The sequence below is a fragment of the Limnohabitans sp. genome (genome assembly GCF_046052765.1).
Taxonomy (GTDB): Bacteria; Pseudomonadota; Gammaproteobacteria; order Burkholderiales; family Burkholderiaceae_C; genus Limnohabitans.
The window spans coordinates 1-45,494 of the sequence record NZ_JAVLFQ010000024.1; the positions used below are offsets into that span (position 1 = coordinate 1).

Annotated in this window: 45 protein-coding genes and 1 pseudogene; 16 read left to right on the top strand and 30 right to left on the bottom strand. The window is 54.6% G+C overall.

All coding sequences use genetic code 11. From position 1 onward, the window contains the following. Complete coding sequence (gene leuD / locus AC9UG7_RS02485) at positions 1–660, top strand: 3-isopropylmalate dehydratase small subunit (protein WP_509583746.1); 660 nt, start codon at positions 1–3, stop codon at positions 658–660. Next, positions 657–1,727 (top strand): 3-isopropylmalate dehydrogenase, encoded by a 1,071-nt coding sequence (gene leuB, locus AC9UG7_RS02490; protein WP_509583748.1) that lies wholly within the window; start codon positions 657–659, stop codon positions 1,725–1,727. The genes leuD and leuB overlap by 4 nt, the downstream gene beginning before the upstream one ends. 80 nt (positions 1,728–1,807) lie before the next feature. Here the strand turns inward: leuB and ggt are convergent, their stop codons facing one another. The 3 genes from ggt to AC9UG7_RS02505 form a co-directional block, all read right to left on the bottom strand. Further along, complete coding sequence (gene ggt, locus AC9UG7_RS02495) at positions 1,808–3,430, bottom strand: gamma-glutamyltransferase (protein WP_509583750.1); 1,623 nt, start codon at positions 3,428–3,430, stop codon at positions 1,808–1,810. An 8-nt stretch (positions 3,431–3,438) separates the two neighbouring features. Further along, positions 3,439–3,741, bottom strand: a complete 303-nt coding sequence (locus AC9UG7_RS02500) for a DUF1330 domain-containing protein (RefSeq protein ID WP_509583752.1) — start codon at positions 3,739–3,741, stop codon at positions 3,439–3,441. 104 nt (positions 3,742–3,845) lie between these two features. Beyond that, positions 3,846–4,433 carry a class I SAM-dependent methyltransferase gene (locus tag AC9UG7_RS02505; RefSeq protein WP_509583754.1) on the bottom strand — a complete coding sequence of 196 codons (588 nt, stop codon included), beginning with the start codon at positions 4,431–4,433 and terminating at the stop codon, positions 3,846–3,848. 277 nt (positions 4,434–4,710) lie between these two features. Between AC9UG7_RS02505 and asd the strand changes: the two genes are divergently transcribed. The 7 genes from asd to accD all read left to right on the top strand — a co-directional run bounded on the left by asd (position 4,711) and on the right by accD (position 12,146). Continuing rightward, complete coding sequence (gene asd / locus AC9UG7_RS02510; RefSeq protein WP_509583756.1) at positions 4,711–5,877, top strand: aspartate-semialdehyde dehydrogenase; 1,167 nt, start codon at positions 4,711–4,713, stop codon at positions 5,875–5,877. A 70-nt stretch (positions 5,878–5,947) separates the two neighbouring features. Then, complete coding sequence (locus AC9UG7_RS02515; RefSeq protein WP_509583757.1) at positions 5,948–7,534, top strand: type IV pilus assembly protein FimV; 1,587 nt, start codon at positions 5,948–5,950, stop codon at positions 7,532–7,534. Between the two features lie 5 nt (positions 7,535–7,539). Then, on the top strand, positions 7,540–8,349 hold the full coding sequence (gene truA / locus AC9UG7_RS02520) for a tRNA pseudouridine(38-40) synthase TruA (RefSeq protein WP_509583826.1): 810 nt from the start codon (positions 7,540–7,542) through the stop codon (positions 8,347–8,349). Next, complete coding sequence (locus AC9UG7_RS02525) at positions 8,346–9,020, top strand: phosphoribosylanthranilate isomerase (protein WP_509583759.1); 675 nt, start codon at positions 8,346–8,348, stop codon at positions 9,018–9,020. The genes truA and AC9UG7_RS02525 overlap by 4 nt, the downstream gene beginning before the upstream one ends. Positions 9,021–9,063: 43 nt before the next feature. Beyond that, positions 9,064–10,347: a tryptophan synthase subunit beta gene (gene trpB / locus AC9UG7_RS02530; protein ID WP_509583761.1), complete on the top strand. Its 1,284-nt coding sequence runs from the start codon at positions 9,064–9,066 to the stop codon at positions 10,345–10,347. Beyond that, the gene (gene trpA / locus AC9UG7_RS02535) at positions 10,344–11,153 is read left to right on the top strand and encodes a tryptophan synthase subunit alpha (protein WP_509583763.1); all 810 of its coding nucleotides are present in this window, start codon (positions 10,344–10,346) and stop codon (positions 11,151–11,153) included. Before trpB ends, trpA begins: the two co-directional genes overlap by 4 nt. A 120-nt stretch (positions 11,154–11,273) precedes the next feature. Beyond that, a complete protein-coding gene (accD, locus tag AC9UG7_RS02540) occupies positions 11,274–12,146 on the top strand; it encodes an acetyl-CoA carboxylase, carboxyltransferase subunit beta (RefSeq protein ID WP_509583765.1) in 873 nt (290 codons plus the stop codon). Positions 12,147–12,225: 79 nt separating this feature from the next. Here the strand turns inward: accD and AC9UG7_RS02545 are convergent, their stop codons facing one another. After that, positions 12,226–12,474, bottom strand: coding sequence for a DUF3297 family protein (locus AC9UG7_RS02545; RefSeq protein WP_509583767.1), 249 nt, complete (start codon positions 12,472–12,474; stop codon positions 12,226–12,228). A gap of 137 nt (positions 12,475–12,611) precedes the next feature. On the opposite strand from AC9UG7_RS02545, the gene lysS reads away from it, so the two are divergent. Continuing rightward, a complete protein-coding gene (gene lysS / locus AC9UG7_RS02550; RefSeq protein ID WP_509583769.1) occupies positions 12,612–14,150 on the top strand; it encodes a lysine--tRNA ligase in 1,539 nt (512 codons plus the stop codon). 197 nt (positions 14,151–14,347) lie between these two features. On the opposite strand, the gene AC9UG7_RS02555 is transcribed toward lysS, so the two are convergent. The 18 genes from AC9UG7_RS02555 to AC9UG7_RS02640 form a co-directional block, all read right to left on the bottom strand. Beyond that, the gene (locus AC9UG7_RS02555; protein ID WP_509583771.1) at positions 14,348–14,602 is read right to left on the bottom strand and encodes a hypothetical protein; all 255 of its coding nucleotides are present in this window, start codon (positions 14,600–14,602) and stop codon (positions 14,348–14,350) included. A gap of 94 nt (positions 14,603–14,696) precedes the next feature. After that, complete coding sequence (gene nagZ, locus AC9UG7_RS02560) at positions 14,697–15,800, bottom strand: beta-N-acetylhexosaminidase (protein WP_509583773.1); 1,104 nt, start codon at positions 15,798–15,800, stop codon at positions 14,697–14,699. Then, a complete protein-coding gene (gene acpS, locus AC9UG7_RS02565; protein WP_509583774.1) occupies positions 15,797–16,201 on the bottom strand; it encodes a holo-ACP synthase in 405 nt (134 codons plus the stop codon). The genes nagZ and acpS overlap by 4 nt, the downstream gene beginning before the upstream one ends. After that, positions 16,198–16,932 carry a pyridoxine 5'-phosphate synthase gene (locus AC9UG7_RS02570; protein ID WP_509583776.1) on the bottom strand — a complete coding sequence of 245 codons (735 nt, stop codon included), beginning with the start codon at positions 16,930–16,932 and terminating at the stop codon, positions 16,198–16,200. Before AC9UG7_RS02570 ends, acpS begins: the two co-directional genes overlap by 4 nt. Beyond that, positions 16,929–17,699, bottom strand: a complete 771-nt coding sequence (gene recO / locus AC9UG7_RS02575; protein ID WP_509583778.1) for a DNA repair protein RecO — start codon at positions 17,697–17,699, stop codon at positions 16,929–16,931. The genes AC9UG7_RS02570 and recO overlap by 4 nt, the downstream gene beginning before the upstream one ends. Beyond that, positions 17,686–18,609: a GTPase Era gene (era, locus tag AC9UG7_RS02580; RefSeq protein WP_509583779.1), complete on the bottom strand. Its 924-nt coding sequence runs from the start codon at positions 18,607–18,609 to the stop codon at positions 17,686–17,688. Before era ends, recO begins: the two co-directional genes overlap by 14 nt. Further along, positions 18,606–19,304, bottom strand: coding sequence for a ribonuclease III (gene rnc / locus AC9UG7_RS02585; protein WP_509583781.1), 699 nt, complete (start codon positions 19,302–19,304; stop codon positions 18,606–18,608). The genes era and rnc overlap by 4 nt, the downstream gene beginning before the upstream one ends. 2 nt (positions 19,305–19,306) lie before the next feature. Continuing rightward, on the bottom strand, positions 19,307–20,308 hold the full coding sequence (gene lepB, locus AC9UG7_RS02590) for a signal peptidase I (RefSeq protein ID WP_509583783.1): 1,002 nt from the start codon (positions 20,306–20,308) through the stop codon (positions 19,307–19,309). Next, positions 20,308–22,119, bottom strand: coding sequence for a translation elongation factor 4 (lepA, locus tag AC9UG7_RS02595; protein ID WP_509583785.1), 1,812 nt, complete (start codon positions 22,117–22,119; stop codon positions 20,308–20,310). Before lepA ends, lepB begins: the two co-directional genes overlap by 1 nt. A 468-nt stretch (positions 22,120–22,587) precedes the next feature. Next, a complete protein-coding gene (locus AC9UG7_RS02600; protein ID WP_509583787.1) occupies positions 22,588–24,075 on the bottom strand; it encodes a DegQ family serine endoprotease in 1,488 nt (495 codons plus the stop codon). Between the two features lie 103 nt (positions 24,076–24,178). Then, positions 24,179–25,423, bottom strand: coding sequence for a beta-ketoacyl-ACP synthase II (gene fabF, locus AC9UG7_RS02605; protein ID WP_509583789.1), 1,245 nt, complete (start codon positions 25,421–25,423; stop codon positions 24,179–24,181). Positions 25,424–25,438: 15 nt separating this feature from the next. Next, positions 25,439–25,678, bottom strand: a complete 240-nt coding sequence (acpP, locus tag AC9UG7_RS02610; RefSeq protein ID WP_509583791.1) for an acyl carrier protein — start codon at positions 25,676–25,678, stop codon at positions 25,439–25,441. 84 nt (positions 25,679–25,762) lie between these two features. Then, positions 25,763–26,512: a 3-oxoacyl-ACP reductase FabG gene (gene fabG / locus AC9UG7_RS02615; protein WP_509583793.1), complete on the bottom strand. Its 750-nt coding sequence runs from the start codon at positions 26,510–26,512 to the stop codon at positions 25,763–25,765. Further along, positions 26,509–27,468: an ACP S-malonyltransferase gene (gene fabD / locus AC9UG7_RS02620; protein ID WP_509583794.1), complete on the bottom strand. Its 960-nt coding sequence runs from the start codon at positions 27,466–27,468 to the stop codon at positions 26,509–26,511. The genes fabG and fabD overlap by 4 nt, the downstream gene beginning before the upstream one ends. A gap of 5 nt (positions 27,469–27,473) precedes the next feature. Continuing rightward, a complete protein-coding gene (locus tag AC9UG7_RS02625; protein ID WP_509583796.1) occupies positions 27,474–28,475 on the bottom strand; it encodes a beta-ketoacyl-ACP synthase III in 1,002 nt (333 codons plus the stop codon). Then, positions 28,472–29,515, bottom strand: a complete 1,044-nt coding sequence (plsX, locus tag AC9UG7_RS02630; RefSeq protein WP_509583798.1) for a phosphate acyltransferase PlsX — start codon at positions 29,513–29,515, stop codon at positions 28,472–28,474. The genes AC9UG7_RS02625 and plsX overlap by 4 nt, the downstream gene beginning before the upstream one ends. A 95-nt stretch (positions 29,516–29,610) precedes the next feature. Beyond that, positions 29,611–29,793 (bottom strand): 50S ribosomal protein L32, encoded by a 183-nt coding sequence (rpmF, locus tag AC9UG7_RS02635; protein ID WP_509583800.1) that lies wholly within the window; start codon positions 29,791–29,793, stop codon positions 29,611–29,613. Positions 29,794–29,890: 97 nt separating this feature from the next. Then, positions 29,891–30,418, bottom strand: a complete 528-nt coding sequence (locus AC9UG7_RS02640; RefSeq protein WP_509583802.1) for a YceD family protein — start codon at positions 30,416–30,418, stop codon at positions 29,891–29,893. Between the two features lie 27 nt (positions 30,419–30,445). Between AC9UG7_RS02640 and AC9UG7_RS02645 the strand changes: the two genes are divergently transcribed. Together AC9UG7_RS02645 and AC9UG7_RS02650 are read left to right on the top strand one after the other, a co-directional pair. After that, positions 30,446–31,045 carry a Maf family nucleotide pyrophosphatase gene (locus AC9UG7_RS02645; protein WP_509583804.1) on the top strand — a complete coding sequence of 200 codons (600 nt, stop codon included), beginning with the start codon at positions 30,446–30,448 and terminating at the stop codon, positions 31,043–31,045. A 7-nt stretch (positions 31,046–31,052) separates the two neighbouring features. Continuing rightward, on the top strand, positions 31,053–31,826 hold the full coding sequence (locus AC9UG7_RS02650) for an SAM-dependent methyltransferase (RefSeq protein ID WP_509583806.1): 774 nt from the start codon (positions 31,053–31,055) through the stop codon (positions 31,824–31,826). Between the two features lie 39 nt (positions 31,827–31,865). Here the strand turns inward: AC9UG7_RS02650 and AC9UG7_RS02655 are convergent, their stop codons facing one another. From AC9UG7_RS02655 to AC9UG7_RS02670, 4 genes are read right to left on the bottom strand one after another with little or no spacing between them, the layout of a single operon-like run. After that, positions 31,866–32,894: a S49 family peptidase gene (locus AC9UG7_RS02655; protein WP_509583807.1), complete on the bottom strand. Its 1,029-nt coding sequence runs from the start codon at positions 32,892–32,894 to the stop codon at positions 31,866–31,868. Between the two features lie 2 nt (positions 32,895–32,896). Then, complete coding sequence (locus tag AC9UG7_RS02660) at positions 32,897–33,265, bottom strand: Rieske (2Fe-2S) protein (protein ID WP_509583809.1); 369 nt, start codon at positions 33,263–33,265, stop codon at positions 32,897–32,899. Further along, entirely contained in the window at positions 33,258–33,929 is a 672-nt protein-coding gene (locus tag AC9UG7_RS02665; protein WP_509583811.1) for an HAD family hydrolase, read from the bottom strand. The genes AC9UG7_RS02660 and AC9UG7_RS02665 overlap by 8 nt, the downstream gene beginning before the upstream one ends. Continuing rightward, positions 33,898–34,896 (bottom strand): RluA family pseudouridine synthase, encoded by a 999-nt coding sequence (locus AC9UG7_RS02670; RefSeq protein WP_509583812.1) that lies wholly within the window; start codon positions 34,894–34,896, stop codon positions 33,898–33,900. Before AC9UG7_RS02670 ends, AC9UG7_RS02665 begins: the two co-directional genes overlap by 32 nt. A 220-nt stretch (positions 34,897–35,116) precedes the next feature. Between AC9UG7_RS02670 and AC9UG7_RS02675 the strand changes: the two genes are divergently transcribed. Both AC9UG7_RS02675 and AC9UG7_RS02680 read left to right on the top strand, forming a co-directional pair. After that, entirely contained in the window at positions 35,117–35,293 is a 177-nt protein-coding gene (locus tag AC9UG7_RS02675; RefSeq protein WP_509583814.1) for a hypothetical protein, read from the top strand. Positions 35,294–35,410: 117 nt separating this feature from the next. Then, positions 35,411–38,143: an Rne/Rng family ribonuclease gene (locus AC9UG7_RS02680; RefSeq protein ID WP_509583815.1), complete on the top strand. Its 2,733-nt coding sequence runs from the start codon at positions 35,411–35,413 to the stop codon at positions 38,141–38,143. A 98-nt stretch (positions 38,144–38,241) separates the two neighbouring features. On the opposite strand, the gene AC9UG7_RS02685 is transcribed toward AC9UG7_RS02680, so the two are convergent. The 4 genes from AC9UG7_RS02685 to hemC are packed head-to-tail and all read right to left on the bottom strand — an operon-like array spanning position 38,242 to position 42,294. Then, positions 38,242–39,528, bottom strand: a complete 1,287-nt coding sequence (locus AC9UG7_RS02685; RefSeq protein ID WP_509583817.1) for a heme biosynthesis HemY N-terminal domain-containing protein — start codon at positions 39,526–39,528, stop codon at positions 38,242–38,244. Between the two features lies 1 nt (position 39,529). Then, on the bottom strand, positions 39,530–40,594 hold the full coding sequence (locus AC9UG7_RS02690; RefSeq protein ID WP_509583819.1) for a uroporphyrinogen-III C-methyltransferase: 1,065 nt from the start codon (positions 40,592–40,594) through the stop codon (positions 39,530–39,532). Then, the gene (locus tag AC9UG7_RS02695; RefSeq protein WP_509583821.1) at positions 40,591–41,382 is read right to left on the bottom strand and encodes a uroporphyrinogen-III synthase; all 792 of its coding nucleotides are present in this window, start codon (positions 41,380–41,382) and stop codon (positions 40,591–40,593) included. The genes AC9UG7_RS02690 and AC9UG7_RS02695 overlap by 4 nt, the downstream gene beginning before the upstream one ends. Then, positions 41,383–42,294 carry a hydroxymethylbilane synthase gene (gene hemC / locus AC9UG7_RS02700; protein WP_509583822.1) on the bottom strand — a complete coding sequence of 304 codons (912 nt, stop codon included), beginning with the start codon at positions 42,292–42,294 and terminating at the stop codon, positions 41,383–41,385. It abuts the gene before it with no gap. 91 nt (positions 42,295–42,385) lie between these two features. Here hemC and ppc point away from each other — a divergent pair, with 91 nt between their 5' ends. After that, positions 42,386–45,205: a phosphoenolpyruvate carboxylase gene (gene ppc / locus AC9UG7_RS02705; protein ID WP_509583824.1), complete on the top strand. Its 2,820-nt coding sequence runs from the start codon at positions 42,386–42,388 to the stop codon at positions 45,203–45,205. Positions 45,206–45,270: 65 nt separating this feature from the next. Continuing rightward, positions 45,271–45,494 (top strand): annotated as a pseudogene (locus AC9UG7_RS02710) (argininosuccinate lyase); the annotation flags it as partial.

Genomic DNA, 45,494 nt, shown 5'->3' on the forward strand with positions numbered 1-45,494 from the left:
ATGCAAAAATTCACACTACACCAAGGCTTGGTCGCTCCCATGGACCGCGAGAACGTCGACACCGACGCCATCATCCCCAAGCAGTTCTTGAAGTCGATCAAAAAAACCGGCTTCGGCCCCAACCTGTTTGACGAGTGGCGTTACTTGGACAAGGGCGAGCCTGGGCAGGACCCGTCTAGCCGCCAACCCAACCCTGACTTTGTGCTCAACCTTCCTCGCTACAAGGGCGCATCAATTCTGCTGGCTCGCAAAAATTTCGGCTGCGGCTCTTCGCGTGAACACGCGCCTTGGGCTCTGGACCAGTTCGGCTTTCGCGCCATCATCGCGCCCAGCTTTGCAGATATATTTTTCAACAACTGTTTCAAAAATGGTTTGTTACCTATCGTCTTGCCCGAAACAACGGTCGCCAAACTGTTCAATGACTGTCTCGCGTTTCCCGGTTATCAACTCAGCGTGGACTTAGAGCGCCAAGTCGTCATTCAAGCCCAGGGTGAAGAATTTTCTTTTGAGGTGCAAGCGTTCCGAAAGTATTGTTTGATCCATGGATTGGACGACATCGGTCTGACCTTGAAGCACGCGGACAAAATCCGCGCCTTCGAGGCCGCCCGTTTAACCGCCAAGCCTTGGCTGGCACACACATTGACAGAAAGCAAGGCATGAAAATCGCAGTTCTTCCGGGCGACGGCATAGGCACAGAGATCGTTGCAGAGGCCGTCAAGGTGTTGCAATCATTGGATCTGCAGTTTGAAATGGAAACAGCGTTGGTTGGCGGTGCGGCCTACGATGCGCACGGTCACCCCTTGCCCGAATCAACGCTCAAACTGGCGATGCAATCAGATGCCGTGTTGTTCGGTGCCGTCGGCGATTGGAAGTACGACACACTGGATCGACCGTTGCGACCCGAGCAAGCCATTTTGGGTTTGCGCAAAAACATGGGGTTGTTTGCCAACTTCCGTCCCGCCATTTGCTACAAAGAACTGGTGAACGCGTCCAGCCTCAAGCCCGAATTGATCGCAGGCTTGGACATTCTCATCATCCGCGAATTGACGGGCGATATTTATTTCGGCCAACCGCGCGGCAGACGCGTGTCACCCGACGGCGCTTTTGCGGGTGCTGAGGAAGCGTTTGACACCATGCGCTACACGCGCCCCGAGGTCGAGCGCATTGCGCGTGTGGCGTTTGAAGCCGCACGCAAGCGCAGCAAGCGAGTGACCAGCGTGGACAAAGCCAATGTATTGGAGACATTTCAATTCTGGAAGGACATCGTCACCGAGGTGCACAAGGACTACCCCGACATCGCACTCGACCACATGTACGTGGACAACGCCGCCATGCAGCTGGTGAAGGAGCCCAAGCGCTTTGATGTGGTGGTCACGGGCAACATGTTCGGTGACATCCTGAGCGACGAGGCCTCCATGCTGACCGGCTCCATAGGTATGTTGCCATCCGCCTCATTGAACGCCAGCCGCCAGGGCCTGTACGAGCCCAGCCACGGCAGCGCGCCCGACATCGCGGGCAAGGGCGTGGCCAACCCCCTGGCCACCATCCTCAGCGCCGCCATGATGCTGCGCTTTTCCTTGGACCAGGAAGAAGCAGCAGTACGCATTGAGGGTGCAGTGAAAAGGGTACTGGCGCAGGGCCTTCGCACTGGCGACATCTACAGCGAGGGCACCACCCGCGTGGGCACGCGCGAGATGGGCGACGCGGTGGTGAGGGCCCTCCTCTAATCCCAATCAAATCACTGAGCAGTGCGGTGCGCTGGGTGCCCGCACTTGCACCCCCGTCAGTCTGAGTCTGTGGGGGCTACTCAGTGACCGCAGGCGAGACCGTCGCTGCGCGGGTCTGCGCCACCGGTAAGCAATCCTGTCAAAGGGTCGATGGTGATGCCATGGGCGTGGCCTGCCAATTCATTCCATGGGCCCCAACGGTTCAACACATGGCCTTTTTTAGTCAGCATATCCAAGGTGTGCTCTCCCAGGCGGCTTTCCACATGCAAGGTGTCTCGGTCTTCACCCAGGGCAAATCGACCTGACAACCAACGCGGGGCTTGCACCGCTTGTTGTATGTCCAAGCCATGATCCACCATGGCGCTGTAGGTTTGAAACTGGATTTGCGGTTGACCGTCTGCCCCCATGCAACCCATCACGCTCCAAAGCTTGTTATTCCTGAAGCCCATAGACGCTATCAAGGTATGCATAGGTATCTTGCCAGGCGCAAGCGCATTCGGGTGCGTGGGGTCCAATGAAAAATATGCGCTCCGGTTTTGCAGCAATACACCGGTGTTCACATCCAACATCCCCGAGCCAAAAGCACCGTACAAACTGTGGATCAAAGAAACCGCCTGTCCCTGCGCATCGACGACGGCAATATACACAGTGTCTCCGGTCAAACTGCCGTAAGAGGGAACTTTGTCCCAGTCCAGCGTATGCATAGGATCGATCAAATGACGCCGCTTATTTAAATAGGCGTCACTCAACAGCCTATCCATAGGTACTGCCGCAAAGGCCGGGTCGCCCAGCCAACGATCGCGGTCGTGGTAACTGATCTGCTTGGCCTGTACCATCAAATGAACGCGTTGCGGATCGTGTATGTCCATGGTGTGAAATGCAAACGGCTCGACCAATTTGAGCATTTGCAACACCGTAAAGCCTTGGGTAGGTGCCGGTGTCTCAAACAAGGTCATACCGCGGTAGACACCTGACAAAGGCTCACCCCAAGTTGCTTGTTGCGCGGCCAAATCAGCCTGGGTGAAAACGCCTCCATGGTGTTTGGCGAACGCTGCCAATGCATGGCCAACCTCACCACCATAAAAAGCCTGGGCACCTCCTTCTGCAACCGCTTGCAGGGTTCGAGCCAGCGCTGGATTGGATAACGTACTACCCGCCAAAGGCAACCGCGCTTGCGGCATGAAAATGGAACGCCAACCCTCTAGCGATTGCAAATCAGTTTGTACAAATTTGAGCCACCCGGCCAGCCTGTCGCTGACTGGAAAACCTTCCTTGGCAAATCCAATGGCGGCCTGTAAACAGCGCTGCACCGGTAACAAACCATAAGCATCGTGCGCAGCAAACCAACTTGAGACTGCACCCGGCGTGGTCAGCGTGGCAGGCAAAATGCCGCGAAACGGTACTTCGCGCATTCCTCGGGATGAAAAATAACCGATGTCGGCATGGGCCGACGCACGACCCCCACCATTCAAATACCGCACTTTGCCCGTGGAGGGATCATGTATCAACCAAAACGCATCGCCACCCATACCTGTCATATGCGGGTAAATGACAGCCAGTACAGCAGCCGTGGCAATCGCTGCATCCACGGCAGAACCGCCGTCGCGTAACACCTGGGCACCCGCTTCAGATGCCAAATGGTGCGGCGATGTGACCATGCCGCGCGAAGATTGCACCGCACGGCGTTCTTCAAATTGAATCATGGATACTTTCAGGGTTGTGGGCCGTCATAGCCCTCGATGATGATCAAATCATTCGTGGAGACTGCCTTGCGCAATTCGATGGCAGCCTGGTATTCGGGCGAATGCCAGCAATCCAAGGCGGCCTGGTAAGACGGAAACTCAAGCACCACATTGCGCGAGCGACTTTCACCCTCGGGATTTTCAAAAGGGCCGCCACGTACCAAAAAACGGGCACCGTAAGTCTGGAAAGGCGCAGCATTGGCGGCTACATACAACTTGTATTGCTCAGGGTCAGATACTTCCAACCTGCCTATCCAATAACCCTTGGCCATGATCTGCTCCCCATTAACGATCAAACCATTCTAGACAGGCCAAAGGTTTCAGGTCGAAACCTTATTCGTGGCTGGCACTCACGGTGCATGCGTGAATGTATGCATCACAACTTATGGGCAATGGCTTGGACCACACAACCTTTGCCAGTGTGATAGGTGCCCTCCAGCACCTCACGCTCTGATTCTTGTAAATGGACAAACGTCATGTTGGGTAATTCCGCGCGCACACTGAGAGCCGTTTGCATCACATCCGCTGAATTTCCGCCGCCGGTTCCTCGCCCGATTTGAGCTGGGGTATAGGCTTCAAGCAGGTAAATGCCACCTGTTTTGAGGGCATGGGGCAAAGCATGGTGTATCTTTTGTCGCAGCAAAGACGGTAGTGGGCAAAAAATGGAAACAATACCGTCCCATTGGTTTTCTCCCAAAGAGAAGTCAGACAAATCCGCATGTATCCATTCAACACTGACGGAACGCTCCTTAGCCAGTAGTCGACCCTTGTCCAAGCCTACAAGAGAGGAATCAACCGCTGTGACTTCATAGCCCAGAGAGGCCAGAAATACAGCGTTTCGCCCTTCACCTTCTGCCAAGCTCAGAACTTTACCCTTGGGTAACAGTGCCACATGCTGAGTCAAAAAAGTATTTGGTTCTTTACCGTACACAAATTCTTTGGCCGCGTACCGTTCATCCCACATGATGTCACCTCGTTTGAGCTAGTCAGAGGATGACGATAAGCATCCAAGCAGAGATAGCGGTTGAGTCAGTCTAGCATCAGGGAACAGCCGCTAGAATGCGCTCCTATGATTAATTTCGACTATTTCGCCATGAAAACAGCCACGGTATCACCTACCTTTTGGCTGATGCGTGGCATCACGATTAAAACAAAGACCACCAGCTGAAAAGCTCAGGTTCGTCACGCCTTTCCCGGCCAGACGAGCCGGGGGTCAACAATCTGACTGAAAGGGCAACATCATGAAAAAAATAGGAAACCGTGTCGGCCTGGTGGGCTGGCGAGGCATGGTCGGCTCGGTACTGATGGACCGCATGCTGGCTGAAAAAGACTTCGACTTGATTGAACCCGTTTTCTTTTCAACCTCGAATGCCGGTGGCGCTGCACCTGCCATGGCAAAAAACGAAACACATTTGCTCGACGGCCACGATACCAAGGCATTGAGCAGTTGCGACATCATCATCTCTTGCCAAGGCGGGGACTACACCACCGAGGTATTTTCTGCATTGCGTGCCGCAGGCTGGAAAGGTCATTGGATTGACGCGGCTTCCACATTACGCATGAAAGACGATGCCGTCATCGTCTTGGATCCTGTCAACTTGCCGGTCATCGAAAACGCTTTGAGGAAAGGCGCGAATAACTGGATCGGCGGCAATTGCACCGTCAGTTGCATGCTCATGGGTGTGGGCGCTTTGTACAAAGCCGGTCTGGTGGAGTGGATGAGCACCCAAACCTACCAGGCTGCTTCAGGCGGCGGTGCCGCCCATATGCGCGAATTGCTGACCCAATACGGCAGCCTGAACAGCGAAGTCAAGGCGATGCTGGACTACCCCCAATCCGCCATTCTTGACATTGACCGCCAAGTGATTGCCAAACAGCGCAGCTTGACTGCGGCCGAAACAGCGCATTTCGGTGTCCCCTTGGGCGGCTCGCTGATCCCATGGATTGACAAGGACCTGGGGTTGGGAAAAAACCATGGCGATGAGGGCTGGGGCACCAGCCGCGAAGAATGGAAAGGCATGGCCGAAACCAACAAAATCCTGGGTCAAGGTGCGGGTTTCAGCACACCTGCGGTGCCAGTCGACGGATTTTGTGTACGCGTAGGCGCCATGCGCTGTCACAGCCAAGCTTTGACCTTCAAACTGAAAAAGAATGTGCCGCTGGCAGATATTGAAGCCATGATTGCGGCAGATAACGAATGGGTGCAAGTGGTCACTAACACCCGAGAGGCCACCCTACAACACCTGACCCCAGTCGCCGTGACTGGAACCATGCAGATTCCCGTGGGTCGGATGCGCAAGTTGGCATTCGGTCCTGAATACTTGGGCGCATTCACCATTGGTGACCAACTGTTATGGGGCGCAGCCGAACCGCTAAGACGTATGTTGCGCATTTTGTTGCGTGAATGAGTCATAAAGCCTTTCCCAAAGGTATTGGTTTATGATTCCGACTTCCTAAGACACTAGAGAATTTGTCAATATGTCTATGTCGTTAAATCATTTTTTCCGAATTTCTTTGGTTGTCTGCGGCCTGCTTTTATCCGGTCAGGCCTTGGCATTGCAAATCAAGCAACCTTTGCTCATGTCACGCATGGGAGAGCCGCTCAAGGTCCAATTTGGGGTGTCTGACATTTCACCAGAAGAACAGCAATCGTTAAAAATCAGTTTGGCAGATATATTGGTTTACCAAAGCACCCAAATCAACAGGGTCGCCGGACTAGACGGCATTGAATTTGAGGTCACCAAGCAAGCCGACGGCCTTTTACAAGTACTGGTAACCGGTAAGCAGCCCATACAAGATGAGCATGCGGACTTGATCATTGATTTTGAATGGGCAGGCGGACGCCGTTACATCAATATCGGATTGAATTTACAAGCCACGCCCTCGCAAGCCGTAAGCCCACCGACAGAGCCCGCACAAACAAATTCCGTCACAGCCCCAGCCACCGAGCAAACTGCCTCACCAGCCACACCTGCCACACCTGCTGCTCCTCAGGAAGCTGTGACCCCCACTGATAAGAACACAAGCAGCGCTGCATCAGCCGAAGTAGAAGTACACAAGGGCGACACCGCCAGCCAGTTGTTACAACACATGACCACCAGCGACATTTCGCTGGAGCAACTGCTGATGGCCATGTTGCACAACAACCCGGATGCTTTTGTCGCCAGCAATGTCAACCGGCTCAAAGCAGGTGCGCTGATTACCCTTCCAACAGCGCAAGAAGCTTCCACTTATGAACGCAAGCAAGCACGCGAAAGCATCCGCTTGCAAGCCAGCGATTTCAACGCGTATCGCGCATCGCTGGGTGCCAGTGCGCCAATGACTAAACAAGCCAAGGGCAGTCAACGCGAGACCAGCGGCAAGCTCAAAGGCGAGGTCAGCAAAAAAGAAAAGCCACCTGCCAACGAATTGACCTTAAGCAAACCCGGCGACAGCGAAGCGGAAAAGCTCAGCAAACAATTACAAGAAGAAGAGCAAAGCAAACAAGCCAAGGAAGTCAGCAACAACCTGAGTCAACTGGGCAGGTTATCGCAAGCTGCCTCCCAATTGACACAAGGCTTTTCCCTCAACTTCTCTGGCATGAGTGCTTATTACGAACAAGGAATGGCATGGGTCAAACGCTATATGTTCGAATTGATCGCAGCCATCGCACTGCTTGCCGCATTTGCAGTCAGCTTTTCTTTGATGCGGGATCGTCGACGCATGACTGAGCAAGACACCGCCACTGACTTCACGCATCACGAAGAACAATCGCCACAGGGCTTGAACCTGCCGCCCGACTTGAACTTGGACTTGGATCTGGATGCGCCTACCTCCTCCTCTGAAGAGAAATACCAGGCTCCTTTGCCTCCCAACGTTGTCAATATGCCCGCATTTCCAGTTGAAAATAAACCGAGTGTGATTGATCCAGGCGAGGATCCCTTCGTCATGCGCTTAGAGTTGGCAGACGAATTGTGGAAGCTTGGTCAGAAACAAACCGCCCTCGCTTTGGCGCAAGAAGTCGCCGACCAGACCCATGGCGAAATCCGCGACATGGCGCAGAGCTGGTTAAAAGAACATTCTTGAGCGCTATGCGAGTGGCACTCGGCCTGTCTTACTCAGGCCAGGGTTACGAGGGTTGGCAAAGCCAGCTTTCAGGTAAAACAGTTCAAGATTTGCTTGAAAAAGCCTTAGCCACTTTCTCAGGCCACAAGGTGTCTACCCTGTGCGCAGGCCGCACCGACAGTGGGGTGCACGGGCTTCAACAAGTGGTGCATTTCGATTCACCCCTTGAACGCGACATGTCCTCTTGGGTGCGCGGTACCAATACCTATCTACCGCCTGACATTGCGGTGCAATGGGCCCATGCGGTTGCGCCCGATTTCCATTGCCGCGCCAGTGCTGTTGCCCGCCGCTACACCTATGTTTGTCTGGAGTCGCCGGTGCGCCCCAGTGTTGAAGCAGGGCGCGTCGGCTGGGTATTCAGACCTATGCAATTGCAGCCCATGCAAGATGCGGCGCCGTACTTACTGGGCGAACACGATTTCACATCGTTTCGCGCCTCCAGTTGCCAAGCGCTGAGTCCGGTGAAAACATTGCACAGTATCCGTATTCAACGCATCGGTAAAAGCAAAGACAGCGCTTATTGGCGTTTTGATTTTGCAGGCAATGCGTTCTTACATCACATGATCCGCAACCTCATGGGCTGCTTTGTCGCCATCGGCCAAGGCGCAAAACCGCCCGAATGGATGCACGAGGTGTTGAACGCACGCGACCGCAAAGTGGCCGCGCCCACGTTTGCGCCTGACGGTTTGTACTTTGTAGGACCGGTGTACGACCCGAAATGGGGCTTGCCGCCCGACCCGCCGTCTTATGATTGGTTGCCAGGCCACCCTATATGAACCACATACCTATCAAGATTTGCGGACTCACCCGCGAGCAAGACCTCCAAGCAAGCGTTGACGCGGGCGCAAACGCCATCGGCTTTGTGTTGTACCCGCCGTCTCCTCGCCACGTGTCACCCGAGCGGGCAGCGCAGTTAGCGGTCTTGTTGCCCGCCTTTGTGACGCCTGTTTTGTTGTTTGTCAATGCAAGCCTTGAAGATATCGTGCACGCGGCAGCGCTGGTGCCGGGCGCTTGGCTGCAATTTCACGGTGATGAAACACCTGCCTTTTGTGAAAACACCGCCAAACAGCTGGGTAGGCGCTGGCTGCGCGTGGCCCGCATCCCGCAGGAAACCCCTGTGGGCACACCGCCCTTTGACCTCGTAAACTATGCTTCTCTTTACTCCAAAGCCGATGCGCTGTTGCTAGACACCTTGGTCGATGCATACGGCGGCAGCGGACACCGATTCAATTGGTCACAGCTTCCAATAAACGTCAATGCTCACCTCGTTTTGTCTGGTGGACTCACACCTGCAAACGTGGCCGACGGCATTCGCGCCTTGTACCGGCGCGGTTTGTCGTTGGCGGTTGATGTCAGCTCGGGCGTAGAAAGCGCCAAGGGCATCAAAGACCCAGACAAAATCCGCGCCTTTGTGGCAGCCGTGCGCAACACCACGCTTGCCGTTTGATTTTTTAGCAGCCACCTGCTGCAACCTTTTTTAGAAATACACCATGTCTACTTACCAACAACCCGATGCCAGCGGACACTTTGGCCCATACGGCGGCAGCTTCGTCAGCGAAACCTTGACGCACGCAATCGAAGAATTGAAAGAGGCTTACGCCAAGTACCAGCACGACCCTGCGTTCATCGCAGAGTTCAAGTCTGAACTGGCGCATTTCGTCGGCCGTCCCTCACCCATTTACCATGCAGCCCGCATGAGCCGCGAAATGGGCGGCGCACAGATTTACTTGAAACGCGAAGACCTGAACCACACCGGCGCACACAAAATCAACAACACCATCGGCCAAGCCATGTTGGCCAAACGCATGGGCAAACCGCGCGTCATCGCCGAAACCGGCGCAGGTCAACATGGTGTGGCCACCGCCACGATTTGCGCACGCTACGGTTTGGAATGCGTGGTGTACATGGGCAGCGAAGATGTGAAACGCCAAAGCCCCAACGTCTACCGCATGAAACTGCTGGGCGCCACCGTGGTGCCCGTCGAATCAGGCAGCCGCACCTTGAAAGACGCGTTGAACGAAGCTTTGCGCGACTGGGTGACCAATGTGGAAGATACGTTCTACATCATCGGCACGGTCGCCGGTCCACATCCTTATCCAATGATGGTGCGCGATTTCCAAAGCGTGATCGGCGAAGAATGCATTCAACAAATGCCCGGCATGCACTTGGGCGGTCAACCTGATGCGGTGCTGGCTTGCGTGGGTGGCGGCTCCAATGCCATGGGGATTTTCCACCCCTACATTCCGTTTGAAAACACCCGGCTCATAGGCATTGAAGCCGCCGGTGAAGGCATGGAAAGTGGCAAACATTCAGCCTCGCTGCAACGCGGCGTACCCGGCGTGTTGCACGGCAACCGCACCTATGTGTTGCAAGACGCCAATGGTCAGATCACTGAAACCCACAGCGTCAGCGCTGGCCTCGACTACCCCGGCGTCGGCCCTGAGCATGCGTTTTTGAAAGACATAGGCCGCGCTGAATATGTCGGCATCACCGACCAAGAAGCGTTAACCGCGTTTCACTATTTGTGCCGTACCGAAGGCATTATTCCGGCGCTCGAATCCAGCCACGCCGTCGCACACGCGATGAAACTCGCCAAGACCATGACACCGCAACAATCCATTTTGGTCAACTTGTCCGGGCGCGGCGACAAAGACATAGGCACGGTCGCCGATTTGTCTAACGCCGATTTCTTCTGCCGCCCGAGTTGCCAAGGCCAATCGGTCAAAGGTGAACAAGCCATTTCACTGGCTGCATTGAACGGAGCCAAACAATGAGCCGCATAGACGCCAGCATGGCCAGTTTAAAAAGCCAAGGCCGCCAAGCGCTGATCCCCTATTTGATGGCCGGCTTTCCTGACCCGTCACACACCTTGTCTTTGATGCATGCCTTGGTACAAGGCGGTGCTGACATCATCGAGCTGGGCGTGCCGTTCAGCGACCCGATGGCCGACGGCCCGGTGATTCAAAAAGCCGGTGAAGCCGCATTGCGACATGGTGTGGGCATGGGCGAAGTGCTGGCCATGGTGCGCGAGTTCCGCGCCACCGACACTGCCACGCCGATTGTGTTGATGGGCTATGCCAACCCCGTAGAAAACTACAACCATCTTCACGGCGCTGACAGCTTTGTGAAAGACGCGGCCGCCGCCGGTGTGGACGGCGTGTTGGTGGTCGATTACCCGCCAGAAGAATGCGTGGAATTTGCTGCTGCTTTGCGCGCGCACCATATGGATTTGATTTTCCTGCTGGCGCCCACCAGCACCGACAAACGCATGCAGCAAGTGGCGGATGTCGCCAGCGGTTACGTGTATTACGTGTCGCTCAAAGGCGTGACCGGTTCAGGTGCGCTAGACACGGACGAGGTCGAGGCCATGCTGCCGCGCATACGCAAACACGTACACATCCCCGTGGGCGTAGGTTTCGGTATACGCGATGCGGCCACCGCCAAAACCATAGGCAAAGTGGCTGACGCGGTGGTGATTGGCAGCAAACTGCTGCAATTGATTGAGGCCGCACCTGCGGGCAAAGCAACCGATGAAGCACGTGTATTCATGCACGGTATACGCACGGCCTTGGATGAATAATCCAATGTCAAACACTTAGATTTGATAAGCATGGATTGGTGTATTCTTTAGCGTGCATCAAACTTCCATGCCCTGCTTGTTAATTCGTTATAACCGAATCATTCTTTCTGGAGTTGCGACATGAGTTGGCTTGAAAAACTGCTTCCTTCCAAAATTCAGCACACCGATCCGGCGGACCGGCGCAGCGTGCCCGAAGGCTTGTGGGTCAAATGCCCGAGTTGCGAGACTGTGCTGTACAAAAAAGACTTGGAAGAAAACCAGAATGTTTGCCCTAAGTGCAGCCACCACCACCGCATAGGAGCGCGTGCGCGCCTAGATGCATTTCTGGACCCTGAAGGCCGCTATGAAATCGGCCAAGAAGTCCTGCCTATGGACCCGCTCAAATTCAAAGACAGCCGCAAATACCCCGAGCGTTTGAAAGAAGCCCTAGAAAACACTGGTGAGACCGATGCCTTGGTGGTCATGGGCGGCTCGGTGCACAGCATCAACCTGGTGGTGGCCTGCTTTGAGTTTGACTTCATGGGCGGCTCTATGGGTTCGGTGGTCGGCGAACGTTTTGTGCGCGGCGTGCACACCGCGATTGAACAAAAAGTACCCTTCGTTTGCTTCACCGCCACCGGCGGCGCGCGCATGCAAGAGGGTTTGTTGTCGCTGATGCAAATGGCCAAAACCAATGCATCACTCACCCGCTTGGCGCAAAAAGGTTTGCCTTACATCAGCGTGTTGACCGACCCGACCATGGGCGGTGTGTCAGCCGGTTTTGCTTTCATGGGGGATGTGGTGATCGCCGAGCCCAAAGCGCTGATTGGGTTTGCCGGTCCGCGCGTGATTGAAAGCACTGTGCGCGTGACCTTGCCAGAGGGTTTTCAGCGCTCTGAGTTTTTGATGGAAAAAGGCGCTTTAGACATCATTTGCGACCGCCGCGATTTACGCAAAACCATTGCCAACACATTGGCCAAGCTGACACGCCAATCGGCGGATTCGGTCAGTTAAACCTTTGCAATGCCGCTAGTGATCGGCATTATTTTTTCTGTTAATGCAAGAAAATTTCTTCAATTTGCAGGAAAAAATGTCAGCGGTAAAACACCTCAACCCGACCTTTGAGCTTTAACAACAAGGGCTTGCCTTTGCGGTCCAGCGTTTTACCAGCGGGTATTTTGATCCAACCCTCGCTGATGCAATATTCCTCCACATCGTGGCGCTCTTGGTCGTTAAAGCGTATGCCAATGTCAAATTGAAACAGCTCAGCGTGGTAATGCGGGCTGCTGGGTTCTATGGACAAATGGTCGGGCAGTTCGGGGCGTGCGGTCGTATCGCTCATGTTTGACTCAGTGAAATCGTTTGAAAAAGCCATTGTCTGCGAACTCTTAGAATGAACGGCTGTGAGAAGGCAAGGCACTACTTTCGCCCGCCTTACTTTTTCTGTCTAACCGACAGCTTTGCTGCCAACCGCCATCCATGACCGATACCACCGCTTCCCCCGCACCTGTCGATGAAAACCAACTGATCGCCGAGCGCCGCACCAAGCTGCAAGCCTTGCGCCAACGCCAGGCCGCAGGCGGCGCAGTGGCCTTTCCCAACGATTTCAAACCGGCGCATCACGCAGCGGCTTTGCACACCGCCCATGGCGCTAAAACTGCCGAGACGCTGGCCGAAGAAAAACAAGCAGTGCGCATCGCTGGTCGCATGGTCTTAAAGCGTGTCATGGGCAAAGCCAGTTTCGCCACTTTGCAAGACGGCACCGGCCGCATGCAGGTGTATGTCAAAGGCGAAGAAATCGGTGTCGAGCATTACGAGGAATTCAAACACTGGGACTTAGGCGATTTTGTCGGTGCCACAGGTCATGTGTTCAAAACCAAAACCGGTGAACTGTCGGTGCATGTCACTGAACTGCGTTTGCTGACCAAAAGCCTGCGCCCCTTGCCCGACAAATTCCACGGTGTGCACGACCAGGAAATCAAATACCGCCAGCGCTATATCGATCTGATCACCGATGAGACCGCGCGTGAACGGTTCAAGGCGCGCAGCAAAGCCATCAGCAGCATCCGCGAGTTCATGGTGCAACACGATTTTCTCGAGGTGGAAACGCCCATGTTGCACCCGATTCCGGGCGGCGCGAACGCCCGACCTTTCGAGACGCACCACAACGCCTTGGACCAGCAAATGTTTTTGCGCATCGCGCCCGAGTTGTATTTGAAGCGCTTGTTGGTCGGCGGTTTTGAGCGGGTGTTCGAGATCAACCGCAATTTCCGCAACGAAGGCATCTCGGTGCGGCACAACCCCGAATTCACCATGATGGAGTTTTACGCAGCCTACTGGAATTACCAAGACCTGATGGGTTTCACCGAATCGCTGGTACGCGACGCAGCGCAAAAAGCGGTGGGCAGCCAGTTGCTCACCTACGACGGCAAACCGGTGGATTTGTCGCAACCATTTGCTCGCCTGACGATTCGCGAAGCCATTTTGAAATACACCGATGCAGGTGACAACGTGGACAACAGCGTTTGGCTGATGAACGCATTGAAAAAAGCAGGCTTGTCCGAGGAGAAACACCAACTCTCCAAGCGCAGTCTGGCGGGTTTGCAAGTCATGTATTTCGAAGAAAACGTCGAAGACAAACTCTGGCAACCGACGTTTATTTGTGAGCATCCCGTAGAAATCTCGCCGCTGGCGCGTGCCAACGATGCCCGCCCCGATGTGACTGAGCGGTTTGAGCTCTACATCACAGGACGCGAATTTGGTAATGGTTTTTCAGAACTGAACGATGCCGAAGACCAAGCGGCGCGTTTTCAATCGCAAGTCGATGCCAAAGAAGGCGGCGACGTAGAGGCCATGTATTACGACCATGACTTTGTGCGTGCGCTGGAATACGGCATGCCGCCCGCTGGCGGCTGCGGCATAGGCATAGACCGCTTAATGATGTTGCTGACCGACAGCCCCAGCATCCGCGATGTGATTTTGTTTCCGGCGCTGCGTCGCGAATCGTCTCACGCTTAATTTCTAGCCAACCCAGTTTTCCAGCTTCAGGTCTGGGAAGCCAGCAAAGTCAGCCAAAGTGATCGATGAAATCACCCCATCACCTTCATAGCATTGTGCAAACCGTTCAACTACAAAGGATTGGCAGGCCCCAAACACAAACACCTGCCGACCGCTTAAGCGGTGCAGCAGGTGCTGTGGGATGATGTTGAGAGGGTTTAAGCCGCTTTGGTGTCGGTGGCAGCCGCAGGCGGTGCAGCCGGTTTCGGCGGTTTGCAGTCATGGCAGAAAAAAGCCAAGCTGCCAGCGAAACGCTGTTGGCTGCCTTGGCGTCTGGGTTTGTGCATGCCGCACTTGATACACGACATGGTTTCACCCATTTTGCCCATTCCTGCGAATGGTGAGCCATTTTCACGACTGGTAAAACGAAGACCACTCTCGTCAACAGAGGTTTTGCCAGATTTGGTTGCCATGGGATTCCTTATGCTAGACGACAGCCCTTTGGTCAGGGCAAGTCGGCTATTTTAACCGCTTATCGGTCACGCTCATGGACCTCCAACAGAATGCTCAAGGCAACAAGGCCAACGCCTGTAAATACGGGGCTTGGCGCATCAAACTGTGCCAATCTGCTGCTGGCAAGCGAGGCAGCAAAGCGCGGCGACGTGCTTCACTGGCGGCAGATACATGCCATTGCCCCAACTTTTCGGCCTGTTCCAAGCCATGAATCAACTGATCAACCGCTTGACCTGCGCCCTCGCTGTCAGCCGTGCTTTGGTTGCATAACAGCACCAGATCGCATCCTGCATTCAATGCGGTCACCGCCGCCTTCGTGTAGCTCACTTCTTCGCCGTCGATCAGCCGCGCGCCCGCCATGGACAAGTCATCGCTGAACACCGCACCCTGAAAACCGAGTTGCTGGCGCAAGATGTCTTGCAACCAGCGCTTTGAAAAACCGGCAGGACGGCTGTCCACTTTGGGGTAAATCACATGCGCGGGCATGACGCTGTTCATGCTGCTGTTGAGCCAGCCGTAAGGCAAGGCGTCTTCGCTGAGTATGTGTTTCAGGCTGCGTTTATCCACTGGAATCTCGGTATGCGAATCGGCTTTGACAAAGCCATGACCAGGAAAATGCTTGCCGCAATTGGCCATGCCAGCTTGCAGCAAACCGTGCATCAGGCTTTTGGCCAGCAGACTGACCACGCGAGGGTCACGCGCGAATGCGCGGTCGCCGATGACACCGCTGCTGCCGAAGTCCAGGTCCAGCACAGGGGTGAAGCTCATGTCAACGCCGCAAGCTCGCAACTCAGCCGCCAGCACATAACCGCAAGCGGTGGCCGCGTTGGTCGCATGCAAAGCGCCGCTGCCTGGCAGTCCCTTATCGTCTTGCATCCACAATTCACCCAAGGCACGCATGGGCGGTAAATGTGTAAAGCCATCGGTACGAAAGCGTTGCACCCGCCCGCCTTCATGGTCGACAAGTATCAATAAATCCTTGCGTACAGATTTGATGTCTGCACACAAAGCAGTCAGTTGCGCACGGTCTACCCAGTTGCGACCAAACAAAATCATGCCGCCGGTCAGCGGGTGCGCCAAGCGACGCCGGTCGATCTCGGTCAAAGCGGTGCCTGCGATATCCACAATCAAAGGTGCGTGTGTGTGTGATTCACTCATGGTGCTGTTTGTTCAACAATGACATAACTGGTGGCGTAATCGCTTTCATCGCTGAGCGACACATGGGCGGTCAACTGTTTTTTGTCGCACCATTCTTTGAGCACACCGTGCAAAACAATGGTTGGCTGACCGCTGGGCTTGCGTCCCACCTCGCAATGCCGCCAAGTCATGGGCATGCGCATGCCTAAACCGATGGCCTTGCTGAACGCTTCTTTCACCGAAAAACGCGTTGCCAAGTAGCGCACTCCCCGGTCCGGCCAGCGAGCACTGCGGGCGCGAAAGGTATGCATTTCCGCATCACTGAGTATCTTCAAGGCAAACCGTTCGCCATTTTTTTCCCAAGCGGCGCGTATGCGGCGTATATCGCAAATATCGGTGCCGATGCCGTAAATACGGCTCATGGCGTCAGACAATCCAAATACGCTTGCACCGTCGCGGCGTAACCTATCTCCAGCGCGTCTCCCATGAGCGCGTGGCCGATGGACACTTCTTTGACGTCAGATACGGCTTGAATGAAATCGCGCAAATTGAGCAAATTCAAATCGTGACCCGCGTTGACTTCAAGCCCGGCGTGTTGCGCAGCCACAGCGGCGGCACTGAACATTGGCAACACACTGGCATACATAGGCGTGCCATGCGACTGCGCATAAGGTTCGGTATACAACTCCACCCGATCTGCGCCGACTTCAGCCGCCGCGCCCATGGCGCGTGCATCTGCATCCATGAACAAACTGACACGTGCGCCCAAGTCTTTGGCCTCGGCGATCATGTCTTTCAGTTTCTCAGCATCTTCAGGAAAGCGCCAACCGTGGTCAGAAGTGAATTGGTTTTCCCCGTCGGGTACAAACGTCACTTGCTGCGGACGAACCAAACGCACCAAGTCCATCAGGTTGTGAAAAGGATTGCCTTCGATGTTGTATTCGCGGTCGGGCCAGTCTTTGAGCAGCGCCGCCAAGTCGTGCACATCACCGGGCCGGATATGCCGTTGGTCCGGTCGCGGATGCACGGTGATGCCGTGCGCACCAGCTTGCAAACACAAGGTCGCCGCACGGGTCACACTGGGAATACCCAAGTGGCGTGTGTTGCGAAGAAGCGCGACTTTGTTGAGATTGACTGAAAGATGTGTACTCATAAGGCTTGTAACTCCATCATCACTTGGCGGGTGCGCAAGCTGCTGACACCGCAATGGTAGTGCAACAAATGGCGCAACTGGGTTTGTAATGCACCGCGCTCTTCGCCCGGCCATTCTGCACACACCCGCAGCAACGCGGTCAACGGGTCCGCGCTCTCCAAAGCCGTGTGCAATTGCAGCCACTGTGCCCCTTTAAGGTAAGGCGATTGCTGGCTGGTACTCAAGCCTGCTTCGGGCAACAACACATAGTTTTTTTCAGCTTGCAAAGCCTGCAGCGTCAAGGTTTGCTGAGACAAATCAGGCAAGAAGCCGAGGTTTTGCATCAGCATCAATTCAAAGGCGCGAAGCAAGGGTGCGGTGGTATTGTCCAATCCGCTGGCAAGTACCTTGACTGTTTGTCGGTAAATATCAAACAACGCGGCATGCGGATCGTCTCGTGCGAGCAATCGCAACAAAAGCTCATTCAGGTAATAACCAGACAACAACGCGTCGCCGGTTGGCATCACGTGTCCGCCTGCCCATTCGGCAGATTTCAAAGTGCGTATTTCGCCTTCACCGCCAAAGCAAATCAATATGGGTTGCAGCGGCAACAACACGGCGCGCAGTTGCGAGGTTGGGCGCTTGGCGCCCTTGGCCACGAGTGCCACCCGACCTAGCTGCTGGGTAAAGACCTCAAGAATCAAACTGGATTCGCTCCAGTCGTAATGGTGAAGAACGAACGCAGGCTCGTCCAGCACGCGCTGCGCGGCGCTTTTACTCGTAGCCAAAACTGCGCACCCGCGCTTCGTCATCGGCCCAACCGGAGCGCACCTTCACCCACAGTTCCAGAAAAACTTTGGCATCCATCAGTTTTTCCAATTCTTGGCGTGCCAGTGTGCCGATTTGTTTCAAGCGTTCGCCACCTTCGCCGATCACCATCGCCTTGTGGCCGTCACGTTCGACAATGATGGTCGCGGCCACACGCACCATGCGCGACACGGTTTTGCCAGGCTCCTCGGTGAACTTGTCAATGACCACGGTCGATGTATAGGGCAACTCGTCGCCAGTCAAGCGAAACAATTTTTCGCGAATCATTTCGCTGACCAAGAATTTTTCACTGCGGTCGGTCAACTCATCGGCGGTGTACCACCAGGCTTGCTCGGGCAAATATTTCTCACACTGCACCAATAAGCGTTGAATGTCTTTGGTGTTTTTCGCCGACATGGGCATCAACTCGGCAAACGCATGTTGTGCTTGCATCGCTTGCAACCAATGTGCGATTTCATGGCGTAAGTGCACCTTGTCCAGTTTGTTAGCCACCAAGATGCAAGGTATGTTTTGACTGAGCAAGGCCAGCACCTTGGCGTCAGCATCTGCAAAACTGCCGGCATTGACAACGAACAGCACCAAGTCCACATCACCGACTGCGCCGAGCACGGTTTTATTCAAAGACCGGTTTAATGCATTGGCATGCGCTGTCTGAAAACCCGGCGTGTCGACAAAAATGAACTGTGTTTGTTCAGCGTTATGAATACCGGTGATGCGGTGGCGCGTGGTCTGCGCTTTGCGCGACGTGATGCTGATCTTTTGACCCACCAGTGCATTCAGCAAGGTCGACTTGCCGACGTTGGGTTTGCCGATGATGGCAACTGTTCCGCACCGCTGCGGGCCAGTGCTGTGATCTATGGGGTCTGTCATTGGGGATGCTCCTTCAGCCATTGGAGCATGGCGAGTGCGGCGGCTTGTTCACCGCTGCGACGTGAACTGCCAATACCACGCTGAGACTGGTTCAATTCAGCGACTTCACATTCCACATCAAATGTTTGCTGGTGCGCGGCTCCGGTGGTGCCGACCACTCGGTAAACAGGCAATTGCCAGCGGCGTGATTGCAACCATTCCTGCAACTCGGTTTTAGGGTCTTTGGCGGCAGCTGTCATGGTGGGTGAAAGGTCGATCTTTTCAAACAATCTGAGCACCATTGACTGCGCCTTGTCAAAACCCGCGTCCATAAACACAGCGCCGATGACGGCCTCTAAAGCGTCCGCCAATATGGAAGGGCGTTGTTGCCCACCCGATCGCATTTCGCCTTCTCCCAGCCTGACCATGCCAGCCAAGCCCAGGTCCAGCGCCAGTTTGTGCAACGTGTCTTGCTTGACCAGATTGGCGCGTACCCGGGACAAATCGCCTTCAGGCTGGTGTTGCAAAGCCTGAAACAACATACGGGACACAGCCAGGTTCAGCACCGAATCGCCAAGAAATTCAAGTCGCTCATTGTGCGGACTGCCAAAACTGCGGTGCGTTAGCGAGAGCTCCAACAAACCTGGATCAGTAAATCTGTGTTGCAGACGTACTTGCAGCGCTTCGTGGGTCTTGGCAACAGGCACCTGACTCATGCTCAGTCGAAACTGCCAATGCGCGACGGATTGGAGAAATTCATCCAGACAAAAAAGGCTTTACCGACAATATTGTTGTCAGGCACAAAGCCCCAGTAACGCGAATCCAATGAGTTATCGCGGTTGTCACCCATCATGAAGTAATGGCCAGCAGGAACGGTGCACTCCAAGCCCTCCATGCTGTAAATGCAATTTTCTTTGAATGCAAAGTCATCGATGCCACTGACAAAATTGGGGGTCTTGTCATCATTGAGCAAACGGTGCTTACGTAAATTGCTCATTTCGACGGGGGCGCTGCCGATTGGCATATTCTCTTCAAACTGCAAGCTGTAGCGCATATTGTCTGCGTCGAAAAACTCAGGGACAGCGACTTTGCTGACTGGTTGGCCGTTGATGGTCAATACCTTGTTCAAATAAGCGATTTTGTCGCCAGGCACACCGACCACGCGCTTGATGTAGTCCAAACTCGGCTTTGGAGGAAAACGAAACACCATCACATCGCCACGGTTGACTGGCGTACCTTGAGTGAGTTTGTAATTGATGACGGGCAAGCGGATGCCGTAATGGAATTTATTGACCAAAATCAGGTCGCCAACATGCAAGGTTGGAATCATGGAGCCGGACGGAATTTTGAAAGGCTCAAAAAGAAACGAGCGCAAAATAAAGACAGCCAATATGACCGGAAACAAACCGGCGGTCCAATCTATCCACCAAGGCTGTTTCAGTATTTCTGCCCGCGAGTTGATGAACGCGGCATTGTCATCTTGTACAGTGATGCCTTGTTGCTTCAAATCATGCAATCGTTGGCTTTGTTGTTCATCCAACTTCAAGGCAGCCGCGCGACGGCGCGGCAGGTAAAAGAACTGCTCTGCCATCCAGTAAATGCCGCTGACTGCGGTTGCCAAAAACAGCAATAGGGCAAACGAGCCTTCAATTTTTCCGCTGTACCAGCCAGTGGCATAGGCCACAAAACAAGTCAGGACGATGGCGGTGAGAGTGGGCATCAATCTTCCACCTGCAATATCGCCAAAAAGGCTTCCTGAGGAACTTCCACTGATCCGATTTGTTTCATGCGTTTCTTACCTGCTTTTTGTTTCTCTAGAAGTTTGCGCTTGCGACTGATGTCACCACCGTAGCATTTTGCCAGCACGTTTTTACGCAAGGCCTTGATGGATTCGCGCGCAATGATATTGGCACCAATGGCGGCTTGAATCGCCACGTCAAACATTTGCCGACTGATGATTTCACGCATCTTGGCCACCACGGCGCGGCCGCGGTATTGCGACTGACTGCGGTGCACGATGATGGAGAGCGCATCAACCCGTTCTCCGTTGAGAAGAATATCGACTTTCACCACGTCAGCTGCGCGGTATTCCTTGAATTCATAGTCCATGGATGCATAGCCGCGACTGACACTTTTGAGCTTGTCAAAAAAGTCGAGAACGATTTCACCTAAGGGCATTTCGTAGGTCAGCATGACCTGGCGGCCATGGTAGGCCATGTTCAATTGAACGCCGCGTTTTTGGTTGGCCAGCGTCATGACTGCGCCGACGTAATCCTGCGGCATGTACAAATGCACCGTGACTATGGGCTCGCGAATTTCTTCCATCTTGCTGGCTTCAGGCATCTTGGATGGGTTTTCCACCATGATGACTTCACCGTCGGCACGCAAGACTTGGTAGACCACGCTTGGCGCCGTGGTGATCAGGTCTTGATCAAACTCACGCTCCAACCGTTCTTGCACAATTTCCATGTGCAGCAAACCCAAAAAACCGCATCGAAAGCCAAAGCCCAATGCTTGCGACACCTCCGGCTCATAGCGCAATGAGGAATCGTTCAATTTAAGTTTTTCCAGCGCATCACGCAAAGCATCGTATTGATTGGCCTCGGTCGGATACAAACCGGCGAACACTTGGGGCTGAATTTCTTTGAATCCGGGCAAGGCTTGTGTCGCTGTGGCGGCTGCACCACCCGTTCCAGTTTTGATCAAAGTGACGGTGTCCCCCACTTTGGCGGCCTGCAATTCTTTGATGCCTGCGATGATGTAACCCACTTCACCGGCTTCCAAAGATTCACGCGGCTGATTGGCTGGCGTGAAAACGCCTAAGTTATCGGCGTTGTAGGTGGCGCCAGAGGCCATCATTTTGATGCGCTCGCCCTTTGCCAAGCGGCCATCGACCACCCGCACCAACATCACCACACCGACATAGGTATCAAACCAACTGTCAACAATCATGGCGCGTAAGGCAGCATTCGGGTTGCCACGCGGTGGAGGTATTTTGGCGACGACAGCTTCCAAAATTTCATCCACGCCCATGCCAGTTTTCGCCGAACACGGAATGGCATCGCTGGCATCTATGCCGATGACATCTTCGATTTCGGACTTGGCGTTGTCTGGATCGGCCGACGCCAAGTCCATCTTGTTGAGCACCGGCACCACTTCGACATCCAAGTCGAGCGCGGTGTAGCAATTGGCGACGGTCTGTGCTTCCACACCTTGGCTGGCGTCGACCACCAGCAATGCACCTTCGCATGCGGACAACGAACGGCTGACTTCATAAGAAAAGTCCACATGCCCGGGTGTATCGATCAAATTCAGGTTGTAAATCTGTCCGTCTTTGGCTTTGTAACGCAGTGCAGCGGTCTGCGCCTTGATGGTTATCCCACGCTCTTTCTCGATGTCCATCGAGTCCAGCACCTGCGCTTCCATCTCCCTGTCACTCAAGCCACCGCAACGCTGAATGATGCGGTCTGCCAGCGTAGATTTGCCGTGATCTATGTGCGCGATGATGGAAAAATTTCTGATGTGGTTCATCAATGCAAGCTGTTAAGTATTTGAATTTACAGAGGAGAAAGACATAAAAAAGGGCGCGTCAGGTGATGACGCGCCCGGAACCAACAATCTATGGCAACTGCGATAGTTGGGAATTCATTGTAGGCAGAAAGCAAGGCACTGGACACAGATGCAGTTCTTTCAAACACGGAAGAAAGGTCAATAGCTTTAAAGTTATACACAATTTATTCACATTTCGATGTCGTGGTTATCAGGATAACTTGTGGGTGATCTGTGGATCGATATGTACAACTTCAAAATATTCCCATATTGTGGTTTTTTGACGTTTGCATATACCTATTTTCACAGTTATCTATCCTTGCTTATATTTAAAAATACGAATTTAACTCTTAAAGTTAGTTTGCACTTACGTCAAAAATATTTTTCAAGCCGTTGGAAGAACCCGTCACTTGGCAAAGTAAAGGGTTAACCCATGTATTTACCCATGTCTTACTTGGGGCGGATCACGGTGTACTGTGACCAGTCTCCGCGACGAAGCAATACGCTGACCGCTTTTGATTTGTCCAGTTTGGCCATGAGTTGGGCAAAGCTTTTGGTATCCGTGACTTCGTTGTTAGCGATTTGGGTGATGACGTCACCCTCCCGAATACCTGCTTTGAGGGCAGGATCTGCGACCGCATCCACCCGCACACCGCTGCGTATCTTGAGTTCTTTCTTCAGCGGTTCGGTCAAATCACTCACCGTCAAGCCCAGCATTTGCAAGACCGCGCTGGACTCTGGTGTTTTTTCTGCGGCGGCCGGTTTGGCCGCGGCTACTTTTTCAGGCTCAAACTCGCCCACGGTGATGGCAATTTCTTTTGTCACGCCACGACGCAAAAACGTGAGCTTGCTCTGTGTACCAGGTTTGGTGCCGCCCACTGTTCGCGGCAGGTCAGAGGATTTATCAATTGTCTTGCCGTCAAATTTCAAAATAATATCGCCGGCCTCGATGCCCGCTTTTTCTGCGGGCGAGCCCGCCTCAACGCTGCTGACAAATGCACCTTGTGGCTTGCTCATTCCCAGCGATTCGGCCACATCTTTGCTGACCTCACCTATGCCAACGCCCAACCGACCACGCTGTACTTTGCCGGAGACACGCAATTGGTTGCTGACATTGACTGCTTCGTCAATCGGAATGGCAAAGGAGATGCCCATGAAACCGCCGGAGCGGGAGTAAATTTGGCTGTTAATGCCAACCACTTCGCCGCGCATATTGATCAGAGGGCCGCCGGAATTGCCAGGGTTGATGGCCACGTCGGTTTGAATGAACGGCAGATAGTCGCCAGTATCACGTCCCTTGGCACTGACGATGCCAGCAGTCACTGTATTTTCCAGACCAAAAGGCGAGCCGATAGCCATTACCCATTCGCCCACCTTGAGACGGTTGGGGTCACCGATCTTGACTGGCGGCAAGCCACTGGCTTCAATTTTCACCACAGCCACGTCAGTACGCTTGTCTATGCCGATGATGCGTGCCACGAACTCACGTTTGTCAGTCAAGGTGACGATGACTTGCTGGGCGCCATCTACCACGTGGGCATTGGTCATGATGAAACCATCATTGGTCAGAATAAATCCTGAACCAACGCCACGCGGTTGTTCTTCGGGTTGGGGCTGTTGCGGGCGGTTAGGCCGTTGCTGCCTAGGTCCATTGGGCATAGGCATGCCAAAGAATCGGCGGAACAACTCCTGCATCTCCTCGTCTTGCGGATCGATGGGTTGGTTTTGTGCGCTGGGCTGTGTGGAGGGTTTGTCAATCGTGCGGATATTCACTACGGACGGTCCGACTTGTTCCACCAAGTCGGTGAAATCTGGCAGGGTGCGGTTTTGTGCGTATGCAGGTGATTGAACGCCAGCGCTGCCGAAGATCGCTACGCTGAAAGTCACGGCGGTCAGCAACGATACAAAATGTTGACGGACATTCAAAACATGAAACATCTGTTATCTCCCAATAGGTGTTCAAGCAGTTGTAACGTTATTCAAGCGATCAAGGCGGACATCTTCCAATTTCCCTTGAAATAGCCGCTTTTTTCGGTAGAACTTAAATGCGCTTGAATAAAAGCGTTCCGTTGGTGCCGCCAAAACCAAAATTGTTTTTGACGGCGACATCAATTCGCATATCCCGCGCTTCGTTGGCACAGTAGTCCAGATCACATTCGGGATCAGGATGGTGCAAGTTGATCGTTGGTGGCGCTTTTTGGTCATGCACAGCAAGCACGGTAAACACACTTTCAATACCACCCGCACCTCCCAGCAAATGGCCGGTCATGGATTTGGTGGAACTGATGACCATCTTGCGCGCGTGCTCTCCGAACGCAGCTTTGATGGCATGTGTTTCGTTGATGTCACCCAACGGCGTCGAGGTTCCGTGCGCATTCAAATACTGGATTTGATCTGGCGACATACCGGCATTTTTCAAGGCCGCCAACATAGAACGGCGCGGACCGTCCATGTTGGGTGCCGTCATATGGCCCGCGTCAGCACTGCGGCCATAACCAGCCAATTCCGCATAAATGCGAGCACCACGGGCCTTGGCGAACTCGTACTCCTCTAGTACCAGCACGCCAGCCCCCTCGCCCAGCACAAAACCATCGCGGTCTTTGTCCCAAGGGCGGGAAGCAGTTTTAGGATCATCATTGCGGGTAGATAAGGCGCGCATGGCGGCAAAACCACCCAGTCCCAATGGAGAGATGGTGGCTTCTGAACCACCAGCCACCATGACGTCAGCATCCCCGTATTCAATGATTCTTCCGGCTTCGCCGATGCTGTGCAAACCGGTGCTGCATGCAGTAGCAATGGCCAGATTGGGGCCTTTGAAACCACAGCGCATGGAAACATGTCCGGAAATCATGTTGATGATGCTGGCGGGAACAAAAAAAGGCGAAATTCGACGCGGGCCGCGCGCCACGAGTTCGTCTCGCATATTTTCTATCAGCGGCAAGCCACCGATACCTGAGCCGATCAAACAACCAATGCGGTAAGACACTTCTTCATCAAGCGCGTCACCGATAGGCAAGCCAGCGTCTGCAACAGCCTGCATACCTGCGGCCACGCCCAAGTGAATGAACCTGTCCATGGTGCGGGCGTCCTTGGGTGAGATGTACTCATCCAAGTTGAAGTTTTTCACCTCGCCGGCAAAATGACAAGCGAAGGCGGACGCATCAAAATGCGTGATGGCATCGATTCCTGACTGGCCGGCCAGGATTTGCTTCCAAGAGGCCTGAGCCGTGTTTCCCACAGGAGACACGCAACCCAAGCCGGTCACGACAACGCGACGTCGACTCATGCGAAACCTCTGGCTTTAGGCCTTTTTGTGGCTCAGGGCGTAATCGATGGCGTTTTGCACAGAGGTGATTTTTTCTGCGTCTTCGTCAGGGATTTCGATGCCGAATTCATCCTCCAACGCCATCACCAGTTCTACGGTGTCCAACGAGTCGGCACCCAAATCAGCCACAAAAGCTTTTTCAGATGTGACTTGGGACTCTTCCACGCCAAGTTGTTCGGCAATGATTTTTTTGACTCGTGCTTCAATATCGCTCATGATTCCCTCAAAGGGTTGTGGTTGGTAGTCCGCGATTTTAGCCGCGCGGACGGTACGGCTTGCTACTGGCTTATACCAAGGCCTTCAAGCCATGTACATGCCTCCATTGACATGCAACTCTTGACCGGTCACATACCCAGCTTGGGGACTGGCTAAATAAGCGACGGCATGAGCCACATCTTCTGGTTGCCCGAGGTGGCCCAAGGGTATTTGCGACAACAAAGCTTTTTGCTGCTCTTCAGGCAAAGTAGCTGTCATGTCGGTGTTGATAAAGCCAGGCGCTACACAGTTGACAGTGATACCACGACTGCCCAGCTCTCGCGCCAAGGCACGTGTCATACCAGCCAAACCGGCCTTGGCTGCAGCGTAATTGGCCTGCCCGGGGTTGCCGCAAGCGCCAACCACGCTGGTGATATTGATGATGCGCCCAAAACGCTGCTTCATCATGGGGCGGATGGCGGCGCGACTGAGTCGAAAAACCGCTTTCAAATTGGTATCCATCACTTCGTCCCAATCGCTGTCTTTCATGCGCATGGCCAAGGTATCTCGGGTAATGCCCGCATTGTTAACCAATACATGCAGACCCCCTGTTTTTTCCACCAGACTGTCCACCACGGCCTGCAACTGGTCTGCATCATTGACTTGCAACACCAAGCCATGACACCCAGGAAAAGCCGCCAAGGCCTTGTCGATGTGCTGGGCGCCGCCCTCGCTGGTAGCTGTTCCATGCACGGCAAAACCTTGCTTGGCCAATTCAAGGGCAATCGCTGCGCCAATGCCACGGGATGCACCAGTGACCAGTGCGGTACGGGGAGAATGTGCTTGATTACTCATGGTTCAATTGCCAACAATGTACGTGTTTCTGCCAAAGTGGCGGGGTCAAACAAGGCCTGTGACTGCAAATCCGCAGAAATGCGCTTGACCATGCCGCTCAATACCTTGCCCGGCCCGCACTCGATCACATGCGTAACGCCGAGTTGCTGCATGCGTTGCACGGTTTCCACCCAGCGAACCGGCCCAAATGACTGGCGGTAAAGCGCATCCCGAATGAGGGATTCCTCAGTCTCCATTGCCACATCGATGTTGTTGATGATTGGAATCTGGGGAGGCTGTAAGCGAATGCTGGCGAGATGTTCGCGCAAACGTTCAGCGGCCGGTTTCATCAATGCGCAATGAAACGGGGCAGACACCGGCAACAGTAGGGTGCGTTTAGCGCCAGCCGCTTTAAGCAGTTCGCAAGCCTTGTCCACCGCTGAGGTGCTGCCAGATATGACCGTTTGACCTGGGTCGTTGAAATTGGCGGCTTGCACCACCTCTGCGCTGTCATTGGCAAAACTGGCTTGCGCGAGGGCGCAAATATCGACGACCTTGGACGCTTCCATTCCCAGCACAGCCGCCATGGCGCCAGCCCCGACAGCCACGGCTTCTTGCATGGCTTGCGCACGCAGTCGAACCAAAGGCACGGCTTGCGACAAACTGAGCACACCACTGGCCACCAATGCAGAGTATTCGCCCAGCGAATGACCAGCCACATAGGCTGGCGTGGTGCCGACTTCAGCCAACCACACGCGGTAAGCCGCCATAGCCGCCACCAGCATCACGGGCTGGGTATTGGTGGTGAGCGCCAACTCTTCCTTCGGACCTTCGTGTATCAATTTGGCCAGGTCTTGTCCCAGGGCATCGCTGGCTTCTGCCAATGTGGCAGTGACAACAGGGTGACCATTCCAAGCGTCCAACATACCGACCGACTGTGAACCTTGTCCGGGAAATACAAAAGAAAATTGCGTCATAGTGATCAATATCGAAAAAGAACCGAACCCCAAGCAAAGCCACCGCCTACACCTTCCAACATGACCAGTTGACCTGCTTGCAATTTGCCTGCACGCACCCCGCTATCAAGGGCCAAAGGTATGGAAGCCGCAGAGGTGTTGCCGTGTTCAGCCACAGTCAACAGTACCTTGTCCATGGAGAGTTTCATTTTTTTGGCGGTGCTTTGAATGATGCGGATATTCGCTTGGTGCGGCACCAACCAATCCAGATCTGCCTCTGCCAAACCTGCTTTGCCCAATACAGCGCGGGCGGTTTCTTCAAGCACACCGACTGCCAGTTTGAACACCCCTTGACCATCCATTTTCAATACAGGATCGCCCAAAATATTGCCACCTTGTACATGACCAGGCACACACAATAAGCCGACATACTTGCCGTCCGCATGAATGTCCGTGGCCAAAATGCCTGGCTGTTCTGAGGCCTGCAAGACCACTGCACCCGCGCCGTCGCCGAACAGCACACAGGTGGTCCGGTCGTTGAAATCAAGCAATCTGGAAAAAACTTCGGCACCGACCACCAAGGCGCACTTGGCATTGCCCGCACGGATCATGGCGTCAGCCACACTCAAGGCATAGATGAAACCAGCGCAGACAGCTTGCACATCGAAGGCCGGCGCCCCGGCAATTCCTGACGCCTCTGGACTGAGTTGCGCCAGTTTGTGCTGCAAGATGCATGCAGTAGAAGGAAACACCATGTCAGGCGTAGAGGTGGCAACAATGACAAGATCGATGTTTTGCGGGCCTAGACCAGCCGCAGCCAAGGCCTGTTTGCAGGCTTCAAAGGCCAGATCGCTACTGAACACACCGTCGTCGGCAAAATGCCGCGCCCTGATGCCAGTGCGCTCGACGATCCATTCATCCGATGACTCCACGCCCGTGGCAGCCAATTGGGCCACCAAGTCAGCATTGCTCAAACGACGCGGCGGCAGGTAACTGCCGGTTCCAACAATGCGGGAAAATAAACTCATACGGGGTTTGAGGTGGGGGTCAAGTGCTCAAAAGTCGCCAATAAAGGAGCCGCATGGGCCAATTGAGACTTCACACGCGCCAGCAAATCATGGTCCGCCGCATCATACGCTCGCTGTAATGCGGTCAAAAAAGCCAACTCGTCGGCTGCGCCGTGGCTTTTGAACACCAACCCTTGCAGCCCTAGCAAGGCTGCGCCGTTGTGTCGACGGTGATCAACCAGGCGCTTAAAGCCAGATAACGCCGGATAAGCCATAAAGCCAGCAATTAAAGTAAATATATTGCGAGAAAAGCTCTTTTTAAGAAAATCTGAGATCATGGTGGCCAAGCCTTCACTGGCCTTGAGCGCCACATTACCTACAAAGCCATCGCAAACCACAATGTCCGTGGTCCCCTTGAAAATATCATTGCCTTCGACATTACCGAAAAAATTTAAATCACCAGAGTTAGCAGCAGATCGAAGCAGTTCACTGGTTTTTTTGATATTTTCATTGCCTTTAATAGCTTCTTCGCCGATATTGAGCAAGCCGACTGACGGGTTTTCTTTGCCTGACAGTACCGACACCAAGGCCGACCCCATCAATGCAAACTGCAATAAATGCTCGGGCGTAGAGTCCACATTGGCACCCAAATCCAGCATGGTGGTGCCACCACCTTTTGCGTTAGGCATTTGACCGGCAATCGCTGGACGATCGATACCGTCTAAGGTTTTAAGAATATATCGAGAGATAGCCATCAATGCGCCCGTGTTGCCAGCAGATACGGCAACTTGGGCGTTTCCATCACGAACTTGCTCAATGGCAACCCGCATGGAGGAATCTTTTTTACGTCTTAAAGCGAGTTCTACTGGATCATCCATTTCCACTACTTCTGTGGCAGGTATCAAGGTCACGCGTGGATGAGAAAAATGGGAAAGCGACTCGGGCAATCCCACCAACAGCAAAGTGGCGTCAGGGTAGCTGTTTAAGAATGTGCGACATGCCGGCAATATCACCGCTGGCCCATGGTCTCCGCCCATGCAGTCAATGGCCAAAGTCACCATAAATATAAAGGCTGAGGAAGTGTCACAAAGAACATGCCATCAAGCAAAAGGCCCGCGCCAGACAAGCTGCGACGGGCCTTGATGCCGAATCAAATTCAGGCTTCTGATTTGGTTTTCAGCACCTTGCGGCCACGGTAAAAACCGGTAGGGCTGATATGGTGACGCAAATGCACCTCGCCGGTGGTAGGTTCTACCCCCAAACCTGGAACGTTCAACGCATTGTGTGAACGGTGCATACCCCGCTTGGATGGGGATTTTTTATTTTGTTGGACAGCCATGACAGGCTCCTGAATATCAATGGTTCAAATGGATAGCCCAAACAGGTGCAAGCAACTGCAGGCAAAGAATCAAAGATTATAGCCTCAAGCGCAATGCTCAAGACTTAGGTAATTTCAGACCAGCCAATGCGGCAAACGGATGCGGTAAGTCATCTTTCAGAGCCTGGCTGGCGGGAGGTTGACAATCGCCATGGCTGACGATCAGTGGCATGGCCAACAGCAACTCGTCCTCCAGTAATTCAATCGCATTCAATTCAACGGAAGAGACTAGCAGATCTTCTTCGCTTTCATCGTCTTCGGCCAAGGCTGTCGCCTCATCGGCGACAAAGCGGAACCATCGGTCGACCTTGACTTCCACTGCCAAAGGTTCAAGGCACCGTTGACAGCGTTGTGGCAATGTCACTACAGCTTCTAGCTGCATCCAACTTTGCTGTCTGGGGCCAGAGCCTCTCACTTGCCCACTCAAAGTCCATTCGCACACTGGTTCTGTTGACTGTGTTGGCGCGTTGTCACAGACTTCTTGTACACGTGTCAAGGTTTGCAAGCCATGATGAAATATGGCGCTTCCCTCAGATTCGGTAAAACGCTGGGTATCCAGCGACCGTGCATTCCATTCGTTTGTCATGACGTGCAGTGTAAGAGAATGCAATGCATGTCCTTGATGCACAACATACGACCCTTGATTCTGGGTTCAACCTCTCCTTACCGGCGTGAACTGCTGCAACGACTGCGATTGCCTTTCGAAGTGGCCAGCCCGCATGTTGATGAAACCCCTGATCCTGGTGAATCGCCGCAAGGGTTGGCAGAGCGCCTTGCCATGGCCAAGGCGCAAGCGGTGGCGCTGAAGTATCCCCATGCGGTTGTCATCGGTTCAGACCAGGTAGCCGATCTGGATGGCGAGCCGCTTGGCAAACCAGGCAACCATGCCAATGCTGTGCGTCAATTGCAACGCATGCGAGGGCGCATGGTGGTATTTCAAACGGCGGTCGCGGTGGTTTGCCATGAAACCGGTTTTGCCGAGCAAGCCTTGGCGCAGGTCAAAGTGAAGTTTCGACAAATCAGCGACCAAGCGATTGAAGACTATCTGCAAGCAGAGCAACCCTATGACTGTGCCGGTAGCGCCAAAAGTGAAGGTCTGGGTATTGCATTGCTGCATAGCATTGAAAACCAAGACCCGACAGCCTTGGTCGGTCTGCCGCTGATTCAAACCTGTCATCTGCTGCGGGCTGCTGGTATACCGCTGCTGGATTGAGTTGCCCATGCCTGTCACCCCATCTACAAAAGGCAAGCTTTTTCTGGTGCCGGCGCCTCTTGACTTCATGTGCCAAACACAGACTGCGCTTGACTTGGTCATGCCTCTGGGCACGCTACAAGTCGCCGCACAAATTGATCACTGGGTCTGCGAAAACGCCAAATCAACCAGGGCGTTGCTCAAACGCATCGGTGAAGTTCAGTCTCTCAAAACGGTATTGCAAGAACAGCACATCATCGAATTACCCAGGCAGGTTCACAAAAAAGGCGACCGAGTTGCTGCCATCGACACCAGCGGTTTGCTCGAACCCGCGCGGCAAGGCCGCGACATGGGTCTGGTCAGTGAAGCCGGCATGCCAGCAGTCGCTGATCCAGGGTCATCATTGGTGCGCGCAGCACATGATGCGGGTATCCAAGTGGTGCCTTTGGTGGGGCCGTGTTCGCTTTTGCTCGCGCTTGCGGGCAGCGGATTGAACGGTCAGCAATTTGCATTTATCGGCTACTTACCGCAAGACGCTGCCCTTCGTCTGCAGCGGATTCAGACCTTGGAAAAACAGGCTTTGAAAACCGGTGAAACTCAGATCTGCATTGAGACGCCTTACCGCAATGAAGCCTTGTTATCTGCTTTGCTTGCAGGTTTGCAAGACAACACCCGTTTATGCCTGTGCAGCAATTTAAGCCTGAGTGATATGCAAGTGCAAAGCCTGCGGGTGGCTGACTGGAAGAAAAAGGGCCAAGTCCCTGATAAGCACAGTCCGGTGGTGTTTGCTTTTGGTCCTTGAAGCCCTACCTTTGGTGAGCGGTGTACCCGAAGGCCAACATCACCGAATATGCGGCACCAAGTGGAGGGAAGATTTCACCACCGCCTCGCCCATGGCGGCGCCAAAGCGCTTTGCCAAGCGTTCAGCCACATTGTCTTGGCGGGTGTAATCGACAATATCTTCGGCCTTCACCACATCGCGTGCCACGCTGTCCAAGGTGCCATAGCCGTCGGCCAATCCCAGTTTTATCGCTTGTTCTCCGCTCCAGAACAAGCCACTGAATATCTCAGGGGATTCTTTCAAACGGTCACCACGTCCATCGCGCACCACCGCGATGAATTGCTGGTGTATTTGATCGAGCATATGCTGGGCGTGGGCTTTTTGCGTTTTGGTTGGCGTACTGAAGGGATCTAAAAAGCCCTTGTTTTCTCCAGCCGTCATCAAACGGCGCTCCACACCCACTTTGTCCATCAAGCCGGTGAATCCGAATCCGTCCATCAGCACGCCTATGCTGCCAACGATGCTGGCCTTGTCGACAAATATTTTGTCTGCACCTGCCGCGATGTAATAAGCAGCAGATGCACAGGTTTCCTCCACCACGACATAGACAGGCTTGTGGTGTAGCGCTTTCAATCGCTTGATCTCATCGTTGATCATGCCAGCTTGTACTGGGCTCCCACCGGGGGAATTGATTAACAGTACCACTGCTTGCGCACCGTCATCTTCAAAAGCCTGGCGCATGGAGTCAATGATCCATTCCGCATTTGCATTGGCGTCCGAATCAATTTCTCCTTTGATTTCTATCAACGCTGTATGCGAGCTCGGGTGTGTGTTGTTGACAGCACTTTTGCCATGGTGAAACGAATACCACAGCCCTCCCACAAAAAGCAAGGTCCAGAACAAACGAAAACCGATGCGCCAGCGTCTGGCTGTGCGCTGTTCAACCAGTTGCGCCATGACCAAGCGCTCCAAGGTTTCGCGTTCCCAAGCCAATGAATGACTGGCGTCGACATGGCTGTTGTTTGGCTGGGTTGCCGCAGTCGTTGGGTGGCCAACTTCAGGTGGCGTAGTGTTATTTTCTTCTTGCATTGTCAAAATTCCAAAGGCTTCAAGTTGTAAGCAGTATGCCAGTGCACCACCCCGTGGCTTTCGCTCAGGGTTATTTTGACCAGAGCGCCGCGACACGGCCCCCCGACGCACTCGCCTGTCGTTGGCGCATAAGTTGCGCCATGGGTGGCACACATCAACCAACGTCCTTCTGTGTCAAAAAAGCGGTTGGGCTGGTAATCCATCTCCATCGCCACATGGGTGCAACGGTTCAAATAAGCCTGTACTTGCCCCTCAAAGCGGACCGCAAACGCCCTGCAAGTCTGTCCTGCATAAACCACATCAAAAGGCACAGCCAAGCCACTGTCGGCCAAATCGGCGCTGTTGCACAGGGGAATCAATTCCTCAGCCATGTCCAATCAACCAGTCATGCAATTCATTGACGTTATGCGCTACTGTCAATGGTTTCCAACGGCCAAATTCAGATGTGCCGTGGGCGCCATAGCTCACTGCCACACTGGCACAACCTGCTTTGTGCGCCATTTCTAAGTCGTGCGTGGTGTCACCAATCATCAACGTACGTTGCGGGTCCACGCCAAACTCAGCCATCAGTTCATTCAACATACGCGGATGGGGTTTACCGGCGGTTTCATCAGCCGTGCGTGAGCCATCAAACATGCCCCTTAATTCAACCTGATGCAATGCATCATCCAGTCCTTTTCGGCTTTTGCCGGTGGCCACTGTCAACAAGTGCTGCTTTTCACGCAAGGCCTGCAACATGGGCAAGATGCCGTCAAACAAGGACAAATCGTCATGGTGTGCTGCGTAATGGTGCCGGTAGCGCTCGCCCAGCATCGGGTATTTCTCTTTGGGCACATCGGGCGCGGCGTGCGCCAAGGCAGGCATCAAGGCCATGCCAATCACATAAGCGGCTTGCTCGTCCGTGGGCTTTTGGCCGCCGACATCGACCACGGCGGCTTGGATACAGCGCACGATGATGCGGGTCGAGTCGTACAAAGTACCGTCCCAGTCAAAAGCTATCAAATCAAAGCGGCGCGGGCGGTGGTGGTTGGACATGGTCAATGAAATGTTGCAATTCTTCAGGCAAATCGGCCTCAACAGTTTCACTGCGACCGGTTTGGGGATGTACGAACTGTAACCGCCAAGCATGTAAAAACATGCGTCTCATGCCCAGCGCTGACAAGCGCTTGTTCAATTCAAAATCGCCATATTTATCGTCACCGACGATGGGATAGCCTTGGCTGGCCAGATGGACACGGATTTGGTGGGTGCGCCCAGTTTTGATGGTGACTTCCAGCAAGCTGAAGTCACCCACCAGTCGCGACACGCGCACCAGTGTGATCGCACGCTGTGCGTTGGCGTCGTCTTTGTGGGCAATACGCACCCGGCGTTCCCCCTCGCCTGCACCATTGGGGATCAGGTAGCGCTGCAGCGGCAGATCAATCACTTTTTTATTCGACGGCCACTGCCCTTTGACCAGCGCTAAATAGGTTTTGCCGGTTTCACGGTCGCGAAACTGGTCTTGCAAACGCGTGAGTGCGCTGCGTTTTTTGGCCACCAACAGCACGCCCGAAGTGTCGCGATCCAACCGGTGTACCAACTCCAGCATGCGCGCACCGGGGCGGGCCTGGCGCAATTGTTCGATCACACCAAAGCTCACACCGCTGCCGCCATGGACAGCCACGCCGGCCGGTTTGTCGATGGCCAGCATCTGCTCGTCTTCCATCAAGGTAGGAAATTCTCGACCGGGAGCCACTGGCGCAGACAAGTCTACGGCGGCCACACGCACAGGCGGCAATCGCACCAGATCGCCAGTTTGCACCCGGGTGTCGGCATTCACGCGGCCCTTGTTGATGCGCACTTCGCCGGTTCGAATAATGCGGTACACATGGGTTTTGGGCACGCCTTTGAGGTGGCGCAACAAGAAATTGTCCAAGCGCTGACCAGCCGATTCCTCGTCGACCAACAAGGTCTTGGCCGCTGCCGCCGCAGGCGCGTCAGGTGTGTCTATAATGTGCTTCACCAGTGTCCGGTTCTAAGTGCTTGATTTGAATAAGAGATTAGAGCACGTCCCACCTGCACTGAGAGGTCGATGCCCGATGTGGCCGCCGCAAGCCTTACCGCCGAATTGCGGTCTGCCCTGCGGTCACACAAGCCTATGCCTTGGAAAACGCTGAAACGGAATACCCCCATTGCAGGTTTGTTGTGAACCTGCAAGGACCAAAGTGAGATTGACGATACACATGAACCTGATCTGGGTGCTCATCAAAATGTGCTTCTCCTGGCTTATGCCGGTTGAAGAACTGCGCATTTCCCGCCCCTATATCGGTTCGTCAATGAACCCCATGGCTGTGTTTGCCATGCCTGTTCGCCTTCAACTCGCCCGCATCCACCCGCCACCTGCCCGACGTAGCCGCTAAATCGGTACGTCAGGCGCATGACTGCGCGGTATTCCTTTTCTTTTTTCCTGCATAAGCCTGCGGCATCGTTGGGTCCACAGCGACCCTGTGTTGTAACGCTATGAAAAGGAATGCATCATGAAACGGATGCTGATCAACGCCACGCAAGCTGAAGAGCGCCGCCTGGCCATTGTCGACGGACAAAAACTGCTCGACTACGAAATCGAAATCGAAGGGCGCGAGCAGCGCAAAGGGAATATTTACAAGGCCGTGGTGACACGCGTCGAACCTTCTCTGGAAGCCTGTTTTGTCGATTACGGTGAAGAACGCCACGGCTTTTTACCATTCAAAGAAATCTCCAAACAGTATTTCTCAAACAATGTATCCGCTTCCCAAGCCCGCATCCAAGACGTGATCCGCGAAGGCCAGGAATTGTTGATTCAAGTGGAAAAAGAAGAGCGCGGCAACAAAGGCGCGGCTTTGACCACGTTCATTTCGCTGGCCGGGCGCTATGTGGTGCTGATGCCCAACAACCCGCGCGGTGGCGGCGTCAGCCGTCGCATCGAAGGCGACGACCGGGCTGAACTCAAAGAAGCCATGGACCAGTTGGAATACCCCAATGGCATGTCCATCATTGCCCGCACCGCTGGCATCGGCCGCAGTGCACCTGAGTTGCAATGGGACTTGAATTACCTGCTCAAATTGTGGACCGCAATTGACGGCGCAGCCAAAGGCGGCAAAGGCGCTTTCCTGATTTACCAGGAATCCAGCTTGGTGATTCGTGCCATCCGTGACTACTTCAACAACGACATCGGCGATATTCTGATCGATACCGATGACATTTACGACCAGGCGCAGCAGTTCATGGCGCATGTCATGCCAGAGCATGCCACACGCGTCAAACGCTACCGTGACGACACGCCGCTGTTCAGCCGCTTTCAAATAGAACACCAAATCGAATCCGCTTATGCCCGCACCGTGACACTGCCTTCAGGTGGCGCTATCGTGATCGACCACACTGAAGCGCTGGTGTCAGTGGACGTCAACTCGGCGCGTGCCATCAAAGGGGGGGACATTGAAGAAACCGCCACCCGCACCAACTTGGAGGCCGCCGATGAGGTGGCTCGCCAAATGCGACTGCGCGATTTGGGTGGCCTGATCGTCATTGACTTCATCGATATGGATGAATCGAAAAACCGCCGCGAAGTGGAAAACCGTTTGCGCGATGCGTTGCGCCAAGACCGTGCACGTGTGCAATTCGGCACCATCAGCAAATTCGGTTTGATGGAAATGAGCCGTCAACGCTTGCGCCCTGCACTGTCGGAAGGTGCATCTATCCCTTGCCCACGTTGCGGTGGCTCCGGCCATGTGCGTGACACCGAAAGCTCGGCACTGCAAATTCTGCGGATCATTCAAGAAGAGTCCATGAAAGAAAACACCGCCGCGGTGCACGCTCAAGTGCCGGTGGAAGTGGCTTCTTTCTTGTTGAATGAAAAGCGTCCTGAGATCGCCAAGATCGAGTTAAAGCAACGCACCCATGTGCTGTTGATTCCCAACAAAGGTCTGGAAACACCCAACTACAAACTCGAACGCCTCAAGCATGATGACCCACGCTTGGACAGCATACAAGCCAGTTACAAAATGGCCGAAGAAATCGAAGACCCGACCGCTGTCACCCGCCGCTCTCAGGAACCGACCAACCGACAGTCACCTGTCATCAAAGGCGTGTTACCTGATATGCCTGCACCCGCGGCAGAAGTCCGTCCTGCGCGTGCATCTGACACCCGCGGTGCGCCTGTCAAACAGACTTCTTCTGCCTCAGCCCCTGCGGAAAAAGGCTTCTTCGGCTGGCTCAAAGGCTTGTTCGGAGGCGACAGCACACCTGCCGCCCCTGCGCCAGACAAAAACGCAACAGCTGGTAAACCTGGTGAGCGCACAGAGGGACGCAGCGGCGGTCGCGGCGGTCATGACGGTCGCCGAAACGGTCGCCGCGGCGAAGGCCGCAACGAACGCGGCGAAGGCCGTGGTGAACGCACTGAACGCACTGACAAGCCCGATAACCGCAGTGGTGATCGTGCTGAACGCCCAGAGGGTCGCGCCGCTCGCAGCGGCCGGGGAGATCGGGCGGAACGTACCCGACAGGAACCGCGCACTGACGCGGCTGCTGTCACTGATGTCAACTTGGTCTCAGCAGACAACCTGACCGAACTCCAACAGTCAGACAAACCTGTTCGCCAGACCAGGGACAGAACGGATGGCCGCAGAGGTCGCGGTCGCCGGGGCGAACGCAATAACAGCAGCGAGTCGCAAGACAACGCTCTCCAAGCTGAGGGCAATCAAGTCAGCGCAGTGTCACATGACACCACAACCGAACCTGCTGGCAACCATTCGTCAACTGAAAACCTGACCTCCTCACCCACGGGTGAACGTGTCAACGAGCGCCGAGAGCGCCGTGGCCGTGAAAGACCCGGGCGTGAACGCCAAGCCCGTTCACCTATGGAAGGTGAAACTCCAGCCAACCTGCCATTGGCACATGAAGCTTCTGCAGTCTCACCGCATTCGTCGCAGGTTGCTCAAGAACCTGCCTCGCAGGTGTCGTCCACCGTTCGTATGCCTAAGGTGACTTCATTTGATTTGCCCTTGGCTGATTTGCAACAAGTGGCGCTTTCCAGCGGACTCGAATGGATCAACTCCAACCCTGAGCGGGTAGCGCAGATTCAAGCGGCCATTGCAGCTGAACCGCGCCCTGTGCATGTGCCGCGACAACGGCCTGCGCCCGTGGCATGGGATGAAGGCCCGCTGATTTTGGTTGAAACCAAAAGAGATTTAAGTCAACTAGCTATGCCTTTTGAAGAAGACGGCGCCCATTGACTGTAGGTTTGATCGCTGCTGACTGCTGGCGTCATGCCATCGGCCAGCAGTGCCTTCAAAAACGGGTAGGTAAGAAGGCTCACACGCGCCTATGTATCTCAACCTCGGGCAGACAACTTCCAACATGCCAAGGCCTGTAAGTTATCGCCTTTGTTTTCAGCCAGTTCTGCCAACGCACGCCACGCATGCCGCTGTAACTCGCCGGCAGACAACCTAGGCGCAACCTGCTCCAGCAACTGGGTGGCCTTGCCCCACAAACCGTGACGCAAACACACCATGCCGCTCAGGTATTGCAACTCTAGGCTGCGCGGATTGTTCAGTCTGGCAAGTTCAATACGCGCCAGCCAATCGCTGTCGGGTTCCAATTCAAACAGCGCAGTGGACATCGTTTTCACCAATTTTTGACGCTGATCTTCAGTCATCGTCCCGCTGGTGTTAACCATGTCCTGCCACACTGGCATGAGCCATTGGAGTGCTATCTGCGGGTCTCCCTGCACGCTTAACAAACGGTTCGAGGCATGCAGCGCTACCTCTGGCATGGCACGCTCATCTGGCAAAAGCAATGCCCAACTAGACTGCAACTGGCTGCCGTCATGGCAATCATCCAGACAGGCAATCGCCAAGCCGCGCAACAAACTGCGCGCCGGTCCCGCAGAGAAAGCGCCGTGCTTGGCCAGCAAACGTGCGGTGTCCATCGCGGGTAAATGTTGCTGGCTCAATCGGTCGGCTTTTAATCGCAAACGCAATGCCATGGTGCGACGCGCCACACCCATGGGTAATTGGCTCAGATAGTGATGCGCCTGTTGGGCTTCACGGTCATGCAAAGCCCAGCGTGCAGCATTCAAATACGCCGCATCCTGTAGTTCAACTTTCTGATCCACACGCCTGCCATCTTCATGGTTCAAAGCTTGTTGAAAGTGTTCATCACGCGATGTTTTGTCACGCAAGGCATGTGCGCTTTCAGCGGCCAACAAATGCAACAAGCTGCGCATCAAACGCATTGACGATTGATTTTCCAAGTCCAAACTGCCTAGCAAGCTGTCTACCTGCGCCAGCGCTTGCAAGGCAGCTTTGCGTGAGCGTAAAAAACGCCCTGCCATCCACATCACCATGGCGTTGAGCAAGGCTTGTTGGGCGGAGCGCTCGCGCTGCTGTGTGCGCCAGCGACGTGCTTGGGCCGGTAACTCCATCACGCGCAGCAATCCCCGTAACGCGGCATACATGAACAAAAAACCTGCGGCCAGCGCAATCAACACCAAATTCAACGACATGTCGATGCGGTAGGGCGACACAAACACGGTCACCGTCCCTGCTTGCATGCTCAGTCCCAATGCAATGGCCACGGCCACTCCAAACAAAGCCAGTAACCACAAGGACCAACGCATGTCAGCGGCCTGCCGCGACTGTTGCCAGTGCCGCCAACGAGCCATCCAGACGCGGTAAGCTGGTCTGCTGAACCTGTGACTGCACCTGTTTCATCAAGGTCTGCACAACGCGCCCTTGACGCGATGTCGATTCAAAGTATTGCGTCAATTCCCGCTCAGCCATGGCCAAATCATTCTGTGCGGTGGTGATTTGCCTGGAAAGCAAACTCAAGCGTGCATTCAATAAACGCAGCTTTACATTTTCCCGAACAAAGAAACTTTGCTCTGGTGACAGCAATACCGCCTCTGGCTGCTCGATGCGGCTGACCCTGATCAAATTCGAGATTTCAAGCCAAAAACGCTGACCCACCGCCGTCCAGTCTTTGTTCTGCCAAATTTGCGTCCAATCTGGTGGCAGCTTTTTGTCCGAAGTAGGCGTTAAATGGTTGGTATTTGCCACGTGATTGAGCATAGGCAATGTTTCAACCAAGACCACCAACTCATCCAAGCGGATCAACAAACCGGGAATATCGGTGACAGAGGCGGATTGCAAACGTTCGATGTCATGCTGAATCGCACGCAACACCGGCGCCATGCGAGGCTGAGGAATTTTGCTCAATCGCTTTTGAGCGGTTAGCAATGCGGCCAGCATGGGTTGAACACTGCCCGTCAACTCGGCTTGTTGTTGCGCCAATCCGAGAGCTGATTCAATGTCAACGACCAGGTTCTCGTCCCGAGAGCGCGACAAGCTTTGCATCAATTCTTCCAATTGACTGCGCTGCAGTGCGACTTCGCTCAATCGCGCATCCAGCAAAGCCACGCGCGCGGCGGTTTCCTGGGTCAGTTCTTCGGCATGTTTAGCCGTGCTGTTGGCTTGCATTGACAACTGACCGGCATCTGCGCTTTGTCGAGCCAACTGCTCCTGCATGGCACTGAGTTTGAACCACAGTTGCACACACACGAATGCGCACATTACTGCCAGCACCAGGCTCAACACTGTCAGTTTTTGATGCCACCAGTTGAAAGTTTCAGTCGATGGTGTGCTGGCAGTGGAGGTAGATGTGTCGTTGATAGGTTCACTGCTCATGCCAGCGATTCTAATGAGGACTGCAAGGCCTGCACCGTAGGTTTACAAACATACACCTTGCCCATGCCTGCCAATGCGGCTGCTTGTCCAATGCGTTCATGGGTGGCAATAGCCTTGGCGCCAGACCAGTCTTGCCCGGACAACAGTTGTTGCAGATGGAGAATGGCCTGCGAACTGCTGAACACCCACACACTGCCATCGGACAGCGCCTGACTTGCCATCGCTCGCTGTTGTTCGCTCCACACGGGACAAACACGTTGATAAACCGCCCATGTCTGCACCGCCACGCCCGCCTGAGCCAATTGCTGCATCAACCAATCGCGTCCGACACCTTGCGCCGCAAAGTCTTGCTGATCGGCTTGGCTGCCGCGCAGAATCAACACCGGTTGGGATAAGGAGATGCTTTTTTTGACCACTTGCCACAACGCCTCTGTGTCAAATTGAGTCGCATCAGCCGCAGGCGCATCTATCAACTGATCAGGCACCCCAGCGTCGAGCAAGGCTTGTCGGGTGCCCGGACCCGTGGCCCAACAACGTGTCGTGCCCCAACCGGTTGTAGGTTTGCCTGTTGCGAATGTGTATGCGACGGCATTGCGGCTGACAAACATGACTGCCTGGTAGCGGCTCCAATGTGCCAACGCATTTTGTAATGGCTCTCGAGGCGGCAGGGGTGCAATCTCGATCAACGGCCAATTGACCACCGCATGTCCAGCTGCTTGCAAGCCCAGTGTCCATGCCTGACTGTCTTGGGTAGGACGGGTCAATATGACGCGGCGTCCGGCGCTCAATTAACCCGCCCCCTGGGCCCGCAATTGACGCGCCGCAGATAAACCCAGCGCCTCTGCATCATCCAACGTGGCCACCTCGCCCTGGCTATGGGCGCGAACCAATGGTGCATTGATGCTTTCAGGGTTGCCCCAGGCTGCGTGTAAATCCAGCACATCGCCGTGCAACACAGCATGTGCAGCCAAGGGCATCGAACAACTGCCGCCCATGGCGCGGCTGACCGCGCGTTCGGCGGCCACGGCCAGCCAGGTGGTGTGGTGCGCCAAGGGCGCAAGCATGTTTCGCACGTCATCGCGCGTGACGCGTATTTCAATACCCAGCGCACCTTGTCCGGCAGCCGGCAGCATCTCAGTGACTTCAAAAATATGGCGAATGCGTTCAGCCAATCCCAAGCGCTTTAATCCCGCAGCCGCCAGCACGATGCCTGCGTAATGCCCTTCATCCAATTTACGCAGCCGTGTATCCAAATTGCCACGCAAGGGTTCTATTTGCAGATCGGGACGCAAAGCACGCAGCAGTACAGTACGGCGCAGACTGGAGGTGCCCACCACCGAGCCAAACGGTAAATCCTGCAACTTGGCATAACGCGAAGACACCCAAGCATCTCGCGGATCTTCGCGTTCCATCACGCAAGCCAGTTCAAAACCCAGCGGCATGTCCATGGGCACGTCTTTGAGCGAATGCACCGCCAGATCGGCACGGCCTTCTTCCAAAGCGACTTCCAGTTCTTTGACAAACAAACCCTTGCCGCCGACCTTGCTTAATGAACGGTCTAGTATTTGATCGCCTTGCGTCGTCATTCCCAAAATATCCACCTGACAGCCGCGCGCGCGCAACAGGTCTTGCATGTGGTGTGCCTGCCATAAGGCCAGACGGCTTTCGCGGGTGGCGATGGTGAGATGGGGTGTGCTCAAAAATAGGGACCAAGGGCCGTCAATCAAAGGGGCGGGTGGATGCTAGCATGGACATTCGTCGTGGTTTTCCCTCTGTGTCACTCGTTTTGAAATGACTAATTCCAAACAACGTCCACCTGTTGCATCGCGCACATCAACCGCTTTGTCCAGCCATGAAAGACCACTGGTGGACGATATACGCTGGCTAGGACGCACCCTGGGCGATGTCATTCGTGAGCAAGAAGGCGAAGAGGCGTTCGCTCTGATCGAACAAATCCGCCGTTTGTCGGTAGCCTTCAGACGCGATGCAGACACGCAAGCGGGTACTGCTTTGAAAAAAAGGCTGGCATCCCTCAGCAGCGAGCAAGCAGTGAGCGTGATACGCGCATTCACTTATTTCAGTCACTTGGCCAATTTGGCCGAGGACCAGCACCATATCCGACGGCAACAAGCCCACGACCGCGCCGGTGATGTGCACACCGGCAGTCTGGCTGCTTCATTAAACAAGCTCAAGGCGGCAGGCGTCACTACAAAAGCGATCAGCCAGGCATTGGCCCATGCACATATTTCGCCGGTGTTGACCGCGCACCCGACGGAGGTGCAACGCAAAAGCATCCTAGACGCCGAACGTGGCATTGCCGCTTGTTTGCAAACCCGCGACGAGATTGTGTCGCGCGGCACGGACGCCACCTCTGCGCGTCAATTGGCGCAGGTAGAAGCGCTGGTGCGCGCGCGCGTCTTGCAACTGTGGCAAACACGCTTGCTGCGCTTTACCAAGCTGACTGTGGCCGATGAAATCGAAAACGCCATGGGCTATTACGAGTCCACTTTTTTATCTGAAATCCCCAAGCTGTATGCCGATCTGGAGCACGAACTCGGCGGCCAACCGATCGCCTCATTTTTTCGCATGGGACAGTGGATGGGCGGTGACCGCGACGGCAATCCGAATGTGAACGCCGACACACTCGACTTGGCATTGAAGCGCCAGTGCGAAGTGGTGATGCGACATTACCTGACTGAGGTGCATTGGCTGGGCAGCGAGTTGTCCACCTCGGCCATGTTGGTCGGCGTGCCGCCTGCGTTGCAAGCCTTGGCCGACTCCTCACCCGACACGAACGCGCACCGCCAAGACGAGCCTTACCGGCGCAGCCTGACTTTCATTTACGCCCGCTTAGCAGCGAGCTTGCTGCATTTGACCGGCAAAGAAGCGGCTCGCCACGCTTTACCCCCGCAACAGCCTTACCCGGATTCGCAAGCGTTTTTGACAGACCTGCAAACGCTGAATGATGCATTGAGCGCACAACACGCACAAGCGCTGGCCTTGCCGCGACTGCGCCCTTTGATACGTGCGGTGCAGGTGTTCGGTTTTCATTTGGCAACCGTCGATTTGCGGCAAAGCTCGGACCAGCATGAGTTGGTGGTGGCTGAACTCTTTAAGGTCGCAGGAATTGACAGCCATTACCTGAAACGCGATGAACAAGCACGCCGTGACTTGCTGATGCAAGCCTTGAACGATCCGCGTCCGTTGCGCATTCCCGGACAGAGCTACAGCATACACAGCGTGTCTGAATTGAACATTTTTAAGACCGCCCGCCGCATACGCTCTGACCACGGCGCTGACGCGATTCGCCACGCCATCATCAGCCACACCGAATCCGTCAGCGATTTACTCGAAGTGTTGTTGTTGCAAAAAGAAACAGGTTTGCTTCAAGGCTGTGTGAACGCCAAAGCGCGGGCTGACTTGATCGTCGTGCCTTTGTTTGAAACGATTGAAGACCTGCACCAGGCGCCGCATATCATGCGCGACTATTTCGCACTGCCGGGGATCGCCGCGCTGGTGGCGCGCAGCGGCGGCGAACAAGACATCATGCTGGGCTATTCGGACAGCAACAAAGACGGCGGCATCTTCACCAGCAACTGGTCGCTGTACCAAGCGGAAATCGTATTGGTCGATGTGTTCAAGACGCTTGAAGAATTACACGGCATCACGTTGCGCTTGTTCCATGGGCGCGGCGGCACGGTCGGCCGCGGCGGCGGCCCGAGTTACGAAGCGATTCTGGCGCAGCCGCCCGGCACGGTGCGCGGGCAAATTCGATTGACCGAGCAAGGCGAAGTCATTAACTCCAAATACGCCAACCCCATGCTGGGCAGACGCAATTTGGAAACGCTGGTGGCGGCCACGCTCGAAGCCACCTTACTGCCTGCGAGCAAAGGCGCACCACGCACCTTCATCGAAGCGGCAGAGTTGTTGTCGCAAACCAGCATGCAGGCTTACCGGGCATTGGTTTACGACACACCGGGTTTCAGTGATTATTTTTTCGAGGCCACACCGCTGCGAGAAATTGCGGGCTTGAACATCGGTTCGCGCCCGGCCTCGCGCAAACCCTCGCAACGCATCGAGGACTTACGCGCCATTCCATGGGGATTCAGCTGGGCCCAATGCCGCTTGACGCTGCCAGGCTGGCTGGGCTTCGGCTCGGCGGTCAATGCATTCATTGACGAACATCCCACCCTGTCGCGCACACAAGCATGGGCTTTGCTTCGCCGCATGCACAAAGACTGGCCGTTTTTCCGCACACTGTTGTCCAATATGGATATGGTGATGGCCAAGTCAGACTTGGCGCTGGCCTCGCGTTATGCAGAATTGGTCAGCGATGCGCGGCTGCGTAAAAAGATTTTCAAAGCGATTGAAGCCGAATGGCATTTGACGGCCAGCGCTTTACAACAAATCACCGGCAACAAACAACGGTTAGCCAACAACGCTTCGTTGGCCAGATCCATCAAACACCGCTTTCCCTATATCGATCCGCTACACCATTTGCAAGTCGAACTCATTCGCAGACACCGCGCCGGCATCACCGATGAGCGTGCGCAACGCGGCATCCATTTGTCGATCAACGGCATTGCGGCGGGGTTAAGGAATACCGGTTAAGGCTTAAGCCACGGGTTGATCAGCGTCATTCCCAAACCTTGGAACGCCACACCTAAAATGCACCCATGACTTCCTCCAATTCGCTAGACCGCAAATCCCAGGCTTGGTCCGCCCTGTTCTCCGAACCCATGAGCGAGTTGGTACAGCGCTACACCGCAAGCGTGTTTTTCGATCAGCGTTTGTGGCGGGCCGACATACAAGGCAGCTTGGCGCACGCCGACATGCTGGCGACGCAAGCCATCATCAGCGCGCAAGACCTGGCCGACATTCAGCGCGGCATGGCGCAAAT

What these genes read in the sequence shown, in the direction of transcription:
- leuD (WP_509583746.1), top strand. Translation starts at nt 1, where the DNA reads ATGCAAAAATTCACACTACACCAAGGCTTGGTCGCTCCCATGGACCGC.
- leuB (WP_509583748.1), top strand. Translation starts at nt 657, where the DNA reads ATGAAAATCGCAGTTCTTCCGGGCGACGGCATAGGCACAGAGATCGTT.
- ggt (WP_509583750.1), bottom strand. Translation starts at nt 3,430, where the DNA reads ATGATTCAATTTGAAGAACGCCGTGCGGTGCAATCTTCGCGCGGCATG.
- AC9UG7_RS02500 (WP_509583752.1), bottom strand. Translation starts at nt 3,741, where the DNA reads ATGGCCAAGGGTTATTGGATAGGCAGGTTGGAAGTATCTGACCCTGAG.
- AC9UG7_RS02505 (WP_509583754.1), bottom strand. Translation starts at nt 4,433, where the DNA reads ATGTGGGATGAACGGTACGCGGCCAAAGAATTTGTGTACGGTAAAGAA.
- asd (WP_509583756.1), top strand. Translation starts at nt 4,711, where the DNA reads ATGAAAAAAATAGGAAACCGTGTCGGCCTGGTGGGCTGGCGAGGCATG.
- AC9UG7_RS02515 (WP_509583757.1), top strand. Translation starts at nt 5,948, where the DNA reads ATGTCTATGTCGTTAAATCATTTTTTCCGAATTTCTTTGGTTGTCTGC.
- truA (WP_509583826.1), top strand. Translation starts at nt 7,540, where the DNA reads ATGCGAGTGGCACTCGGCCTGTCTTACTCAGGCCAGGGTTACGAGGGT.
- AC9UG7_RS02525 (WP_509583759.1), top strand. Translation starts at nt 8,346, where the DNA reads ATGAACCACATACCTATCAAGATTTGCGGACTCACCCGCGAGCAAGAC.
- trpB (WP_509583761.1), top strand. Translation starts at nt 9,064, where the DNA reads ATGTCTACTTACCAACAACCCGATGCCAGCGGACACTTTGGCCCATAC.
- trpA (WP_509583763.1), top strand. Translation starts at nt 10,344, where the DNA reads ATGAGCCGCATAGACGCCAGCATGGCCAGTTTAAAAAGCCAAGGCCGC.
- accD (WP_509583765.1), top strand. Translation starts at nt 11,274, where the DNA reads ATGAGTTGGCTTGAAAAACTGCTTCCTTCCAAAATTCAGCACACCGAT.
- AC9UG7_RS02545 (WP_509583767.1), bottom strand. Translation starts at nt 12,474, where the DNA reads ATGAGCGATACGACCGCACGCCCCGAACTGCCCGACCATTTGTCCATA.
- lysS (WP_509583769.1), top strand. Translation starts at nt 12,612, where the DNA reads ATGACCGATACCACCGCTTCCCCCGCACCTGTCGATGAAAACCAACTG.
- AC9UG7_RS02555 (WP_509583771.1), bottom strand. Translation starts at nt 14,602, where the DNA reads ATGGCAACCAAATCTGGCAAAACCTCTGTTGACGAGAGTGGTCTTCGT.
- nagZ (WP_509583773.1), bottom strand. Translation starts at nt 15,800, where the DNA reads ATGAGTGAATCACACACACACGCACCTTTGATTGTGGATATCGCAGGC.
- acpS (WP_509583774.1), bottom strand. Translation starts at nt 16,201, where the DNA reads ATGAGCCGTATTTACGGCATCGGCACCGATATTTGCGATATACGCCGC.
- AC9UG7_RS02570 (WP_509583776.1), bottom strand. Translation starts at nt 16,932, where the DNA reads ATGAGTACACATCTTTCAGTCAATCTCAACAAAGTCGCGCTTCTTCGC.
- era (WP_509583779.1), bottom strand. Translation starts at nt 18,609, where the DNA reads ATGACAGACCCCATAGATCACAGCACTGGCCCGCAGCGGTGCGGAACA.
- rnc (WP_509583781.1), bottom strand. Translation starts at nt 19,304, where the DNA reads ATGAGTCAGGTGCCTGTTGCCAAGACCCACGAAGCGCTGCAAGTACGT.
- lepB (WP_509583783.1), bottom strand. Translation starts at nt 20,308, where the DNA reads ATGCCCACTCTCACCGCCATCGTCCTGACTTGTTTTGTGGCCTATGCC.
- lepA (WP_509583785.1), bottom strand. Translation starts at nt 22,119, where the DNA reads ATGAACCACATCAGAAATTTTTCCATCATCGCGCACATAGATCACGGC.
- AC9UG7_RS02600 (WP_509583787.1), bottom strand. Translation starts at nt 24,075, where the DNA reads ATGTTTCATGTTTTGAATGTCCGTCAACATTTTGTATCGTTGCTGACC.
- fabF (WP_509583789.1), bottom strand. Translation starts at nt 25,423, where the DNA reads ATGAGTCGACGTCGCGTTGTCGTGACCGGCTTGGGTTGCGTGTCTCCT.
- acpP (WP_509583791.1), bottom strand. Translation starts at nt 25,678, where the DNA reads ATGAGCGATATTGAAGCACGAGTCAAAAAAATCATTGCCGAACAACTT.
- fabG (WP_509583793.1), bottom strand. Translation starts at nt 26,512, where the DNA reads ATGAGTAATCAAGCACATTCTCCCCGTACCGCACTGGTCACTGGTGCA.
- fabD (WP_509583794.1), bottom strand. Translation starts at nt 27,468, where the DNA reads ATGACGCAATTTTCTTTTGTATTTCCCGGACAAGGTTCACAGTCGGTC.
- AC9UG7_RS02625 (WP_509583796.1), bottom strand. Translation starts at nt 28,475, where the DNA reads ATGAGTTTATTTTCCCGCATTGTTGGAACCGGCAGTTACCTGCCGCCG.
- plsX (WP_509583798.1), bottom strand. Translation starts at nt 29,515, where the DNA reads ATGGTGACTTTGGCCATTGACTGCATGGGCGGAGACCATGGGCCAGCG.
- rpmF (WP_509583800.1), bottom strand. Translation starts at nt 29,793, where the DNA reads ATGGCTGTCCAACAAAATAAAAAATCCCCATCCAAGCGGGGTATGCAC.
- AC9UG7_RS02640 (WP_509583802.1), bottom strand. Translation starts at nt 30,418, where the DNA reads ATGACAAACGAATGGAATGCACGGTCGCTGGATACCCAGCGTTTTACC.
- AC9UG7_RS02645 (WP_509583804.1), top strand. Translation starts at nt 30,446, where the DNA reads ATGTCCTTGATGCACAACATACGACCCTTGATTCTGGGTTCAACCTCT.
- AC9UG7_RS02650 (WP_509583806.1), top strand. Translation starts at nt 31,053, where the DNA reads ATGCCTGTCACCCCATCTACAAAAGGCAAGCTTTTTCTGGTGCCGGCG.
- AC9UG7_RS02655 (WP_509583807.1), bottom strand. Translation starts at nt 32,894, where the DNA reads ATGCAAGAAGAAAATAACACTACGCCACCTGAAGTTGGCCACCCAACG.
- AC9UG7_RS02660 (WP_509583809.1), bottom strand. Translation starts at nt 33,265, where the DNA reads ATGGCTGAGGAATTGATTCCCCTGTGCAACAGCGCCGATTTGGCCGAC.
- AC9UG7_RS02665 (WP_509583811.1), bottom strand. Translation starts at nt 33,929, where the DNA reads ATGTCCAACCACCACCGCCCGCGCCGCTTTGATTTGATAGCTTTTGAC.
- AC9UG7_RS02675 (WP_509583814.1), top strand. Translation starts at nt 35,117, where the DNA reads ATGAACCTGATCTGGGTGCTCATCAAAATGTGCTTCTCCTGGCTTATG.
- AC9UG7_RS02680 (WP_509583815.1), top strand. Translation starts at nt 35,411, where the DNA reads ATGAAACGGATGCTGATCAACGCCACGCAAGCTGAAGAGCGCCGCCTG.
- AC9UG7_RS02685 (WP_509583817.1), bottom strand. Translation starts at nt 39,528, where the DNA reads ATGCGTTGGTCCTTGTGGTTACTGGCTTTGTTTGGAGTGGCCGTGGCC.
- AC9UG7_RS02690 (WP_509583819.1), bottom strand. Translation starts at nt 40,594, where the DNA reads ATGAGCAGTGAACCTATCAACGACACATCTACCTCCACTGCCAGCACA.
- ppc (WP_509583824.1), top strand. Translation starts at nt 42,386, where the DNA reads ATGACTAATTCCAAACAACGTCCACCTGTTGCATCGCGCACATCAACC.